This is a genomic window from Niabella aurantiaca DSM 17617, from assembly GCF_000374125.1.
Classification (GTDB): domain Bacteria; phylum Bacteroidota; class Bacteroidia; order Chitinophagales; family Chitinophagaceae; genus Niabella; species Niabella aurantiaca.
This window is the reverse complement of record NZ_KB893626.1, coordinates 576,715-634,385: the sequence shown is the minus strand read 5'-3', so window position 1 is coordinate 634,385 and position 57,671 is coordinate 576,715. Positions and strand designations below refer to the sequence as shown.

Below are 57,671 nucleotides of genomic sequence, written 5' to 3'. Positions count from 1 at the left end.
AAAGGACGATAATCCCAAAGGAAGCAGGTCCCGGGCATTTTCGGTGTCTTTGATTTCTATGGTATCCCCTTTTCCCGTAACCGCATACACATTGCGGATATAGGGATAAAAAATAGTCTTTCGGAACGGGGAAAAATGATTTTGCTCCAGCATGTTCTCCGTCACCGGTACCGAAACGTAGATGCATACATTTTCTGAACGGTCCCTGTTGCGCACTTCAAAAGATCCCGCACGGATATGATCCAATACGTTCTGCGCATTGATTTCCGGGATCTTCCCGTATACGACCCTGAGTGGCTTAAAGCCATCGCCTTCCCCGCCGGGCAGCACAGGAAATTGCCCCAGCCTGATCTCTTCTATTTTACCCTTCGAAGACCGGATCAGCCCTTCTACCTTTTGAAGCTTCCCGGCAACAGCAACCGTCATGATATACATCGGGATGAAAAAATGGTCAGGATCCGTATCCGGCTCCCGGTAGTTGCTCCTAACGAGCAGGTAGTCGCTGGCCATATCACTGTAAGGCATATCATGATTCCGGTACCACAGGTAATGCCTGAAATCCTCCTCTTTGCAGTTTGTTAATAACGCAGCCCCGCTTTTATTGGTCCCCTTTATCTGCAGCCGGGAGTTATCAAAATGAATGGCGCTGTCGGATTGCCACCGGCTCAGGTAGCCCTGGACCGAAATATTGTAGCCATCCGCCGGAAACGGGTAGTAATACCCCGGAGTTAAAGAATCCACTTTTTTCTTCTCCAGCTTCCGGCCACTTTTATCGATCATATCATAAGTATAGTTATAATCCCACACCGCTGTTTCATCCACTACAAGCAGGGTGGCTACATTGTTGGACATATGCAGCAAGGTAATCTTCATACTGTCTTTATGGATGGTTTTACCCGTTTCAGAGCTATCAAAAGAAAACGTATGTACCGATTCCGGAACAAGTATTTTTCCGTTAACCTCCACGGCACTGTCTCCCAAACGGTTCAGGTAAAAAACAGCAGGATAAGGAAGCGTTTCCTGCATACGGGCTTCATCCCACCCCAAAAAACGCAAGCCTTCTTCAGGATCATTTATAAATTTTATTTGTTGCCGCAGCTTTTCAGCACATTCCTTTATTGAAAACGTCTTATCGTCAAATGCTGTTTCGGGTAGGGTATAATCATTCAGATACAGGTTGGTGTAAAACTGCGTACCCGAATACCGGTCTTCCAGCTTTGCAAAATCCAGGAAAACTTTTTGTTCCTCAGATAATTCATTTTTACAGGATACCAAAAATAATGCCCATAAGATAAGCGTACAGGTTGTTTTCATATATAGTTATTTCGATTAGAATTACTCAGCCTCCCAGGTATACCTCCAGCAGACCATCCGGCAATTTTACGGTAATGTTCTTATATTGATGATCTACCTTTTTCAGACTTTCTTCATGCAGGGGGATCAGTACTTCTTTTCCGCGAACCGTGAGGCGGCAGAGCACCTGATGGGGTTGTTCAATAATTTCCTGTATAATGCCCAGCACCTGCCTGCCATCTTTTACCGTATAGCCCAAAAGACTGATGGGGGCCGTTTTACTGGCATAGCGTTTAAAATCGGCCCCGACGAACCAAACTTCTTTCCGGAGCAGGGGTTTGGCGGCTTCCGGCGTTTGAATTTCTTCCAGCTTCAGGTAGGCCTCTGTTTCGCTCTTTGTTCTTGCGCCCTCAACAAACCAGGGCAAAAAGTTTCCTCCGGTATCCTTAATAAATATTTTCTTCAGGCCATCAAATGCGGTATCGCCCAGCGCATGTTGCAGGATCACTTCTCCTTTGAGGCCATAAACCCCTGCGATCTTTCCGATACTGATATAGTCTTCCTGTTTCACGTTTACATCCGGTTATACAATAAATAAAAAGCGGCCCGGAGCCGCTTTTTATTTTAAGAATCATTTTTCTACTATTATTCGCCGTTACCTTCAGCGTTTGCGTTTGCTTCAGGAGCAGCGGCTCTACGCGGAGTAACGCTGGCCACCCTGCGTTTTGCTTTTCTTTCCTCAATCGCTTTTGCAGTACGTTTTTTGATTTGCTCATCATGCTCTGCACTCCAGGCGGTGAATTTCTGCATCGCAGCAGCCTCATCAAACAGGCCCAGTTTTACACCACGCAACAGGTGCTTGAGGTACAACACACCCTTAAAGCTCAGGATACGACGAACGGTATCGGTAGGAGTAGCTCCTTTATTCAGCCATTCCAATGCTTTCTGACGATCCAGCTCAATTGTAGCAGGGATGGTCAGCGGATTGTACGTACCTAATTTTTGAATGAATTTACCATCACGAGGGCTTCTTGCGTCTGCCACTACGATAAAGTAGAAGGGTCTCTTCTTTGACCCATGTCTTTGCAATCTAATCTTAGCTGCCATTTTAAATAGAAATTTAAGGCTTTAAATAATAAAATTTTAATCCCCCATACACCTCATATGGGGCACCAAAAGTAATTCATTTTTGAATAATAATGGTCATATTTTAACAGGTTTTAAAAAAATGACCGATTTTAAGATTTTCTTATAAGAAAGACAGGCAGTTCATTAAAGAATTTGAAAACGGCCACCCCAAATGGCGACGAATACTGAAATCGTTCCCGCAAATGTGCAACGCGGAGGAACTATTTTTACAGGTAAAAATCGGTATAAAGACCAATGTTTTCCATACCACCCCGCCGGGCTTTTAACAATTAAAAAAAATAAGCCAACCAACGGCCGTTTCTTTAATTTCATCCTTAAAAGGACAACAAAAGAGAAAGTACCGGGCGGTGAATGAAATCGTACAAAACCCACCGATACTCTCAATAATCCGTTACCTTTGCAAACTTTATTTATGACGAAGCGGTTTTTAACATTTATTGGAACGATCGGGTTGTGGCTACTGACTATCAGTACCGTTACAGCACAATCAAAATCAGCGTTTTACAGCGTACTGGCCGGCAGCTCCGTAAAGAACATTGATACGCAGATCCGCCAGGTAAACAGCTATACCAACGCCACAGAGGCCCGCGCCTACATCGGCGCACTGGAGATGCGAAAAGCAGGGTTGGTTACCGTTCCCGCCAAAAAGCTTTCGATCTTCAAACAGGGGCATAAAAAGCTGGAGGCAGCCATAGCGGCCCATCCAAAAAATGCGGAATTCCGTTTCCTGCGCCTGATGATCCAGGAAAATGCTCCCCGGTCGCTGGGATATTCTAAAAACATTGCGGAAGACAGCAAAATGATCCGTGACCAGTTGGCATCCCTGCCTTCCGTTACACAGCAAAGCGTGAAAAACTACAGCAAGAAATCAAAATCACTGTCGGGCCTTTTATAATTTCAGGTATGAGCAAGCATGTATTAGCGGTTTATTTTACACAATCCGGGCAAACAAAGCAGATCCTTGATTCCTTTTTAAAACCGCTGCTTGCGGACGGCGCTTTGGTCGATTTTTTGCAGGTACAAACCCAACACCAGTTTCCCTTTCCCTGGAGTATTCCCGTGTTCTTTGATACTGTTCCGGAATCCGTGGACGTGATCCCCACAGCGCTGAAGCCCTGGTCCGTATCCCGGGAACAGTACGACCTGGTGATCCTGGCCTGGCAGCCCTGGAACCTGTCGCCCAGCATCCCCATCAGCTCCATTTTACAGGATGCAGCATTTAAGGCGCTTATCAAAAACACCCCACTGGTTACCATTTGTGGCTGCCGCAATATGTGGATCAACGCCCAGGAAAAGAACAAGAAACTGCTTCGCGAAGCCGGCGCACAGCTGGTAGGCAATATTGCCCTGTTTGACCGGCACCCCAACCACCTCAGCTATGTGACCATTTTTCACTGGTTGGGCACGGGCAGAAAAGACCGCAAATGGGGTATCTTTCCCCGGCCAGGCGTGGCCCGGAAAGACATTGCCAATGCTTCCGTTTTTGGCGCAACGGTAAACCGGTTCCTGCAATCCGGTAGTTGGGAGGGCCTGCAGCCGGAGCTGGTAAAACAAAAGGCGGTGGAGGTCAAATACTCCCTGATGTATATTGAGCGCAAAGCCGGAAAAATATTCAAAAAATGGGTGGCTATCATTCGCAAACACCCGCAAAACAGAAAAAAAATACTTGTTGCCTATAAATATTATCTTGCGGTAGCATTACTGATCGCTTCTCCTATTATTTTATTAGTAGATTTGATCCTGGTGCGCCCGTTCAGCCAAAAGAAGATCCGGCGGCAAATGGACTATTATGCGGGTGTGGAATGGAGGGAAAAGATCTGACCGCTCATTAGTTCAAAAGAAGCACTGTAGCCGAAGGGTGCGATCCCGCATTTTAGCGGGAAAAAGCCCGATTCTGAGGCAGGGATATAAAAAATAAATGATTAGAAAACATTATGAATTTGAACGACGTTTATATTAACCGTACCGCTCATTACTTCCCCAACAACCCGGTATCCAACGATGAAATGGAGGAATACCTGGGCTACATTAATGGAAAACCATCCAAATCCAGACGAATTGTTTTGAGAAACAATGCCATTACCAACCGTTATTATGCGCTGGAAAAAGGCGGAAAGATCACCCATACCAACGCCCAGCTAACGGCGGAGGCCATTAAGGAATTGTTTAAACAGGACGCAGCGGGCATGAAACAGGTAGATGTGCTTTCCTGCGGCACTTCGTCGCCGGACCAGATGATGCCTTCCCATGCCGTGATGGTGCATGGCTGGCTGCCGGAGCTGGGTTCCATTGAAGTCGTATCGCCCGCAGGGGTATGCTGCGCAGGCATGCATGCGTTGAAATATGCCTATATGTCGGTAAAGACCGGGGATGCAGCCACGGCTGTTGCCACCGGCTCCGAGCGGTTCTCGGCCTCCCTGGTAGCCAACCAGTTTGAAGATGAAGTGCATAAACTGGAAGCGCTCGAAGAAAATCCTTATATCAGCTTCGACAAGGAATTTTTACGCTGGATGCTGTCGGATGGTGCTTCTGCGTTCTTAATTTCCAATAAGAAGAATGAAGAAGGATTGAGCCTGAAGATCGAGTGGATGGAAGGCATTTCCTATGCCGACTATATGGAGGCCTGCATGTATATGGGCGCGGAAAAGCAGGAGGATGGCCACCTGAAAAGCTTCCTGGAATTTAACCACGAGGAGCTGAACGAAAAATCCGTCCTGAGCATTAAGCAGGATGTAAAACTACTGAGCCCGAATATTGTGCCGCTGGGCGGAAAGATCCTGCCGGAGCTGTTTGAGCGCCGCGGGCTGAACCCGGACGATATTACCTGGTACCTGCCGCATATGAGCAGCAACTTCTTTAAAGATAAAATATACGAAGAGCACCTGAAGCTGGGCCATCACATTCCTTATGAAAAATGGTTTGTGAACCTGAGCAAAGTGGGCAATGTGGGCGCCGCCTCGGTCTATTTTATGGTAGACGAGCTGTTTAACAGCGGTCAGCTGAAAAAAGGCGACAAAGTGTTCCTGCTGGTGCCGGAAAGCTCAAGGTTCAGCTATATGTATGCCCTGCTGACGGCGGTGTAGAGTGGTGAATGGTCAATGGTCAATTGTTAAAGTGAAAAACGAAAGATTTTTTCACTTTTTTTATTTCAATATGTAAAAACCGCGAGAATCTCGCAGAATCTCGCGGTTTTTACATAGGCTATTCAGAAATAGTCCCGGCTGATACCGGAATCTGAATAGTAAAAAAGGAAGGCCATCAGGGGAATACGGTTTCCGCAAAATTCTTAACTTCGTAAGAAAGCAATTTATAATGACAACAGCAATAAAGCGCGAAAAACTGGTGGAGTATATCCAGCAGGCCGATGACAAAAAGGTACAGGCGTTATACGCTGTTTTAGAAGATTCTATTGAGGAAGAGGACAAAGGCTGGTGGTGGAAGGATGACAATTTTGTTACTGAAATAAACAGGCGCTCCGCTGGTTTAAAAAAGGGAACAACAAAGACACTCACCTGGGATGCCGTTAAGAGAAAATCGAACCCGGCAAAATGAGTTTTACGCTCCATTTTATTGAAGAAGCCGAAGAAGAGTACCTCAGCTGCCGTTGGCGGTACGAGCAGCAACAAAAAGGTCTTGGGGCACGTTTTGAGGCAAAAATAGAACTCACTTTAACAAAAATCGCCCAAAATCCCAAGGCATATAAATATGGCATGGGGCCGTTCCGGGAAGCAGGAGTAGCAACATTTCCATTCATCATCGTATATGAAATAGATGAGCAACATAAAACGATTACTGTTCTGTCTGTTTTTCACACAAAACGCAATCCCAAAAACAAATACAAAAAAAGCTGAGCAGTATTACCGGACGATGCAGGGAGTGACACAACGAAGCAGATAGCAGTACTGCGGCCGGAATCATAAAAAAAATAAAACGGTGAAAAAAGAAGAAATCCCGCAGGACAATGGCGCGCTTGGCAAGATAGCCAAAGAGGTTACCTATGTGGTAGACGAGAACGGCAATTACTCCACCGGACAAAGCACCGGCTGGGAGGTAAAAACCGAGGCGCTGAACGTGGCCTGGCATGATGTGGAGGCGAAGATCGAAGCAGCCAAACAAAAAGTGTTGCATGGCGAGGCCAGTCCCCTCCTGTATTTTATGGAAAAGAAGATCATGGATCTCAACATCCTGGCATCCTATACCGGCTACTGGAAATGGACCATCAAAAAGCACCTCAAACCCTCCGGCTTTCAAAAGCTTTCCGCAGATAAGCTAAAAAAATATGCGGAGCTCTTTGAAATAAGCGTAGAAGAATTAAAGAATCCGTTTTCATAAAGCAGGGAACAGCAAGCGGCGGGCAGGAGTATCATTTAATATTGCCTGTTCACGTCTCACTATAAACCATTCTCTTCTCATACATATAAACAACAAACTTGGAACTTCAACATACAAACTTCAAACATCTCCAGGCAGCGCATTGCGAAAACGGCGTTACCACCGCACTATTGCGTCATTACGGCATTACAAAAATTACAGAGCCCCTGGCTTTTGGCATGGGATCGGGGTTATTTTATATACAGCTGCCATTTATGAAAGTGAATGGCGGGCCGGCGATCTCTTTCCGCACCATGCCGGGGCTTATTTTCAAAAGAACCTGCACGGCACTGGGTGTTCCTGTGACAAGAAAAAAATTCAGCTCACATGAAAAAGCCATGCAGGAGCTGGACGAACGCATACTTGCGGGTAAACCTACCGCCTGCCAGGTAGGTGTTTTCTACCTGACCTACTTTCCAAAAGAATACCGTTTTCATTTCAATGCGCATAATTTAATTGTTGTAGATAAAAAGGGGGATGATTACTACATCAGTGATCCCATTATGGAAGGGCTGGTCACCATGACCAGCTATGAGCTGGAGCGGGTACGCTTTGCCAAAGGCGCTTTTGCACCGCGCGGGCAGCTCTATTACCCGGGCGATCATTTGCAGGAACCATCAGACGAACAAATGAAACTGGGTATTATCAAGGGCATCAAACGCAACTGCCGGGATATGCTGCACATCCCCGGTTCCTTTGGCGGCGTGAGCGGCATTGCCTATACCGGCCGGAAGATCAAAAAATGGAAAACCAAACTGGGCGATGAAAAAGCCCGCAGCTACCTGGCCCAGCTGGTGCGCATGCAGGAAGAGATCGGCACCGGCGGCGGCGGCTTCCGGTTTATTTACGGAGCTTTTCTGCAACAGGCCCATCCGTACCTGAAAGTTGATGAGCTGTTCGAGCGCTCCAAACAATTTACGGCCACCGGCGATAAATGGCGGGATGCCGCCATCCAGGCATCCGGCATCTATAAGGGCCGGCTCAATACCCAGGCCGATTATAATGATATGGGCGACCGGCTGATCGAAATATCCGCACTGGAAAAACAGGCTTTTCAGCAGCTGAAGACGCTGATCGGGAAGGTGAAATAATACAAGGGGGTGTTTTCCTCCACGCCGCCAGTTGCCAACGACAGATTACGTTGCGTATTAACGACCAATTATCCTTCCGTCTTGCCGGGCGAAGCCGATGCATCCCTGTGGATACGTAACCACCCGACGATCGATCACAATTCGAAATCTGCGCGCTCCCGTTCAAATCGCCAGGTATGTCATCTTTGAATGCTCTGCCGGCCCTCGTTTTTCAGCGCTTCCGCTACCCGTGCCTCAAACTTTTTAAGATCCAGGGATGGGGGTGTTTTTAAAGCCGGCATCTCGTTCTTCGTTTTTACGGTTGGAGTATAACCGCCCGCAGCCATATAAAAACGATCGGGGTATTTTGGAGACACGCCCTGCTCATAGTCTACCCGCTGTCCCGTTTTTCCATCGGTGTTTGAGAAACGGACCTTATTAAAATTAATCCATTTTCCGGTAGCCTGTTCTACGCCCCAGGCGTTGTAATAATAGGCCTCCCGGCGCAGCTGGCCATTGGTGTACCCGTAATTTTCAATAAAGGAATAAAAGCCATCGAAAAAGCGCTTTTCATGAGGCGCCCGCCAGGAAGCGATATAGTTCCAGCCTTCGCCTGCCACCTGGTACCATGCAGAAAGCACTACAGAATTATTTTCCTGCGGCAGTACATTCATCAGAAACTGAACCGGCTTACCCGTTTTCCAGTTGGCACTTTTTACATAGGATTGCCCGCCCGTACCTTCGCCCCCAAACGAATTCACTGTAGTAGCCGGCCCCCTATCCACCAGGCTTACAAAATCGGCTTTAGTGATCGTTGAATCCTTTTCGGCATCCTTACTGTCCCAAACAGAAAACAACACTCTCCGCTCGGTTGGTGTATTCGTTTGTATGCCCAGGTATCCCCGGTAAAACCCCAGCGACATGTAATACGTGTACAGGGGATCTTCTCCCTCCGGAACCAGGATCTCCTGGTACAGCCAGTTGTAGGATTTTGTAGTGGGCTCCGTGCTGCTGAACGACAGGTGTACAGAAGGGGTAGACTGGTAGTTGATAAAATTGACCCAGCCATCCGGTGTAGCTGTCCGGAACAATAATGTAGAAATGGTAATCGCCCCTTCCGGATCTGTTACCGGGGTGAGCGTATATTTATAATAGCCTTCGGCAGGAATTGCAACGTTTATTCCGTAGAGCGTATCTTTTTCGCCGGTTCCCTTAAAAACAAGATCACGGCTTACCGGCTTTAACCCCAGTTGCGGATAGGTGCCTTTCACATCCAGCCGAAAGCGCAGTTTTTTGCCCGCAGTAACCTGGTTGTCAAAATACAGATCGTAATTCCCCGGCTTTTGGTAAACCACCCATGCCACGCGTTTATCCTTATTCCGCCACCGGCGGATGCTTCCCCGGCTCTCAGGGTATCCCACAGGGATGGATACGCCCGGGTCTCCCGGCGCAAAAGGTTCCGCATAGGCTTTATTGGCAGGCACGGCAAACTGCTTCTTTTCCATTTCCGGGCGAGACGGTTGAGCCTGCAACACCGGCAGTGAAAAAAGAAGGCAACCCAAAAGCAGGACAAGATGACGACGATACATATTCTAACTATTTTGATAAACGCGAGCATCAAAAATAACAGCTACCGGGCGGTTAACAAATATTTATTATTTTTAAAAGACTACCAATCAGAAAGATTCAGGAGATTGCGGGTATAATTTGCAGTATCATGTCCAAAAAAACAATGCAAAACCTTGTCACGGCCGGCCTGCTGGTCCTTGCCCTGGCGCTCTTTGTATTCCCGGAGTTTAAAGCCGTGGTCATCCGCGGGCTGATGAAAGTGGGCCTCTTTCAGCCACGGGTTACGGCCACCAAAACCACACTGCCGGAAGCCACTGCCGCATCCGTACAGTTTATTAGCGCAACCGGCCAAACACATACCCCGCAATCCTTAAAAGGCAAAGTGGTGTTCATCAACTTCTGGGCCACCTGGTGCCCGCCCTGTATTGCGGAAATGCCCGCCATTAATGAGCTGTATGCTTCGTTTAAGGAGAACCCCGGTATTGTTTTTCTTTTAGTAGATGCGGACCAGGACCTGCCAAAGGCTACTGCTTTTATGAAAGAAAAGCAATTCAGCCTGCCGGTATCCAGCTTCCGCGGAACGGTGCCAACGTCCTGGTACAGCGGCACCCTGCCAACTACCGTTGTGCTGGACAAAGCGGGGAACCTGGTGTACCAGCATGAGGGAGCAGCCGATTTCAGCAATAAAAAATTCCGGGCATTTTTGGAGGGGTTACAGCATTGAGAATCGAGATGGGAGTCGATTGCCAACGCTGGAAGCTGCTACCTCCACCCCCGCACCCGGATCAATCATTTTTCAGAAGCTGTTTAGAAACGATTCAACATAATCCCGATAGCCACTAAAATGTGCCGATCTTTTATTGCACCATGTTATGGCTCAGGCGTAGCCACTATCCAAAGAATCGTGGTTAAACGTTCATTACCAAAAGAGGCATCGCCTCGAAGAATCCTGCAGAAAATGAGTTTTAACCCATTTATAAAGCCACAAAGAGCAGCAGAGGGCCGTAGGCCCGGTGCATGATGGGCCGTACCCAGGGCACAACTTCTCAGATCGCATGTCTCCGATCGCTCACCATACAAATTAACGTTTCCCCATTCGTGCATTCACGGCATTTGGCTAAATTTGCCCCATGTCCCACACATCATCCCAGTTTCAAAAGAAAAGCAAGGAAAAAGCCTTCGACCGGGATCACCGCAAGGTGATCAATTTCAATATATCCCGGTATAATGCGGCGGTACCGGGCGGACAGGCCCAGTTTGCCGACCTTAACCTGGCGCGGGAGCGGGCCAAAAATTTAAAGTGGAAAGCCATTGAGGTGCTGGACCAGACCCTGGAAAATTTTGAGGCCAATATCACCAAGCGGGGCGCCAAAGTGATCTGGTGTACCGATGCCACCCATGCCAATGAGGTGATCCTCGAGATCTGCCAGCAAAAGAATTGCAAAACGCTGGTAAAAAGCAAAAGCATGGTTACAGAGGAACTGCACCTGAACAGCAACCTGGCCAAACACGGCATTGAAAGTGTGGAAACCGACCTGGGCGAATACATCCAGCAACTGGCCGGGGAGCCCCCCTACCATATTGTAACCCCCGCCATGCACAAAAGCCGGGAACAGATTGCCGAGCTGTTTGCCGAAAAGCTGGGTACCGATCCCACTGACAGTGCGGAGAAGCTCACCCTTACCGCGCGCGAAAAATTGCGCCAGAAATATGCAGAGGCAGAAGTAGGCGTTACCGGCGCCAATTTTATCATCGCCGACATCGGCGGTATTGCCATTACCGAAAATGAAGGCAACGCCCGCCTGAGCTGCTCCATGCCCAAAACACATATCGTGGTGGCAGGCATCGAAAAGGTAATCCCTTCCATGACGGACCTGGCGCTGTTCTGGCCCCTGCTCAGCAGCTTTGGCACCGGCCAGCGCATTACCTCCTACAGCACCATTGTAACCGGTCCCCGGCAGGAAAACGAAGCCGATGGCCCGGAAGAAATGTATGTGATCCTTTTAGACAATGGCCGCAGCAAAATGCTGGCCAACGAAAAAGCCCGCGAGGCACTATACTGCATCCGTTGCGGCGCCTGCCTCAACGCCTGCCCGGTTTATAAGAACATTGGCGGCCATACTTATAACACCACTTACAGCGGCCCCATTGGCTCGGTCATCACCCCTCATTTAAAAAACATGAAGGAGTGGAAGCACCTTAGCCATGCCTCCTCCCTCTGCGGCAACTGTACCGAGGTATGCGCGGTAAAGATCAACCTGCACGAGCTGCTGCTGGAAAACCGGCATGAAGCAGTGGAAGAAGGCTATGCCCCCCTGGCGGAAAAATTTTCCTGGAAAATGTGGAAGTCCGCCATGCTCAAACGCAGCATGGTCAATATGGTCAATGGCAATTTCAAAAGCACCTTCATCAATATGGTAGCCGGCGCCTGGACCAAAAACCACAGCCCACTCCGGTTTCCCAAAAAATCATTTAATGAGCAGTGGGAAGAACAGCGGAAGAAACAGGAAAAAGTCTGATAGAACTTATACTGACCGCTTCCGGGCTGGTTAACAATTTTATTATTTTTTGTCCCGGCCATCGTAAGGGTGGCGGCTTCCGAGACTTTCCCGAAAAAGCGGGATCGCACTCTTGTGCAGTGGTGCAGCTGACAGCTTATCACTCCCTCGCCTGGATGCATTTGCCCATGCACCTAAAGTGGAATTGGTTGTGCCTGTCCCAAAACCCCTCTCTTGTACACAGCTAAATATCTGTTTGAGCGCCTTTAATGTGCCATCTTAAGGTCCCGGCTCGCAGCCCGAACGGTTCCAATGTAAATAACGCGGGCATCAGGTGGCAATGGGCACCAACCTAAAAGAGTTGAATTTTCATTAAAAAATCGTAAATTATACACGATTATTAACCAATAAATGAAACACTATGAGTTACCGCCAAATCTATTACCAGATCGTATTTGGTACAAAGCACCGTAAGAAAACAATTGCAGAGGAACACTGTGAAGCGCTCTACAAATACATAGCGGGCATTGTAAGGAATAATAAATGCAAGCTTTACCGAATCAACGGGATAACAGACCATATTCATATCTTTTCAGACCTCCACCCCTCCATATCCCTTGCTGATTATGTTAAGGATATAAAAGTCGCATCCAACAGCTGGATGAAAAACAGTGGCCTGTTCCCCGATTTCGAAGAATGGCAGGAGGGTTATGGCGCCTTCACTTATTCGGCAAGAGAAAGAGATAAGATCATCAATTATGTAAAAAATCAAAAAGAGCATCACAAAAAAGAAAAATTCTATGATGAATATAAAAGGCTGCTGATTGAAAATGATGTCGAATTTGATGAGAAATACCTGCTCTGAAAACATTTCTTTATTCAACCCCTCCGGGGTTGGTCTGCCAACGCTCTTTTAGCCTCCAACTGTCGTTGGGGGCTAATCAGATGCCGGCCCTTCGGGCCTTCACCATTGATACACATACACTCTTTCTCAAATACGCCGCTATGATTTCCTTGAAGAGGGTCAATATGTACACGGCTAAATATTTGCTTGAATATTTTTTGTGTAATACCACAAAGAGTATTTCTCAAATATACCTTGGGATAGCCCGAAGGGCTTCGATATGGATAACCCTCCGTCTGCGGAGGGTACCTAGCCGCGCGCGAAGCCAACCCCAAAGGGGTTGAACTACCATCTCCCTTCCGAACCTTCTCTATACTTGCACCCTCACCCCTGCCTCCTGCTACGCCGGCTTAAGCACACCATCTACATGCAGCACCTCCCGCACATCAATTAAGTGAGCGGCCTCCATCAGCTTTGTCAGATGCACATACAGTTTTAATAAATGGATGCTGCAACCCTCCGCATTGCCGGCCAGCGCATAACCCAGCGCTTGGTTAATGCTTTGCCGCCATTGTGCTACATCCTGGTATTTAAAAAAACGGTGGAATACTTTATACGGATCCCCGTACTCCTTTGCCGACAGGTTTTTGGGCAGGTACTCCCACTCTGCACAGCAGGCGCCGGGCCGGGCATAGAGCCGTTTGTCTGTAAACTGTTGCTGCTCTATTTTAAGCCCGCTGGTTTTCTTTTGCCGGCAAAGCACCTGCGCGGCAAGTATTACAGAAGTAATGGCCTTAAACAGATCAAGCGCCGATGCCGGCTGCTCCTTCTTATACACCTTATCCTCGGCGGCAGACAGTAATACCTGCCGGATGGTTTTTCTAAAGGCGCCGATATCTGCAAACATGAAACATTCTGCAAATACCTGGTACGGGTCCGTAATAACCGCATAGCTCCAGCAGTAGGTGTCAAAAGGGTCTTTGGGGGGTTTGTTTTTCATGCGTTTTCTGTTTTAGGTGAATTGTTTTTTACTATCGTTTCGAGCGATGCCGAGAAACCCCTACGAAATCTTTTCGCTAAACAAATTTTAAACCCATTTATGCCTGAATGACTTCATAGAGATCTCTCCGCGCGTCCTTCGGACCTGGTCGAGATGATGGCTGTTATACAGACCTCACAGGTTTTGCTGCGGCGGCGGCATAAGGCCGGGGAAGGCGGTCATTATTTCCCCGCTAGCGGTGGCTATAACGGTAATGGTGGTTACGGTACTGCCTGCAGGGTCGTAGCCCACGGGCTTGCCGGCATCCCATACCCGCTGCAGGTGGGTGCTGCGGGGCACCGCCTCCGGCGGCTGCTGGCAGGCATCCCGTATGCAGGCTACTATCTGCGGTATGGGCAGGGTAAACTTGCCGGTAAGCGGGTGGCGCGGTACCTTATAATAATGCCGCTCTAAAATATGCGCCAGCACTTTGGCGCTTAGGTACCAGCCCTGGCGCAGCAGCTTTTTACGATGCTTTACTGGCAGCTGCCAAATAAGGCCCTCCTGCATTTGGTGCAGCCAGCTTTGCGTATCTGCCAGCAAAAACAGCACTTGCAGCCACTGGGCTTCGTTAAAACAGGGGTTGGCGTTTGGTGTGGGTGTAGCAACGGCGTTGTTCATAACAAAAAGTTTTAGGCTGGCACCCGCACAAAAAAAGGTAGGTGCGGGCCTTACCAACCACCGTTCTTAGTGACAGCCAAGAAAATGGATTTACGGCAAGACCCACACCTACCTTAGGCTACAAATATAGCTATGTCAGTAGATATGGGCACTTTTACCGTCTCGCTTTCTTGGCTGTCATTCTTTGAACGACGAGACTCTTAAATAATTTTTTCTACTATGCCCAATTATAACTGGACTGTCATAAAGATACACATTCTATAATAAGTAAACAACTTTGTTTACCTGTTTTTTGAAAAAATTATCCACAATTGCATATGCGCAAGCTGGACAAAGACGATATTGATATTAAAAATAAGATTGCTCTCCGCATGAAAGCCTTACGGGAAAAAACCGGAAAACACATGTCTGCTTTTGCTTCAGAAACAGATAAAGACAAGCAAAGCCAATACAGATGGGAGACCAAAGGCGCTTCTATTCTTACGGTGAATAAATTTTGTAAAGAGATAGGAATTTCTGTATTTGATTTTTTTAATGATTCGATTTTTAAGGGGAAATAGAAAACGCGGCCTAAAAATCGCTTGATTTGAGGATTAAGTTTACTATTTGGTCTAATTTCTTTTGCAGATATAGTGAGTTTTAAAGGCAACATTAAGCAGCTGTTAAATTACGGATACGCACAGCTCGGGGGACCTGTGTAAAATGAACGGTCGTTTTATGTTGTGGAAATTTTGGGTTTCATCTAAATAAAATAAAAGTTTGCACTAAATTTATAACATGGCTGCACTGAAACTAATTAAGAGCATTAGACGAGATTTAGGATTTATATTTATAGGGGCGTTAATCGTTATTTGCATTATCGATTTTTGGCTAATTGACATACCGGAAGTATTTCCAAAAGGCCATGAACTTGGCCAAATCATTTACAAATTATGTATGTCCTACATATCAGCCTTTATATTCTACTTTTTGGTGGTGCATATAAAACAACAAAAGGACAAACAAAATTTGTACACTTACGTAGCAGAAAAAATAGATATAATACTTTCGGATGCTGAGAGCCTTACAAAAAATATGAGTGAAGCTGCAAGCATGGTATTAGCCGATAAATATCCATCTAATACAGAGCTGCAACTTCTTAGTAACAAGATTGATCCACACGGGGATGCTCCACTATTAATAGGTACGAGCGGAAACTATGCAAACTGGATACAATACTTCTCTTATTCGACAAGACGCAGCAAGGAAGCTATTCAAAAGGTTTTCACAAAAATGCCTTTCCTTGAAACGGAGCTTGTAAGTATTCTTTCGAATTTAGAAGATACCCCCCATTTCTGGTACTGGGAGTTAATTCTCCCAACAATGCATACACATAAATTACTGCTTGCCAATTCGGGGCAGGGTCTTTTTTTCAAATACTTCGAATTAATAAAACGATTAGAAATATACTCTGCTAAAAAGCTCACTAAGTACAAATAAAAGTCAGATCAATCTTCTTGTCCATCACGAGCCTTTGCTTATGCGATGGTATTTTTACATGTGTCTTGAAGGGAAGAACTTGGGATCAGGGTCGGCGCGCCTATAAGCCGTGCTTCATAACATGTTCTGCCCCCGAATAAATTCCGGCGTTGTAAAATGAGCCACCTAAGCCTGTGTGAGTTTGTCCCCTAACTTAATTTATTTTGCCAAAACAACAATTACTGAAAGCTGCACTAAGCAGCTGTTAAATCACAGGTATGCACAAGTTGCAAGACCAAAAGTACATCTACTTTTACGGTGAATACGTGTTGCAAGAAAATAGGAATTCCCGTTTATCATTTTTTAATGATCCGGCTCCTATGAAAATGCAAATGTCGTTTTACTAGATTAGTCTTGCAATACGAAAAAAAACATTCGTTGTGGTCGAATTTAGCACAGGTGATGCTACGAAAACTTAGCTATACTTATAGCAGCTTATTTTCGTTTATTCATGGAAGAATAATATGTTTTTCCGATTGTGTCAACTTGAGGAAGATCATATACCGGCTTTTTAATAACACCGGCCTTTTTCATATCATTCAGAATTTTTTCAAATTCCATCTGCTTTTGTGCATTGGAATCGTTCGACAACTCTTTTGAAATTACTTGTGTAAGTTTTTTGTCTAATAATTTCATATCGCAATATTAAATAAATTTTCTAGAATGCAAAAATACTTCAGAACCACTCCTAATAATATACTGGCAAATCAGGTCGTTGTATTGCCTTATTAGTGTCCTAAGTGTCAAATCGTTAGAGTAATCCTCAATTTCAAGTTTTAATATGCCAGTTAATGCAAATATTCCTATTGAACGCCCATGAGAATGCCATATTTTATTATTTCCCAAATCCCTTGCAATTTCCGTTGCTCGTTCCTCCTTCTCTTCCGGCGTTACAGGTTTTCCAATTTTAGCGGGTGTTGTTCTATGCTTATCCCAATTTTTGAATTTATATTTTACAAGCCACTCTTTTAGTAATGCAATAGTCAAATCTCTAGCTTGTTCATGCCGTCTTAACATTGCTAAATCTTGTTGTGTCAGCATTACTAATTCAGCTTGCGATAAAGTTCCTTTTTTAGATTTGTCTATAAGCTCCTCAACTTTATCAAGATAACCCAAAGCAGGAACCCAGTTGCTACCATTGTAAACTTGTGGATCTATTGGACCCAGGGAAGAAGAATAATCCATAAAAATTTTATCGCCTGACATACAAAATATCGTACCAGCAGAATAAGCAGAGTCAGGAACAATAAAATAAACTTCTTTATAATGATGCCTAGTTATTTTAACAAGCTTTTCAACTGTTTCAGCACTACCGCCTGGTGTATTGAGAAAAATACAAAGTGTTTCATTTTGTTTAGCATCTGACTTCAAATCTTCAATAAAATCTCTGAACGGTTTTTCTAATGAATCAGCAATAGGCCCATAATAAAATATTACATCTGCATTAAAGTGCTTTTCTAATTTTTCCAACCTTTCATTTAAGATATCGTGGAGCGTAGAGTCAAAAATTGGTTTCATAAAATGGTTCTTTTAAAGTTAGCGTTGACAGCAGATCCCGCACTTACTAAACATTTACGGCCAGTCGTAAAAACTTGGTATTTATTCTCAGCAGTTTTTTAATTTTCTACAAATGATTGTTTTGCTAATATACTTATTTTTTACAATTTATAAAAAATCTATAGCAGTTTATACAATGTGCCCGCATAAAAAGCCATCGTTAAGAGGAATCTTACTATCAAAGCCACATTTGTCCCAATACCTATATCGGCGGATAGATGGACCCTCTGAATATTTATACTACGCAATTAATAACTGTAATTACCAGCTCTGTATTCTTTCAACAGGAATTTTGGATGCTTTAAGCCAGTTGGAGAGGTTATCCTCCGTCCTGGTTATCTCTTCATAAACCAGTTCCGGTATAAATATGCGGCCCTGCCTTCCCAACTCTGTTAACACATCCCAATAACCCGGGCAAAATTTGGGGTTATAGTATTTTTGCCATGCCTGAATGAGCATATTCGCATCCAGGCAATAGGTATTAGCCGTTATGCTCATCGGTACAGTTGTGCTTCTAGTTTTTGAAATTTATTTACCTGCACATTCAGCAGGTTGCTTGCCAGGGTGGGCTCAATATGCCCTCCATGAAAAGCATCCAGCACCGTTTGTATAAATAACCGCCCGTTCCTGTTAATAACGGTGGGGTAATAAATAGGCGCCGGTTTATTTTCTTCCTTATTTTTCGCGCTCTTTTCCTCTTCCCTTTTCAAAAAAGCGGCATACTCAATTTCTGCCTGCTTTTTCAGCGTTTGGTAGGTTGGTAACGGAATTAAATGAAGGTTGTATGCCCTAACCAACAAGGCAAAACTGCTTACCCCTAATTGTTTTGCCGCTTTAAAAACATTTTTTGAATGTTGAAAAACGACTGCATCCAACCTCTGCATGATTGCTTTGGGCATGAGTGCATTTGCTGCTACTTCATTGCAAAAAAGTTCAACGGGATGCAACCGGTCTTTGTTTTTAATTTCCGGCTCTATATCATTGGAGATGCCGGTTTCCGCAATCCAGATATGCGCCAGCTCATGCACAAGGGTAAAGAGCTGGGGTGCGTTCCAATCTTCTGAATTTACAAATACAAAGGGGGCATAAGGATCAGCAATGGCAAAACCCTGTAATTCTTCAGCATCCAGTTTTAGCCTTGAGTTAATAAAACTAGTACGGGAAACAAAAATCCCCTTCTTTTCAGCGGCATCAATCCACTCTTTTATGGGGTTGCCGGTCTTATATGCCGCAGGGTTTAGCTTTAATGTTGTTAAGATATCGGCCGCAACTGTTTGGGGATCGGCTTTAATAGAAAAACGCCCCACAAAAGGATGGCGGGCCTCCTGGTTTTCTGCATACACTTCACTAATCCAGGCTTGTTTTTGCTGCACTTCTCTAATGATAAAAACAGAAGAAGTATTAAGCTGTTTAGAACCGGTTCTTCTAAAATCCTGTAAAGGCTGAAAATCGCGCGGTACCTCCGGCAAAAAAAATAAAGCAAATGGCCTTTTATAAGATTTGGCAAGTGTTTGGGCCTGCCGGATGGTTGGTTGGCTTACACCTTCTTCCCACTCTTTTAATTTATCTACGGTCACCGAAACTTTGGCAGCAGCCGTTTCCTCGGTCATCTTTGCAGATTGCCGTGCCCATTTCAGCACCTTTGGTGTTATAAATGCTTTATCTGCCATCAGTGTGTAAAATTACAAATTTAAAGGGTCGGCAATTTTATTGATTTGCTTTTTGTTTTTGATAAGTACCCATAAGCGTCCGCTCTCTTGCTAATATACTTACATTTTTTAATTTATAGAAATCTGATTGATGGTAACATATACTTGCTTTGAGAGCGAGATATGCAGATTCTTCTGTGGACCACGCCGGTCCGGGCATTCTCCCGCTCCGTAACGTGGCTATGGTAGCCGGAATCAATTCCGGCGTTGTAACTACTATTTGCCGGGCCGATGGCCCTTTATAACGGGTGGTTAAAGTTTACTTATTAACGAACTCCCGTCTCACCAGTCGCCCAGGTCGCACAAAAGGCCAGAGGCCAGGCTTACGGTACCAAGTAACAAAGAGGTACAGCTCTGTGGGCTATACATCTTTGTAGGGCGGTTATTTTATTGCAAGGTAAATTATATTTTAACAGACAATTGCAAGTGCCCGCCAAGACCCAATTCTACAATTTTTTGCAGGGTAGGTGTTCTTACATCTTTAATATTGTTCTCTAACTAGAATATAGCCTTCGTTGGTTCCAATCTTTTCAGCCAGTTGCTCTTGCGTAAGACCATTTTCAATATGAGCCTGCTGTAGCAAAAAGCCCAGTTTAAATTCTTTAAACCCGGTTTCAAATTGGTCTCTTTTCTTTGTGCCCCTCGCCTTCATCTTTCAACAACAAGCTTCAGTTTGTTGATCAGTACCATCAAGCGAACCTGGGAGCCGTCATAAAATGAAGAAGGCTTCCACCAGTAGCGCCGCCCCCCTGTGCCCTTAACGCAACCGGCTAACCTGTATTGAATGCCAAAGCGCGCTACGACTGCCTGAAGAACGAACGGGCAGGTAAGAATGCTGCCATTCCGCAGTCATCGGGGTTACAAATAGTTCTGTTACAAAAAATATTGTAACCAATGGCCTTGTAACCGATTTGTGACAAGAAGGGCCTATTATATTTAACATTGTAACCGTCATACATATAACAATAAATACTAATTTTACAACAACAATAACTTACTGGTATGAAAAACTTTAGAAAGCAATGGGGGCTTACCCAGGAGGAGCTGGCCGCATTGATCGGCGTTACCCGGGGTACCCTGGCCATGTATGAAATCGGCCGCCGCCAGCTGCCCACCCCGGCAAACACGCAGCTGATAGTGCTGCACCGGCTGCTGCAACAACCACCTGAAGGCAAGGTGCAATTCACCGCCCTGCGACAGCAACAAGAGGCACAGCAAACAAAAACCACAAAGCTGCTGAGCAACCGGGCAGAAAAAGCGGCATGGGAAGCCGCCCGCGCTACCCGCATACTCCATAAAATGCAGCAACGCTACCGGCAGCTGCAACAAAAAATGCTGCTGATACAGGCCATGATGCCCACCGCACCGCCGGACTCCTTACAAAATGCAACCCTGGTGCACATGGAAGTAAAGCTGGCGGATGAAATGGAGGGATGCGCGCCGGCCCGGCAGGCACTGGTGGTTTATAAGCTGCTGGCCTGCATGGCGCTGGAGCAGGCCGCCATACGTGCCCGCAACATGATGGCGCAACCGGCAGCGCTGCCGGTTGGCCCAAGCCCGAAAGCGAGCTGAAACCTGTGCGGTCTGTTTACCGCGATATCCGGACCTAAGCATATTCCTCTTATTTTTGAATAACGATGTTGGTCTACAGCGCACATATCACCCCGCGGCTGCGGTATATTACCCGCTTCTTTTCTACAGAAATGAGCAGTGCGGAATGGCAGCTGACGGACGACCCGCAGGCATTCCTCACCGAGCAGGGCGCCCGGATCAATTACTCTGCAGAAACACTGGACACGCATTGCTTGCACATAGTACCGCAGGGCCTGCTATCCCAAACGGGCATTGAGCAGCAGGCCATCGCCGTTGCACCGCTTAACGGATCGCCTGCATTTTTTCAAACAGGGGGGGCGTTGGGCTTCGACATCTTTGCCGCGGCTTTTTATTTACTGAGCCGCTATGAGGAATACCTGCCTTTTGAAAAGGACCGGCACGGGCGGTTTTCCGCTGCGCAATCGCTGGCACAAAAGAACGGCTTTTTAAAAACCCCGCTGGTGAACCGCTGGACACAATTGCTAAAACAGCAGCTTGCAGAACGGTTCCCGGCCGAGCCTTTCCGGCAACCGGTTTTCCAGCTCATACCTACCTATGATGTTGATATGGCCTGGAGTTATCAGCATAAGGGATTCATGAGGAACGGGCTTAATTTTGTTAAGGAAGCCTTCAGCTTTCAGTTTTCGGCTGTCAGCAAACGGTTTAAGGTATTAACCGGTAAAGAGAAAGATCCCTTTGATCAGTTTGGCTGGCTGAATCAATTGCATGAGCAATACCAGCTAAAGCCCTATTATTTTTTCCTGGTTGGCGAGCACACCAACAACTACGATAAAAACATTTCCCCGCATAACAAGGCGATGCAGGCCCTGATCGCCGACCATGCCATTCGCTATCCCATTGGCCTGCACCCTTCCTGGCAAAGCAACAGCGCACCTGCTTTTTTAAAAAAGGAAAAGGAAATCCTGTCTGCCATTACCGGCAGCACCATCAATGCTGCGCGCCAGCATTTTTTAAAACTCTCTTTTCCGGAAACCTATCGCAACCTGCTAAAGGCCGGCATCCTCTTTGATTTTTCCATGGGCTATGCGGATGATAACGGGTTTCGCGCCTCCGTGGCGTCGCCCTTTTGCTGGTACGACCTGGAAGCGGAAACCGCTACGGACCTGCTGATCTTTCCCTTTTGCTTTATGGAAGGCACTTCCATCTTTTATAAAAAAAACAGCCCCGCGGAAGGGCTTATGGAGCTGCAGCAGCTTTATAACGAAGTAAAAAAAATGAATGGCTTTTTCAGCATGATCTGGCACAACTCTTCCTTTACAAATGAAGGGGTGTTTAAAGGATGGAAGCAGGTTTATGAAACCTTTATAAAAGAACGGGAACGTACCGTGCCGGATGCGATGCTTTTATAAACGAACATCATTATTGCACGATCACTTCGCCTTTACCGGCGATCTTTTCAATATGACAACCGTTGTTCTTAAAAACATAGGGCTCATTTACAATAACCTGGTCGTTTTTGATACCGATAAAACGCAGATCGGTATTTTTACCCTCCGGTAACAGCTGCAGCTGACCATCGCTGACCACGGTATAATATCCCTCATCCCCGCCCGGCACCGTATTGTTTGCATGAAAGGTAACATTACCGGCAACGATCCGCGTGTAAAACGTATCCAGCACTATGGCTTCACCCGATGCTGATCGCAATTTTACGTTAAAGAACCGGTACTCTTCGGTACATACCCTGCCCGTTGTACCCCTTTTACAGGCACCCAGTACCACTATTCCCATCAAAAGTATAAGTGCTGTTTTCATTTTGTGGCTGTTTCTATAATAAACGCAAGACTGCTGCAAAGCGCAACAGGCAGCCACCGGTGGCATTTAAGATGTCGTATTACAGCCCGTTCAGGTAACCATCGATATAGGACTTCCGATCCCTTAACCATTGCTGAAGGGTGGTTACTTCCGACTGGTTGTCGGCTGCTCCTTTTTTCCAAACGGCATAGTCCGCTGCTTTTGCGGTCATGATCGATAAGCCGTAAGTTTCCACAAACCGTATCAGCTCCTCCAGGTGGTTGGCTGTATAATCGGCCCACAATTGTTTTAAAAGCGTTACAAACTGCGGATCATCCAGGAAACGGGTAAAGAACTTTGTTCCTGCAGGCTGTGGTGTTCTGCTGGTCCAGAAAGGTGCACTATTGGATTTAAAAAAATGCTTCTGGTTGCTTTCAAAGCCAAAGGCCCAGTCAAAATCCCAGATCGGCCCCATGGTATATTTACCCGTTGCCGTTTTGTGCATATACGTGCTCTTGGGGTGGTTGAGCTCCTCGTTATCCGTAAGGAAATATACCAGCATGAATTTTGCAACGGATCCCACATCGATCTTATCCCGGTAATTATTGGCCGGAAAGGCAGGAGCCGCCAATAATGATTCCATATCATTAAAGGCTGTTTGTATCGGGGTCAGTTCTGCAGCTGCCGATAACTCCGGGTCTTTGAGCATGACCGGGAGGTTGTAATTGGCCGACCTGAATTTATAGGGCTCATCAAAATAGCTGTCCAGCTCAAACAAAAAACCATCGCCGCCTACTTTTACGCGGTTATCATCTACTTCGATCTGTTCCGTAAGGTTATAACAACCTACATATTGACCATTGAGCGTAAGGTTTACCGGAATGATATGATTGGTATAAGGAAGCTCCAGCTGTGCACCGATCTTCATGGCTACCGCATTCAGCATCAGGGTAGGATCGAGGTAGTTGGCCAGCAGCACCCAGTCTTTTTCTTCTGCCAGTCCCAGCAGGGAGGCCGCAGTATTCAGCTTTAGACGATAGGGCTTCTTGGGATAGCCCCAGGTACTGTTTCCCCGGCCCTTGATGCGGGTTGCGCCTCCAAAGTCGGCATACTTCCCCAGGCCATCAATGCGCAGGGTGGCATTTACATAATCGTCCTTGGACACAATGGGTACATCTCCCTCCGTTTGAATATACAGGTGGGGCAGGCTGTCGGCGATCCAGTTTATTTTTACATGATACGCTTTCCGGATGCCATCCTTTGACACTACCGTGTAGGTATGCGCCATAGAAAAATCAACAGGCGTAGTGCCACTTACCTGTTTTGCCGTTCCAATGCTGATCGCCGGTGCATTGGTTACAAAAGAAGGCACCAGTGTTTTTTGGTACCGGTAAGGTTGCGCTGCGATAACGCTGTCGTCCTTAATGGCAAAAACGATATCTGCCTCCAGTCCCGGGTTGTTCTTTTTTTCAATAACGAACTGCTCCAGCACCGGCGCTTCAGGCGCCGGCGGGGCCGCTTCCTTTTTACTGCATCCCGCATGGATGAGCAAAGAAAACAATGCGGCAAAATAAAACCCGTAATGAAGATGGCCGTGCCTTTTTCTCATATTCATAAATCGTTATATGTTCCGAAGATAATGAAAAGAAACAACAGGCGGCGCTCCGGCTGCTTTCCGAACCAGAGCTGTGTCAACAGCCTGCATGGTCTTGCTGAACTTGTTTCAGCATCTGAAGGTATTGTTAGCTATTAATGGATGCTGAAACAAGTACAGAAGGACAACATACTATAAAACGGCTTTTGACATAGCCCCATCCGCTTACATACTTTATCTTTTATTTAAAAGGGGGCACCCGGACAGGAGCCTGTACGATTAAAATTCAAATTCCGCCACCAGGGTCTGGCCATCAGCGCTGTTCGCATTGCTGCCTTTTGCATCCTGGAATACCACGATCTTCCGTTCCTCCCTGCCGGAAGCATACCGCAGGAACACTTCGGCCATCAGGGTAGGCGGACCGGCTACGGTAACCCTCCGCTCCCCAAAGAAATTGGTCTTGATCTGGTATTTGCCTTTAACGGCTTTCTTCAGCAGGAACTGCTCCGGGCCAAAACCATCCGTAAAATCATCGCTGATGCGCCCGCCCAGGGATGTTGCCTTGCTTCCATAATAGCATTCTTCATTTCGGGGATCGGTAACATGCAGGTCCATATCCACGTTATCCATATTCCAGTTAAGCACCACGCGTATATCCACCGGCAGGCGGTACAGGAGGGCTTTATCAATTTTGGAAGTGTTTACCCGGGCATTGTAACGGCTAACGATCTGGTTCAGCTCCATCAGCAGCACTTCTTCAATACCATCGTCGCGGTTTCTTGATTCCTCCGTGTAGGTTTGTGTCAGCGCTGCATACAGCGTATCGAGCGCCTGCTGGTACCGGCCATTATCCTGCAATGCCAATGCATAGTCGCGGTAGCTTTGCGGATCCATGGGCCGCCAGTCCAGCACCTTTTTTGTAAGGATCAGCTCCTTGTTGTAGGCTCCATATTTTTTCAAAAGATAGACCACTGTTTTATACAGCTCCGCATCTTCCAGCTCCAGCTCTACCAGGTTGCTTACAATGCTCACCGCAAGTGCGGTGGCTTTTTTATCATAGAACCAATTGGCTATATCAAAATAAAAGGAAGGTGTTGTCTGGTAGTGCTCCCGCAATTTCAGGTAGGTTTTATACGCCGCTGCGGTGGATATAGCGGCATCCATATCCTTCATATATCCGGCATCGCTTTTAATATCAATGGTCCGCACTTTTCCCCCGGGTGCTGCGCGGTAGCCGACAACAACCGTCTCCTCCATTTTTGAAGCAGCACCATTGATGCTTACTCCTGCCACCCTGCCCTGGAGCAGCCCGGATATATTCGCCGCAGGCACATCCTTTAATTCTTCTCCTGAAATGGTCCGGGCTTTACGGTGCTCCTGTGATGGCGCCGGCGAAGCATCATACATCACCTCCCGATCTTCTACAACCCGGGGTACTGTAAACTTTGCTGTGGCTCTTTTTAGCGGGTAGCTCGTATTCCACCATTCCTTCAGTTCCTCCATGCGCTCCCGGGCCGCCGCCAGATAATCGCCCCAGGCCTCCTCCTGTGCTCCGTTCCTTTGCTTTATAATGGCTTTATACTCCTGTAACAGTTCACCCGGAGGTGCTATTTTGTACTTTACGTAATCGGCTGCACTCTCCAGCACGATCAAACTGGTATTGGGCGTAACGATACCAAATTCTTTTCCCAGCCGGGCAATGGCTTCCTTGTTCTGATCGTAAAAAGGCTCCAGCGCTGCCAGCTGCTGTTGCGCCCAAAAGGTTTCAATGGCCCAATCACCGGCTGTTTGCCGGGCATCCAGTGTAACCGGGATCTCTTTTTCCACCTTATTCCCATATCCGAATTGCAGGGTAAGCGTTACCGGCAATTTGCGGGCGATACCGGTGATCATCAGGTTGCTGCCCGTCACTACTGCCGTTGCAGGGCTCACACTGCCGATATCATACAGATACCGGACGCCCAGGAACCGGTACGGTTGGGTGGTCAGCTGCGCCGCAGCCACATCCACCGCGGTTTGATTGAGGTTGATCAGCTGCCCGCCGGTGCGGTTGCTGTAATACCGCAGTTTGCTGTAATTGGCTACCGGCGTAGCCACAACCGGGTAAACCGGTACCGCCGGCAACCGGTCCCATTCTCCAAAATTGGAAAGCCCGTCCGTAAAGAACAGTACATCACCGCTTCCGGCCAGGGAGGCCGGTATGGTGCTGTAATCCGTGGCGCCATCGTATGTCATTTCATCCACAGCTTTCAACAAGGCTCCGATGGCGCCATTGGATACGGCATAGTCCCCTATTTTGTTGGTGGCGGTAGCAACGGCATAAAGGGTAACATGTATATTGCTTTTGGTTGCAAACAATTTTTCTAAAAAGGCTTTTTCCTTTTTGTGGTCCCGCTTTAAGCCACTCAGCGAATTATCCCATAAAATGGTGAGCTGCCGCAGCTCCTTTTTTACAGGAGCCGGTGGTGCAATCTGCAGGTTGGTTAAAAAATACCAGGCGTCTGTGCCCTTACGTTTTACAAGGGTTTTAGGCGCATCTGCCTGCTGGGGAAAGGCGATCTTTAAGGACTGTTCCGGCGTAAAATCCAACTTCTGAAGAGCAGCCTGCCAGGCATTTCCCTTTTTCTCAAATACAAAACTGCCATCGGGCTTTTCAACAAGCTGCGGCACTTCCGGTGTTTCATACACGCTGGCCGACAGGGAGAAGGAGCCAATCTCTTTTTGGGCCAGCGGAAGATCATATACCAGCCGGCCATTGACGCTGCGCAGCTCCTGGTTATAGGTTATTTCAATGGTGCGGGCGCCATTGGGGTTTAAAGGATACACCCGCGTTCTGAAATTATTGCCTTCTGTTTTTTCGAGTATGCCGGGGTCTACCTGCCGGCGCTCAATGCTTTCAAAAACGGCCGTAGCCTTTGCCTTTTCTACCGGCACCGCTTTTCGCAAGGCTCCATTTATATCCAGCGCAAAGCCGCTTACACTTACACCTTCGGGCAGGGGAAAGGTCAGCCTGCCCTCCTTAAGCCGGGAGGAGCGGTTGTAAAAGCGCATACGCAGGGTGGTAGTAGCTATATTCCCAATAACCTTTACATCTGCTGAAAGCTGCTGCAGCTCCACCGTCTGGTCGGGCTGGTATTTTCCATTTTCATGGATCTCCATCACCGGCACCTGTGCCCGGCTCAGAAGCGCCGGGAGCAATGCAAGCGATGTCAGCAAAAGCCGGGGGATCCGTTTCATACACATCTTCATTCGTTGTTTTGGGTATAAGATGCAGAAACGGAACAATTACATAACAGCGCGCTGACTTTTAGGCAAAACGAACCGGGCAGCAGCGGGCACCGGCCTATCCGGACACTCTCTTAAACGGTTTGTGAAGATACCAAAGCCGTCAACTTAAGCAAAAAGTGTACATTTATATACACGATCTCCGTGCCGGAAATGTGCCGTGCCCATGGCACTCAACACACTGTTTATGTGGCTTCACCCGGAATAAATTCCGGAGTTGTTTATATGTACAGGCCGATGGCCTTTTATAAGCTATGATAAAGCCTGGCTGTAAAAAATGTACACAAAGGGCAAGAGGCATGGCCTCGCCTCATCTACCAACAACGAACCGAGGTTCGTTGTAAAAACCTGCAACGGAAACAGGAGAACCATAGGTTCGGACCATCAATTGACGGCTACGGTAGAGGACACTGCCCGTGACCCGGGTCATGGCTTGTGGCTCCACAAATCATTTAATACGAAAGTGATATTTTAATGAGCCCAAAAAGTTTCTCGCAAAGACACAACGGGGCAAAGACGCAACGCATTGTTTTGATCTATAATAAATTTCACTATCGTATAAGAAAGCATCCACCTTAATAAATGGATACCGGGTTATTATGAACACTACCAGGACATCATACCGCATAAAAAAATAAGACCAGGAACAAACCCGGTCTTATTAAATTATATCACCCATAAAGGCCCTTACGATTCGCAGCTGCTGCATACCGTCAGCGTGTTCACCAGCTCTTTGGAAACGCTCTGGCTGCGCTGGTAGTACAGGGTCTTTACGCCCAGCTTCCAGGCTTCGATCAGCAGTTTATTTACTTCCTTCACCGGCAGGCCCGGAGGAATGTTCAGGTTCAGGCTCTGGCCCTGGTCTACAAATTTCTGCCGGATGGATGCCTGCTGGATGATCTCCAGCTGGCTGATCTCGCGGAAGGTTTTGAATACATCCTTTTCATGATCGGTCAATCCGTCCACGTGCTGCACGCTGCCGTGGTTCAGCATAATACTGCGCCATACATCTTCAGTATCCAGGCCCTTCTCTTCCAGCAATGCTTTGAGGTATTTGTTCTTGCGGATAAAATTTCCTTTTGAAAGGCCTGCCTTGTAGTAGTTGCTTACAAAGGGCTCAATGCCCGGTGACGACTGCCCCAGGATGGCGGAGGAAGAAGTAGTGGGTGCAATGGCCATTACCGTGGTATTGCGGCGTCCATAGCCTTTCAGCAGCTCCGGTTCTCCGTAAATACGCGCCAGCTCAATCGTTGCTTTTTCTGTTTTTTCCTGCAGCTCGGAAAAAATGGAGTGGGTCAGCTGTTTTGCCTTCATGCTTTCAAAAGCGATCATATTGCGCTGCAGGTAAGAATGCCAGCCCAGTACGCCCAGTCCCAGTGCCCGGTGCCGTTTGGCAAACCGGTTGGCATTGGCCAGGTAGTAATTGTCTTCTGTTTTAGCAATGAATTCCTGCAGCACCGCATCCAGGAAGAACACGGCCAGCTTGATGGCATCCGTATCTTTCCATTCATCATACAGCTCCAGGTTCAGGGAAGACAGGCAGCAGATAAAGGATTCATCCTCGGTGGACGGCAGCATGATCTCCGAGCAGAGGTTGCTTCCGTTTACGGTAAGGTTCAGATCCTTATATACCTGGGGCTTGTTCTTATTTACATTATCCGTGTAAAAAATATAGGGCAGTCCTTTCTGCTGGCGGCTTTCCAGCACCCGCGCCCATATTTCCCTTTTTGCAATATCCCCGTCGATCATTTCCTGCATCCAGTAGTCTGGCACGCAAACCGCATAGAACAGGTTCTGGATAGGGTGACCGATATCTTTAATGTTCAGGAACTCGCCAATATCCGGGTGGTCAATATCCAGGTAGGCCGCAAATGCACCGCGGCGCACACCGCCCTGTGAGATGGTGTCCATCGCCGTATCAAACAGCCGCATAAAGCTTACCGCACCACTGCTCTTTCCGTTATCGGTAACTGCGCTGCCACGTCCCCGCAGGGAGCCAAAGTAGGCAGAGGTACCGCCACCGATCTTGGTCTGCATGATCACTTCGCCCAGCTTGTGCGTAATGCCTTCAATATTATCCGGCATGTGCACATTAAAACAGGAAATAGGCAATCCTCTTTCGGTGCCCATATTGGCCCATATCGGAGAGCTAAAGCTCATCCAGCCATTCTCCACCATTTCTTTAAAGGCTTCTTTCAGTTCCGGTTTGTACAGGCGCCGGGCCGCAGCCGTACATACGCGGTCAATTGCTTTTTCTACTGTTTCTCCGTTTAACAGGTATCCCCGGTTCAGGATCTGTTCGCTTTCTTCATTTTTCCACCAAAGCCTTTCCATGTAAAAATTTTATCGTTTAAAGTTCAATGTTTAAGGTTCAATTGCTCATCATTATTTTTATACCAGCTGCAATGCAGGTGGCATCCGGGTTGCGTCGCAAGCACTTCATCGTCCGGTCCAAATGGCATCACGCCCGCTTTTTATTCTCCCCTCTCTTTTGGAGAGGGGCCGGGGTGCGGTTAAAAAAGGTCGTTATACGTTATGCTCTTATCGTGCTTGGTATATTCTACCGGCCGTTTTGCAAAAAAATCATCCAGGCTGTTGGCAAACACTTCTTCTTCGAACCATTGCATCGGGCGGTATTCTTCCAGCGTCACATTGAATTGTTTGGGGAAGCCCAGTTTTTCAAAGCTTTCATCCACCCGGAACTTCATAAAGTTCAGCAGGTTGGTTTTGCTGATGGTGTCAATCTCCCCTTCGGAAAAGATCCAGTCAATAATGCGGCCCTCTACTTCAATAGAATCGCGTACCAGGGCCATAATACGGTACTCCATTGCTTCGTCGATCAGCTCCGGATATTCGTCCCGGATCTTATTGATGAGGTACACGCCGGCATTGGCATGGATCTGCTCATCTACCGAGGTCCAGGCAATGATATTGCTTACGTTCTTCATCAGTCCGCGGAAGCGGGTAAACGAAAGAATAATAGCAAACTGGCTGAACAGGGATACGTTCTCAATGAGGATCGAAAACAGGATCAGTGACAGGGTATATTCTTTAGGATCCGCAGACCTGGCGTCCTTTAACGCTTCGGAAAGGTATTTGATGCGCTCGGCGATCACCGGCTCTTCGATCAGCTTGGAAAACTCGTCGTTATAGCCCAGCACTTCCAGCAGGCGGGAGTAAGCCTCCGAGTGGCGAAATTCGCATTCTGCAAACGTGCTACCCAGGCCATTCAACTCGGGCTTGGGCATGTGGTTGTATAAATTGCCCCAGAACGATTTTACGGCTACTTCGATCTGCGCGATCGCCAGCAGGCTGTTTTTGATGGCGTTCCGCTGCGCAGTATTCAGGTGACTGTGAAAATCCTGTACATCTGCTGTAAAATCCACCTCTGAGTGCACCCAAAATGATTTGTTGATCGCTTCTGTAAATTTCAAGACCTCGGGGTACTCAAAAGGTTTGTAGTTTACGCGTTTATCAAATAAGCCCATATATAAAATATTCTTGTTCTTTAAAAATCGGTTCTTCAAACATGAAGAGCAGAGACGACAATTACCCCCGGGAAATACAGTATTTCCTGCCGGAATAAGACGCTGCTTTCCACTCGAAAGCATCACTATGATGACTAAAAAGGGGAGGCTCTGCCGGCAGGATCAGGGATCGTTTACCAAAAAAGCCGACTACAAATTAATTATATAAAATCGAGATGCGGGAAACTTGTTATACACAGGCTGTGGAAATATTTTACACCTTATTTTGCAGTTTCCCGATGCGACTGTCCAGCAAATTTCTTATTTTATCCACTGCGCCGTTGAAGGCATGATCCACCGTATCGGCGAAATGCGTTACCGCTTCGGGGTTCAGGTTCCGGGGGCGCACTTCTATGGTGCAGCGCTTGTCGTGCGTACCGCTTTTGCCGCTGTTTTCGTCCCCGAAAAACACTTCAGCAGTTGTGAGATACTCACTAAAACGGTGCAGCTTTTTCTTCAGCTCGACACTTACTTTTTCCAGAAAACCTTCCGATGCCGTAAAGTTATTGTCTGTATTCAACCGTATTTCCATAGTTTGATGATTTTGATCTACCAATATTACAATTCCGGGGGCAAAAAGTTGGAGATAAGAATCGAGATTTGAGAATTGAGAACTGAGACTTCAGACCACAATCTGAATACCAGATGCTGGCCACTCTGTCTCAGGTCTCGAATCTGATCGCTCAATTCTTTTCATACTTCTTAAAAACAGAAGTCGCAATATGTCCGCCAAATCCAAAAGTATTGCTCATGGCGTAGGTGACCCTCCTTTGCTGGGCCTGGTGCAGCGTCAGGTTAAAGACGTCTTTATATGCCGGCTCCACATTGGCTTCGTTAACATTTATGGTTGGCGGTACCAGGTCGTTTTCAACCGCCTTTATGCAGGCTATGGCTTCCACGGCACCGGCGGCGCCCAGGAGGTGACCTGTCATCGATTTGGTAGCGCTGATGTTAAGGGTACTTTCTCTTCCAAATACCCGCTCTGCCGCCTTCAGCTCGCTCAGGTCGCCCTGCTGGGTAGAGGTAGCGTGCGTATTGAGGTAGTCAATATCCGCCGGGGCGATGCCCGCATCTTCCAGGGCCGCCAGCATGCCCAAACGGGCTCCTTCCCCCTCCGGATGGGTACCGGTAAGGTGATAGGCATCCCCGGCCATGCCGCCGCCTACAACTTCTGCAATGATCGGAGCGCCCCGGCGTTTGGCATGCTCCAGCTCTTCCAAAATGAGAGCGCCGGCGCCTTCTCCCATAACAAAACCATCGCGACTGGTATCAAAAGGCCGGGAAGCAGTAGCCGGGTCGTCATTCCGGGTAGAAAGCGCCTTGGCGGCATTAAAACCGCCCACGCCGGTTTCATTGATCGCGGCTTCGGAGCCACCGGTGATGATCATATCGGCCTTTCCCCATTTTATATAATTGAATGCATCAATAATGGCCGTATTGGAGGTAGCGCAGGCAGAAACCGTTGTAAAGTTGATGCCCCGCAACCCGTACTTGATCGAAATAATGCCGGAAGCGATATCCACGATCATCTTGGGGATAAAGAACGGGTTGAACCGGGGGGTACCATCCCCCTGTGCAAATTCCATCACCTGCTGCTGAAAGGTCTGGATGCCGCCGTTCCCGGATCCCCAGATCACCCCGATGCGGTCGCGGTTCAGCGCCTCAAAGGCGATCCGTGCATTTTGCACCGCTTCCGCTACGCTGATCAATGCATACTGGGTGTACAGGTCATATCGCCGCGCCTCTGCTTTTTCAATAAATGCCAACGGATCAAAATCCTTCAGCTCACACGCAAACCGGGTCTTGAATTTGGAAACATCAAACTTCGTAATGGGCGCAGCCCCGCTGACACCGCTGATCAGCGATTGCCAGAAATCTGTTACATTATTGCCGATGGGGGTCAAGGCACCCAATCCGGTTACGACTACACGTTTCATTGTTTTTTTATTAATTCGTTTATCAATGTCTTTTTTATCTCTTTAAAATCTTTCTTCCCGGTGATCCGCGTCAGCTGTAGCGCCGCCATCATATTGGTAGTGATCATCAGCGCTTTTGTCCGCACCGGGAGCTCGAAGAAAAAGATCCCATCCGCCTTCCCCTCCTCCAGTATGGCGATCAGCCAGTTCAGCACCTGCTGCACCAGCCTGTTGAGCGCCTCCTGTATCCCGGTATCCACCGTGTAAAAATCGGTGGCCAGTGAGCCCACCAGGCAGATCTTATCTTCTTCCCTTGCAGCAATATACACATTAAAAAAGGCTTCCAGCTTTTCCATTACCGGCCGCTCCTCCAGTTTTTGCCGCAACCGGGCAAACCGTTCTTCGTATTCGGCGATGATGGCCAGGCCCAGTGCCGTTTTTGTAGGAAAATGATAGTGGATGGAGGCATTGCGGATGTCCAGTGCCCGGGAAATATCGGAGAAACTAAAGGCATTGTAGCCCCGCTCCCTTAAAAGGGCATCCCCAACACGTATGATCTCGGACCGTGTGCTCATAGCGTTGTCAAAGATACCTACCTATTAGTAGGTAGAAAAATCTTTTACGCAGCAAGCCCGGATCAGGAGGATCCCGGCTCTTTTTGCGTGTCGTTCAGCCAGACCACCTGCTGGTGTGCTGTATGTGCTTTTCCCAGGATATCGCCGTACAGCTCCGGCCTCCGGGCATTGATATACCGGCAGCCCCCTGCATTTTGCAAATGTTCTTTATACAGGCCGGCTGTTACAAAGCCATCCTCAAAAAAACGGCATTCGGCAACAATATCGCCATAAGGATCGATGATCATGGAGCACCCGTTCTTCAGCTGATCATCATCCATACCAATGGGGTTAGAGAACACTACGTACACGGCATTATCGTAAGCTCTTGCGGGCAGCCATTTCATCAGCCAGTCGCGCCCCTTCATGCCATCAAACTCCAGCCGTAACGAGGTAGGATCTTTTTGCCGGTTGTACCAGAGCTGCGGATCCACGAACCCCGCGCCGGGCCTGGTAGAAGGCGTGCACATGGTTACATGCGGCATAAAAATGACCTCGGCACCCAGCAGCCGGGTGGCCCGTACATTTTCAATAATATTGTTGTCGTAACAGATAAGGATCCCACATTTCCAGCCATGAATCTCAAACACGCAATACTGATCACCCGGTAATAAATGCGGATTGATGAACGGGTGTAATTTTCGGTATTTTGCCACGAGCCCGTTTTTATCCACGCAAACGTATGCTTTATAAAGCCGGTCCTGCGCATCTTTTTCAAAAAGACCGGCCAGCACAATGATGTTGTGCTGCGCTGCAATCTCCTGTAACCGGCGCACACCGGGCCCTGCCGGCACCAGCTCTGCAAGCTCCAGCATGGCTTCGCGGGAAAGATGCCGCGCAAACGTGTAGCCGGTCACCGAGCACTCATGAAAAGCGATGACATCGGCTCCTGCTGCTGCGGCTTTTGCCGACAAAGCATCGATTACCGAAAGGTTGTATGCCTTATCGCCACTCCGGTTCTCAAACTGGGCCGTAGCAATTTTCAATCCGTCCATAAAATTGGTTTTGCTACAAAGATTGCAAATAAGTGCGTTTAAACTTCATGCCTCTGTGATTTTTTCGCCTCTTAGAAGCTGTTTAAAAACGATCCGGGAGAATCCGTATAACCATTAAAAGGTACCAGCTTTTTATCGTCTCTACTTAGGCAATCGCTGTAGCCGGCCATCTGTAAAAAAGGGGTTCAACGATCACTTTGGCAAAAGAGGCATGGCCTCGGAAGATCCGGTAAGAACGGGTTTCAACCCGTTTATACGTCCAAAAGAGCAACAGAGAGCCATGGGCTCGGGGCATAATGATCCGTGCCGATGGCACTTATGAAATTACGGCCTCGTTAAAGCCCTGCTAAAGCGCGGCTTTAACGACAACAACGCGCCGGATGGCGCTTATAGGGAGCATCAAAATTTTATTTTTAAATAGCTTCTGAGAGACACGAGTATCCTGGAACCCCTATAATTTCTTTGTGCTCCTTTGCAGCTTCGTGCCTTTGTGATTTTTCACCAGGATATTAATGTTTAAAGTGCCGCATACCGGTGATCACCATCGCCAGGTTATTTTGCTGCGCGTATTCAATAGAATCTTTGTCTCGGATGGATCCGCCGGGTTGAATGAACGCCTCAATACCTGCCTGGTGGCCGATCTGCACGCAATCATTGAACGGGAAGAACGCATCGCTGGCCAGCACGGCTCCTTTCAGGTCGAACCCGAATTGCTTTGCCTTTTCAATGGCATGACGCAGGGCATCGATGCGACTCGTCTGGCCGGCTCCCTTGCCCACCAGCTGTTTATTTTTTACCAGCGCAATGGCGTTTGATTTCAGGTGCTTACCAATGATGTTGGCAAACTCAAGATCGGCTTTCTCTTCAGGTGTTGTTTCGCGGCCGCCGGCTTCTTTCCATTCCGTATAACTGCCTTTATCCTGCTCCTGGATAAGAACACCATTGAGGATGGATTTACTTTGAGATTTGGGATCTGAGACCTGGGATTTGAGCTGCAATAAGATCCGGTTCTTTTTGGATTTTAAAATATTGAGTGCGGCCTCATCAAAGGCAGGCGCTATCAGTACTTCAAAGAAGATCTCGTTAATGGCATTGGCAGTTGCTTCATCCACCGTGCCGTTGGTTACCAATACCCCGCCGAAGGCGCTTTCCGGGTCACCGGCCAGCGCATCCTTCCAGGCCTCACTTACCGTGGCACGCGCGGCTACACCGCATACATTGGTATGCTTGATGATGGCAAACACCACTTCTCCGCCCCGGGGAAATTCATGGATCAGCTGTACGGCAGCATCCACATCCACCAGGTTGTTATAGGAAAGCTCCTTGCCATTCAGCTGGTGGAACAGTTCCTCCAGGTTGCCATAAAAGGTACCCGCCTGATGAGGATTCTCACCATAGCGCATGGCCTTGGGGCTGTTTACCGACTGTAAAAAATATTCGCCGTTGTTCCCGTTAAAATAAGCGGAAATGACCACGTCGTAATGGGCCACGATCTCAAATGCTTTTGCCGCAAAGGATTTGCGTTGCTCGATCGTGGTTTCCCCGTTTTGGGTTTTCAGCAGCTCTTCCAGTCCCGCATAATCTTTTTTGGCAGCGATGACTACCACCTCTTTAAAATTCTTTGCCGCGGCGCGGATCATCGATGGTCCGCCGATATCGATCTTTTCAATGATCAGCTTTTCTTCGCTGGTACTTGCCAGCGTTTCTTCAAAAGGATACAGGTCCACGATCACCAGGTCGATCTCAGGAATCTTATATTCTGCCATTTCCTGTACATCCGATTCCAGGTCCCTCCTGCCCAGGATGCCTCCGAACACGGATGGGTGCAGAGTTTTTACCCGTCCGCCCAGTATGGAAGGATACGTGGTCAGCTGCTCTACCGGAACCACCTGTATGCCCAGGTCTTCAATAAATTTTTGGGTTCCGCCCGTGGAATAAATGGTGATGCCCAGCCGGGATAATTCTTTTACAATGGGTTCCAGGCCGTCCTTATAAAAAACGGAAATGAGTGCAGATTGTATCTTTTTGTTCATAAAAACTGAATTGGAGTGGTAAATGAGCGGCAAAGGTAAGCGATCAAAGGTTCATTACAAAAGCTCCTTTCTTTGCTACATCATGACAGGGTATCTCCAGCGCATCGCAATCCTGCTGCCAGTAGCGGGCTTTCCAGGCAGGAACGGAGCCGTCGATCACCACCTGCAATGGCCGGATCCGCTCGGTCAGCCGGGAAATATACAGGCGCGGATTCCCCGAAAGCACTACCACATCTGCCACTGCGCCGGCCGGGAGGACCGTAACCGGCTGATCTATTACCAGGACTGTTTTGCCTTTAAACATGAACGAATGATTGTTCTTTACCCCGTTAGGCATTTCTGCAGCTTCCCGGAGGCGATACAACACAGCAGCAGGTTCAAGCGTGTTTTTCTGAATCGCAGGATCGGCCACTGTTTGCGCGTCCGCAAAAAGAAAATGATCCCTGCCGCTGATAAAATCGATCGCCCGGTTCCGGGGAATATAGTACACAACGATCTTTTTCTGCCGGCCTGCATGATAAAAGGAGACGGCTCTGAGCATCACAACCCCGCATAGCGATACGGCCGCCACCCAAAAGCCGGTCTTTCTTTTTTTTAGCAATCCTGCCGATAGTCCTGCTATAAAAATATAAAGCAGGAGCACCTGCGGTATGCTCAGCAGCAGCCCCTTCCATAAGGCAAACGGGTAGCGGCTTAAATTTTCAACAATGCCGTTCATCCACCATATCGTGCTGTTCAATACCTGCCCCAAAAAAACAGCCAGCGGCTGCAGCGGCGCCAGGAGCATTAATACCAGCTCCCCGATAAGAACAAAGCTGGATATGGGCACTACCAGCAGGTTGGTGATCAAAAAACAGACGGGGAACTGGTGAAACTGGCAGGCCGCAATGGGCGTGGTTAAAATCTGCGCCGCGATGCTTACTGCACAAAGCTGCCAAACCGCGTTCAACAACCGGTTGCGTACCAGCAGCAAGCCATAAACCGGCTTATAAAAAATAACAATGCTCAGCACCGCCGCGTAGGAAAGCTGGAAGCCTGCATCCCACAACCAGTAAGGATCATAGCAAAGCAGCAGGAATGCGGAGGCTGCCAGCGTATTATAAATAGAGGCGTTACGACGAAAGGTTTTGCCCAGCTGGAGGCAGGTAAACATTACCGCCGCACGTACAATGGATGCGGCTCCCCCCGCCAGGAGGCTGAAGGTCCATAAAACGGTTAAAACAAGCAGGGGGTGCAGCCAGCGGGTTGCCCGGCGCTTCATCAGCGGGCGAAGAAAAAGATCCAGCAGCCAGTAAACCAGGCCCAGGTGCATACCGGAAACGGCGATCACATGCACCACCCCGGTATCGCTGTAGGATTGCAGCAGCTCCTTATCCAGGTCATCACGATAGCCGATCAGCAATGCTTCGGCCAGGCCAAGCTCCTTTGCTCCTTTTATATATTTTTTTAAGATGCCGAGGATCGCCGTTCTGGTATTGTACAACCACAGGTCCATGCTAAAACCCGGTTCAGTATCCTTTTTTACAAAATCGCCGGGTGTAAGATATACCTGGTGGGTGATGCCGTTAAATAAAGCATACTGTTTATAATCGAAAGCGCCCGGGTTACCGGAATTCCGGATCTCCTGTGGTCCTTTTTTAAACAACAGCCGCTCCCCGGCCATCAGTCTGGTGATATCCGGATCTTTCTTAAAATAAATAAGGATCCGTCCACGCACCCGAACCATGCGGTGGCCGGTCACCAGGTATTCAATGGCTGCTTCCGCCTTATAGGAGCGGTTTTTTTCAACCGGCTGCTCCAAAAGCGTTGCCCGGAAATACATGCCCGCCTGATACCGGTGTGGGAACCAATCCGGATGTCGCCGGATATCTTTTGCAGCGGCAACCAGCATGGCGAGGCAAAGTAACAATGCCGCCACAAATACTGCCTGCAGCCATTGAAGCCTCAGCCGCCAGTAACCCCGGATATACCGGAACAACAGAATCAGCAGACCCGAAAGCAACAGGCCACTTAAGGACGCCGCAACGGATAAAGAAGTGTACCAATACAGAAGGATCCCACCGGCAAACGGGGGCAGCAGTTTGATGAACGGAGCCCTTGCTAAGAAAAGGCTGGTTGAAGGTGTCATAGGTATTGTATTAGCAACCTAAAGTTACAAAAAGATCATATATATTATTTTTTAAATAACGATATATGCAACATTTTGAGAGGTTGACTAAACGCCATCTATGGAGGGCCGTCTGCCTTGATTTTCCATTTGCGCGGCCTACCCGATCCGTGGTCATCCAGACGGGCAAAAACGGGGTGCGGCAGTTGAAAAAACTTTATTTTTTCAGGGTCTGCTCAAAAAGCTTAAAGATCCGCCTGTATTCGTCAGTCCAGCTTACAGGCTCCACAAAGCCATGATCCTCCATGGGATAAGAAGCCAACTCCCAGTTGTCTTTTTTCAGCTCCATCAGGCGCTGCGCCAGCTTCACCGCATCCTGGTAATGCACATTTACATCCACCATGCCATGGCAGATCAGCAGGTGGCCTTTTAATCCCCCGGCAAAATACAGCGGCGAGCTCCGGTGATAGGCAATGCTGTCTGTAAACGGTTCATTCAGGATATTGGAGGTATAGCCATGATTGTAATTAGCCCAATCGGTAACCGGCCGCAATGCCGCTCCGCTGGCAAACACATCCGGCGTGGTAAACAAAGCCATCAGCGTCATAAACCCACCGTAGGACCCACCATAGAGGCCTGCTTTAGCAGGGTCGACCTTATAGGTATCCGTCAGATATTTTACGGCATCCACATGATCGGTCAGATCTTTTCCGCCCATGTGCCGGTAAATACCGGTGCGCCAGTTGCGGCCATAGCCGGCGCTTCCGCGATAGTCAATGTCCATTACATAATAGCCATTGTCTGCCAAAAGATTGTTGAACATGTATTCCCGGAAGTAAGAGCTCCACCATTTATGCGCGTTCTGCAGGTATCCCGCACCATGAACAAAAAGCACCGCCGGCATACCGGGTCTGGGATTTTCCGGCTTATAAAGCCTTGCATATACGATCGCTCCATCCCTTGCGGCAAAAGTGATCACTTCCGGTATGCGCCAGTGATATTGCCTGAACTCTTTTGACTGCGCCTTATCTGTGATCTGAACGGGCTTTGCCCCTGCTTTATTTTCCTGCAGAAACAGCTCCCAGGGCCTGTTGATATAAGAATTTCTTATGGCCAGGTATTTTTCATCCGGCGAAATGCTGACCTCATTGGAGCCCTCCAGGGTCGTAAGCTTTTGCATTTTTTTCGTCCGGATGTCCAGCTTATAAAAATGTTTTTCACCCGGATGGACCGCGTTGGTCGTAATATAAAATGATCTTTTATCCTGCGCCGGTTTGGCTTCCTGCACTTCATAAGGACCACTCGTAAGGGCGTTTTTGGTGCCTGCTGCTACCGCATAGGTATATAAATGTGAGTAGCCGGTTGCCTCGCTCTGGAACCAGACCGTTTCATTGCTCAACCACCCTGTGGAACGCGGGCCGATGCCCGGGCCGCCGATCCAGGCGTCATCATGCTGCCGGTCTACCAGTTTCAGACTCCTGGTTGCCGTGTCCATCAGCAGCAGCCACCGGTCCTTATTGTCGTCTGCATATACATCCAGCAATGCATACCCGCCGTTGGGCGACCATTCTACCCCCCAAACGTTTACATTGCGCAGCGCGGATTCCTTTTTCATTTTTTCCCACTGACCCGGGTAATCTTTTACAAAGGCCGGTATATCCCGGATACCGGGGATCTGCTCTGTATTGATCTTATAGGCCGTATCTTTTACACGGTCATAAACAAAGAACGCCGAACTGCCCTGCGGACTGCCCACTTTTGTGCGGGCGGGTATATCGGTGGTATAGCCGCTTTCCGTAACATAATCGGGCACGATGGTTCTCTTTCCCCTTCCGGACGTGTACAGCTGGTAGGTTACAAACCGGCCGTCGGGACTGATGGCTGTACCCATCAGCTGGCTCCCGGCAAGGTAAACCGGTTTGGGACCGGATGGCTCCGTAGCTTTGCGGTAGCCTTCACTGGCGGTCCGTTTGCTATTGCGCTCCCGCAATATATCCATTGTGGCCAGCTGGTCCTTTTTGAGCCATTCTTCTTCCCGGTTTCCTTTTTTGTTTTTATCTGCCGGCGCTTCGTTCGTAAAGTTGGTGAGCTGCCGGGAGGCGCCGGTAGCGATCTCCCAGGAATAAAGATTCTGTCCGCGCGTATAAACGATCCGCGTATCCTTAAAACTGAATACAGGATTGAATTCCCCTTCCAGTGTTTGCGTAATGCGCGTGATCCTGCCGCCGGGCGCCCGGTAAAAAAGATCCCCGTCTTTTGACCATACGGCTGCAGACCGGTTGCTATTGTACCGGAGCTGGTGTTCGTACACCACCTGCTGCTGCTCGTATGCAGACAGCCTCCGGGGTGTTTTATCTGACGGAGCAATACGGTACAGTGAATCTGCAAGGTTCTTTTCCGGGTTCCACGAAAAATACAATGCCCGCCCATCAGCACTCCACCCGATATTTGAAGGAGACGTGCCCATCCATTCCGGATCGCGCATGATCTGTTCTACGGTTAAAACCCCTGGGTTGTTTTGTGCTCCCGCTGTAAAAGCGGTCATCATTGCTACTATTGCAATGGTCTTTGTCAATAATCTCTTCATCCTGTAATGCAGAAAATTTATAATAACCGGCCGCCATATGCCGGTATAAAGCGAAAATAGGCGATGTCTTTAATACGCGCTTAAAAAGCCGGTTGGCATGGGCGTTCTCCGGGTAAACCAGCCCCGCTATTTCATCCGCTCTGCCGCGCTCTTCTCCCGTTCGGCCTTAAACTCGGAACCGGCTTTCCACCCCGGCCAGGCATGCCCGTAAGCCAGCCGTTTGCCTACCATAAAAAGCAATTGCAGATCATCAATGGCACCGCTCAGATCCCAGGAAACATTGTACGCATCGGAAGGAGCATGATAATGCTGCGCATTGAATTTCTCCTGCATTTTCTTACCATATTCTTTGCCCTTACCTACCACATCGATACCAAAACCCTGTGCCAGCGCGGGTATCCCGGCCTTTGCAAAGCTGAAATGATCCGACCGGAAATAATGCCCGGCCTCCGGTGTGGCGTCATACGAAATATAGCGCCCACGCTTTTCCGCCGCTTCCTTTAAAAGGTCCTCCATATCCGACTGCCCTTGGCCCACCACCATGATGTCTTTTGTTTTGCCATAGTTATTGACCTCATCCACATTCAGCACGCCCACCGTTTTTGCCACCGGATATACCGGGTGCTGCGCGTAATACGCCGACCCCAGCAGGCCCTGTTCTTCTGCCGTTACCGCAAGAAAAACAATGGTCCGTTCGGGGGGCGTTTTGAGACTCTTCCAGGCCCGGGCAAATTCCAGCAGCGTTGCCGTTCCACTGGCATTATCCAGCGCACCGTTGTAAATGGAATCGCCGGTTGCATCGGGCTTACCAATGCCCAGGTGATCCCAGTGCGCGGTATAAAGCACATATTCATCCGGGTACTTACTCCCAGGGATCTTTGCAATGACGTTGTGGGATTTGCTATAGGTCACTTTTGTTTTAATACTCGTAGAAACTGTTTCGTCGAGGGGAATAGCCTTAAACCCGGGGATGTCTGCTTTGGCAATGATGCTGGTATCCTGCCCGCCTGCCGCGATCAGCTTTTTAGCGGCATCCATTGAGATCCAGCCCTGGGCATCCAGCAGCTTTTCGTTTTGATTATCGAGCCGCAGCTCCGAAGTATTCCAGCTGTTCTGTACCACGCTGAAGGGATAGCTGGCCGCCGCCGTGCTGTGGATCACCAGGCAACCCCGGGCGCCTTGCCGGGCAGCTTCTTCAAATTTATAGGTCCACCGGCCATAATAAGTCATGGTTTTTCCTTTGAACAAAGAGGTATCTCCATTATTAAAACCGGGATCATTTACCAGCACCATTACGATCTTTCCCTTCACATCCAGCCCTGCGTAATCGTTCCAGTTATATTCGGGGGCCACCACACCATAGCCTGCAAATACCACCGGCACCTGGTCCAGGCTGATCACCGCATCCGTTTTGGGGGTAGACAGCACATATTCGTCAAAACCCTTTAACTGCAGATCTCCTTTTGACGCCTGCACCTGCATCACGGGATCCGGATGTGATAAGATATCGATCATGGGCACGTCCTGCAGGTAGCTGTCGCCATTGCCCGGCTCCACACCGATCGACCGAAACTGTTCCTGCAGGTAGGCGATCGTCTTTGTTTCGCCCTCTGTAAACGGCTTCCGTCCCTGGAAGGAGTCGGACGACAGGACCCTGATATGCTTTACAAGGCTGTCTGCATTGAATACAGACAGGCCGTCTTCGTCAGTGCCGGTCTTTTTGGAATTATTACAGGATGCAAAAGCGAGCGCCACTAATACAGCAGTGAGCAGTTTATTCATTGACTCTTTATTTTGAAGATCGAGAATTGAGATTTGAGATTTGAAAACTCATACGACGAAGTATTGTCTCAGGTCTGAATTCCCAGGTCTCAGGTCAGAAAACTACTTCTTCCCGATCCGGAACAGCCGGCCTTTTTCCCCGTCGCTGATCGCATACAATGCGCCATCGGCACCCTGCACCACATCGCGGAAACGCTGCTGCTGATCCGCCAGCAGCCGCTCTTCGCCAACCACGTTATTGTTTTCGATCACCAACCGCACGATGTGCATGCCGCTGAGCGAACCGATAAATAAATTATTCTTCCATTCCGGTATCAGGTCGCCACTGTAAAAAGTGGCACCACTGGGAGATACGACCGGATCCCAGTAATAGACCGGTTGCTCCAGGCCCTCTTTTTGTGTAATGCCTTCACCAACTTTTTTGCCGCTGTATTCCAGTCCATAGGTAATGGTGGCCCATCCATAGTTTTTACCGGGCTCCACGCGATTCACCTCATCACCACCTTTAGGACCAAATTCATCCTCCCAAAGGTCGCCGGTAACCGGGTGTATGGCCAGACCCTGCACGTTGCGGTGGCCATAAGACCAGATCTCCGGCCTGGCATCGGGCGTATTTGCAAACGGATTGCCCGGGGCCGGCTTTCCTTCTTTTGTGATCCGGAGCACTTTTCCAAGGGCAGAGTTGAGCTGCTGCGCCTGCGGGCGCGATTTAATATCGGAACGCTCGCCGGTGCTTACAAACAGGTTCCCTTCCTTATCCCAGGCAAGCCGTGAGCCATAATGCAGTTTACTGGGGAAGGCGGGTAACGCCTGGTAGATTACGGTAGCTCCCTCCACGCTCTTTTCATCTGCCGCCAGTTTTCCCTTGCCTACGGCGGTAAGTGTACCTGGTGGCACATCCTGGGAAAAGCTCCAATAGATGATCCGGTTACTGGCAAAATCGGGGTCAAGGATCACGTCGAGTAATCCGCCCTGCCCGTCGCTGTTTACCTTTGGCAAACCGGTGATCGGCGCGCTCAGCTGTCCGCCGGCGGTGGCAATCCGCAGAGTGCCCTTCCGCTCGGTGATCAGGAAGCGTCCATCCGGAAGAGTAATAATACCCCAGGGATACACCAACCCGTCTGAAAGCATTTTTACATCCAGCGGTGTTTGGGTATGCACTCCTTTTATCCGGGTTTGCCCCTCAAAGGCCGGTTTATAATCGCTGTTGGGCTTTTTTGTTTCCACGGGATTAGAGGAGGAGTCTGCAGCTCCGTCAGCAGGTTTTTCACCATGCGACTGGTCCGCATTACAGGCTGCGAACAGGGATACTGCCAGCACCCCTGTCATAAGTGGTTTAACATGAAAACGCATTGTGTCATTTTTTAGATGATTTAAAAGTAGTACAAATCCCTTTAAAAGCGGTCGTTTGTTGTCAAAATGGGAGCACCGGTCTGCGATCGCATCTGTTGATATGCCGTTTCCTCAACAAAAAAGCCGCTTCGATGTTTTAATGCTGTTGAAAATATATTTTCACAAAAAACAGGAGTCTTTTAAAAGCTTTTCACGACTTTTGCGGCTTCAGAAGAACTTTAATTTCAGTTGTCTTGAACAAAAAAGCGCTATACGGGATCCTGATCGCGATCGTTCTGCCGCTCACCTGCTATTTTATTATCGGCCATTATAGCGAGCAGGCAGTGGCGCTGCCACAGCGGTTTTTCCCCGATTCCATTAACTCCACATTAAAGGACGGAAAAAAGGTTTCGGACACCGTATGGCACCGGATCAGCGACTTTAAGCTGACCAACCAACTGGGCGAAACGGTAACCCTGGATAAATACCGGGGCAAAATCCTCATTGCCGATTTTTTCTTTACCCATTGTCCCACGATCTGTCCGCCGCTTACCCGGAACATGAAGCGGCTGCAAGGGTCTATCACCAACTCGGAGCGGGTTGGCGACCGCACCAATAATGATGTGCAGTTTATTTCGTTCAGTATAGATCCTGAGCGCGATTCTGTACACCAGTTAAAAGCCTGGGCCGACCGTTTTCAGATCAATCCGCAACAGTGGGACCTGCTGACGGGCGATAAGAAAACCATCTATGACCTTGCCCTGAAAGATATGCGGATCGGGCTGGTAGATGGCAAAGGTATCGATACCAGTTTCATCCACACCGATCATTTTGTGCTGATCGACACCAGCAGGGTGATCCGGGGATTCTATCATGGCCTGGACAGTGCTTCGCTTGCCAGGATATCCCGCGACATCGTACTGCTCACATTGGAAAAAAACCCCAATGAAAAAAATGCGCTTTCCGGGCAGTTAAATCTTTTGTCCATTGTGTTCTTGATTGCGGCGGTGCTGGTTGGCTTATTCCTGATACTGTTTAAAAAGAAAAAAAATGTTACCCCCGTCGTGGACCAAAAATGATAAGAAGGCCAAGATCCTTATTTATACTTTTTCCATTATTGTATTTGCTGTTGTGGTTGCCCTGGGCCGCGTTCAGCTAAATGTTCAGCCGGGTTTTGACGTACACATCTTCGCTCTCATCAATGCCATCATCAACTCCATTGTTGCAGTATTGCTGATCACGGCCCTTCTTGCCGTAAAAAGAGGACGGTACCTGCTGCACAAGCGGATCATGCTGGTGGCCATGGTGCTCTCCATCCTGTTCCTGGTCAGCTATATTGCGCATCACCTGCTGGCAGGCGACACCAAATTCGGGGGTACCGGCACCATTCGCTTTTTTTACTATTTCATCCTGGGCACCCATATCCCCCTGGCCGGCATCATTCTTCCTTTTATTTTATTTACGGCCTACCGGGGACTGATCGGTGAATATCCCCGCCACCGGAAGATCGCCCGCATCACCTGGCCCATCTGGTTTTATGTAGCGGTAACCGGTCCCATCATCTATATCCTGATCAGCCCGTATTATTAAGCCGGTACCGGAGGAAGACTTCACAATGAAATGCAATTGTTTAAAAGAAAGACGGAGCAATCCCGGTAACAATGGTCCCGGGTGTCGATTTCAGCAAGTCCATGTTGATACAATGCCCGTCTGTGGATGATCGCATTCAGCTAACCATCAACGGTACAGTAACGTTTGAGGGTTCATTTAAAGAGCATACCGGAACTATTGCTGGTATCCGGGTCGCTTTTGAAGAGATCAGATCCATTCAATCCTTCGGATTAAAACCGGCATGATAATATCTAATCATAACAGCCTTTTTCGTTTTATCTTCGCTGCCTGTAAAATTACTAATTTCTAAAACCGGCAAATAACCAGGCATGAATGTATTTGAAGTAAGAGGCGGTAACCGTTTAAAAGGGGAAATCCACCCGCAGGGTGCAAAAAACGAGGCGCTGCAGATCATCTGTGCGGTATTGCTGACCCCCGAAGAGGTGACGATCAACAACATTCCGGATATACTGGATGTGAACCTGCTGATCGAGTTGCTGGCAGAGATGAATGTGGAGGTGAACCGGGTAGACCGCAGCACCTGCATCTTCCGGGCAAAAGATGTAAATATCGATTACCTGCACAGCGAAGCTTTCCGCAAAAAAAGCGGCAAGCTCAGGGGTTCTGTAATGCTGGCGGGCGCCATGCTGGCGCGCTATAAAAAGGCCTTTATTCCCAAGCCGGGGGGCGACCAGATCGGACGGCGCCGGCTGGATACTCACGTGATCGGGTTCGAAAAATTTGGCATCAATATCAATCACAACGAAGAAGATGGCTTTTTTCACCTGTCTGCCAAAGAGCTCAAAGGCACGTATATGCTGCTGGACGAGCCCTCGGTAACCGGCACCGCCAATGTGGTAATGGCAGCAACCATGGCCACCGGCACTACCACTATTTACAACGCTGCCTGCGAGCCCTATCTGCAGCAGCTTTGCAAAATGCTCAATCGCATGGGCGCAAAGATCAGCGGCATCGGCAGCAACCTGCTTACCATTGAGGGTGTGGATTATCTTTCGGGAACCCAACACAGGATCCTGCCGGACATGATCGAAGTAGGCTCCTTTATCGGCCTGGCCGCCATGACCCAAAGCGACATCCTGATCAAAAATGTAAGCGTTCCGGACCTGGGCGTTATCCCCAACCGGTTTGAGCAGCTCGGCATCAACCTGCAAATAAAAGGTGATGACATTCATATTCCCACACAGGAAAGCTATACCATACAAAAATATTTCGACGGAGGCGTACTGACGATCTACGACCATCCCTGGCCCGGTTTTACCCCGGACCTGCTCAGCATCGTACTGGTAACAGCCATCCAGGCACATGGCAGTGTACTCATTCATCAGAAAATGTTCGAAAGCCGGCTATTCTTTGTAGATAAGCTCATCGACATGGGCGCGCAGATCATTCTTTGTGATCCGCACCGCGCAGTCGTGATCGGTCTCGGTCGCGAACGGAAATTGCGGGGCATTACCATGAGCAGCCCGGATATCCGTGCAGGCGTGGCATTGCTGATTGCAGCCCTGAGTGCCGAAGGACAAAGCACCATCCAGAATATTGAACAGATCGACCGGGGCTATCAGCAGATCGATACCCGGCTGCAGGCCCTTGGAGCAGATATTAAGAGAAGCCAGAAATGAGCAATCAGACATCAGATACCAGACATCAGGCATCAGGCATCAGACATGATGGAGCGCCCATCGGGGTCTTTGACTCCGGTTATGGAGGCTTAACAGTATTAAAGGAATTTGTCAGTCGCTTGCCTCAATACGACTATTTATACCTGGGCGATAATGGCCGGGCGCCCTACGGCAACCGCTCTTTTGAAACCGTGTATGAATATACCCTGCAATGTGTAAAGTGGTTCTTTGAACAGGGATGCAGCCTGGTGATCCTTGCCTGCAATACGGCATCGGCCAAGGCCTTGCGCAGCATTCAGCAAAATGACCTGCCACTGATCGCGCCGGATAAACGGGTACTGGGTGTGATCCGCCCCACCACGGAGATCATTGGCAACTATTCAGAAAGTGGGGAGATCGGGATCCTGGCTACAAAGGGCACCGTCCATTCCGAATCCTATCCCATCGAGATCCGTAAATTCTTCCCGGAGACCAGCGTGTATCAGGAAGCCTGCCCGATGTGGGTACCCATCGTGGAAAACAATGAGATCCACACCCAGGGAGCAAACTTTTTTATCAAAAAGAACCTGCATGCGTTGTTTCAGAAAGGCCCGAAGATTGACGTGGTGCTGCTGGCCTGCACCCATTATCCGCTGCTAAAAGACGATATACAGGAACATTTGCCGATCGATGTAAAACTGGTGACGCAGGGGGAGCTGGTAGCCCATAGCCTGGCCGGGTACCTGAACCGCCACCCCGAAATAGAGCAGCAATGCAGCAAAAACGGGCAGCAGCAATTTTTTACCACGGACTCCACCGAGGACTTTGACCAACACGGCTCGATGTTTTTCGGGGCTCCTGTAAAGAGCCGGTACCTGGAGCTCCGCTGACAACCGTCATCAATCAGCCTTCGGCCACCAGCTGAAGACACAAAAGAGGGCATAATACCTTTTTGATTCGTGAGGATCCAGCCAGGGCAGCCGGCGCTGACGGCTGAAAGCTGATCACTAAAGCCTATAAACCATGGGCAGTGTGCTCAGATCTCTATTCGGAAATCTCAATTCTTTAAACTCAGAACTTTTCCCTACCTTTGCCATCCTTTCACAAGCCAACGGGAGTGGTGTCCTGTGGTTGAAACTTGAAAATCAGCATGTTCTCCCATGCGCATTCAAAAAAATAGTGAAAAATTAAGATATTATGAAACGTACATTTCAACCCCATCGTCGTCGTCGTAAAACTGTACATGGTTTTCGCAAGCGCATGCAAACCGCTAACGGCCGTAAAGTACTGGCAAGCCGCCGTGCAAAAGGCCGCAAAAAATTAACGGTTTCCGACGAGCGGAAATTAAAGTAGGCGGTAACAGCTCTTCAAAAAGTTTGTAGCTCCGGTAACGGGGCTATTTTTTTTCCGGTATCGCAAACATCCCGTATCCCGTGGTACGGCCGAAAAGGGTGGGGTGACCGTGATCCCGTACTTTTGTATTTTACCCGCTTTGCAACAAAAAGGCATATACTCGTTTTCGAAAAGCTCCCGGCTTAAAAGCCGCAAAAAGCTTCAGCAGGTCTTTAGTACCGGGCGCCGGCTCTATTCCGGTAATGTAAAACTATTGTACCTGAAGGAGTCCGCTGAAAACCCGGCTGTACACTGTGGCGTTGGCACCAGCAGCCGTCATTTCAGGAAGGCGGTAGACCGTAATCGCATTAAGCGCCTGCTACGGGAAGCCTACCGGCAGCAGCAGCAGCCCCTAAAAGAGCGGGCAGCGCAAACAAACAGCAGCTATTCCCTGTTTTTCTTATTTACAGGCAAAGAGCTCCCTTTATACAACGATATTTACAGGCAGGTAGGCCGTATTTTGGAAAAACTGACAAACAGTACTCATGAAGTGGTTCTTTAAAATAGGAAGTTTCCCGTTCATCCTGCTGATCCGGTTTTACCAGCTGGTCATTTCCCCGTGGATGGGACCTAAATGCCGCTATACGCCCACCTGTAGTCATTACGCGCTGGAAGCATTTAAAAAATATGGTCCTTTCAAAGGGTTCTGGCTTTCAGTAAAACGTATTTCCCGCTGTCACCCCTGGGGCGGAAGCGGGTATGACCCGGTACCGTAGCCCTGAAGGCCAGGGGCCGTTTCAAGTTGCAGGTCCAGCACTTAACGCTGGAGAAACTGCAGGAGCTAACGCACAAACGTTAAACATCGAGCTTTAAACTAAAAAACATGATCACCGGACTTGGACTTGATGTAATAGAGACGGAGCGCGTAACAGAAAAGATCCAAAAGGAACAGGGCTTCCGGGAATTGGTCTTTTCTTCCGAAGAAATTGATTATTGCGAGCCCAAGGCGCATAAATATGAACACTATGCCGCCCGATTTGCCGCCAAAGAAGCTTTTTTCAAAGCATTGGGAACCGGCTGGGCCGGGGGCACAGCCTACAACGAGATCCTGATCCTGGGAGATGAACAAGGCAAACCCGTCATTTCCCTGAAAGGGCAAACCGCCGAAACCCTGCGGCACCTGGACCTGAAAAAAATTCAGCTTTCCCTGAGCCATCTAAAGACCATTGCTGCCGCGGTGGTGGTGATTGAACAGTAAGCAGCCCAACACAACTACACCTTTATTCCGGCACACCAAAAACGCAGCCCTGATAAAGCACGTTTTAAAACATGGGGTGCTGAACGGCAGCAAACCGGGTACATAGAAGTATTTTTTATACTTTTAAGAAAGAATAACCAAATCAACTGTGTATTGAAGCAGCTGCTCCCTTTTTTCCTGTTCATGATCCCGCTGGCTTTTACAGCGGATTCCCAAACCAGGGGCACCAAGCTCATTCTGGAGGCCTGGAAAACCACAGACCACAGCCAAACCAGGAAATGCAGGGAGCTTGTTGATTATTTTTTTGAACATGCGATCACTCCCGGACAAAAACAGGCCTATTATAAGGAAATAGGTCAGTTAAAGCAATATGTTCAGAACCATCCGGCCCCACGGCTAAAGGTACGTTTAATGATCTACGAATTTCATATAAGGATCGATTCCAGTTTTAAGCCCGATTTTTTCGACGAAGCCATTAACCTTGCCTACCCCTTAAAAGATGATCAGTTGAATGCAGAGCTCTACCTGCTGCGGGGAAGTCACCCCCTTTCTCCGGATACCCGGCTGTTCTATAATCTCAAGGGTATTGAACTGGAGAAAAAAATTGGTATCCGGTATTTCCCCTATGGGTATGTCCCGTATTATGAAGTAAGCCGCTGTCTTTACGACCTGGGCGACTACAGGAAAGCCATTGACTATGGCATGCAATTCCTGGCCCTCTATTATGCTTCCGGAAGCCTGTTACTTCCGGACCATTATATTTTTCAATGCGATATCCTGGGAGCCTCCTTTAAAAACCTGAACCAGTTCGACAGTGCAAGAGCATATTATCAGAAGATCCTCCAAATGCGCCGTCCTAAAATGACCAACCTGGACAGTACCTTATGGAGCGGCATTGCCAAAGGGAATATCGGGCAGACCTATACACGCGAGGGCAAATATGCCCTCGCGCTGCCCCTTCTGGAAAATTACCTGCGGGCAGCCTATCAGCTGCACGACCGTTTGAATATCGCTATGGCCCGGAACGCCTTTGCAGATTATTATTTGCGGCAGGGTCATTACACCAGAGCGTTGCGGGCGGCCAGGCAGGCATATGATACGGCTTTCAATGATTCCCTGTTTCCTCAATTAAGGGACGCGGCACAATACATCAGCCTTATTCATCGCCGTCGCAATAATATCAGTGAGGCGTTTTATTATAATGATCTTTACCACTCATACCAGGATTCCCTCCGGGAGCTGAACAAAAAGGGAGCGTTTTCTGTAATACAGGCGCAGCTGGCATTTGACAACCTGCAGCACTCACTGGCCATTTCGCAATCTGTAGCCCTTCAACAGCGACAAAAGCAACAACTTATTTTAACAAGTATCAGTCTGCTCCTCGTTATCACAGGGCTGCTGTACAACCGAAAAAGAATAAAAGACCGGGCCAAGCTGGAAAAAATAGCATCCGACTACCAAAATGCACAGGCGGAAATAGATCAGGCAAGAGAGCGCATCCGGTTCTTTACCCAGCTTATTGTTGAAAAAAACAACCTCATCCAGGGCCTGGAAACCCATAATAAATGGGAAACACCACCGGCTGAACTAAAAAACCAACTGCTCAGCAATGCCATTATCACCGAAACCGAATGGGAAAAATTCCGCGGAGAGTTTACAAAAGCCTTTCCTCACTTTTTCTTACGAATGCACCAGAACGCCCCAAATATTACCCCGGCTATGGAACGATTGGCCGCGCTTATCTTTTTAGGGCTCAATAATTACCAGATCGCCAATACCCTGGGCATCAGCAAGGACAGCGTAACCCGCAGCAAACACCGGTTACGCAATCTTCTTTACCTGACACATGAAAAAACACTCGAATCATATTTGTTTGACTTGTAATTAGTTATGTCATTGTCCGGTTTTTGTCTCGCTATTTTTTTGTAAACCATTCCTTTTTCAAAGCAACTTTAGGTAACAGAACAAATTAGCTGCTGTTACAAATGCGCTGCTTCAGGCGCTCCCTGTCTGCCTGTTTCTGTAAAAAAATTAACTGATTATTGTACGCTTAAAAAATATAAAATGAAACTCCTCCTCATCTTTGTAGCAACTGCTTTGAGCATTCATGTTGTTGCCAACAAACCTGCCCCTGTCATCAATGAAAAAGTACTGAACACCTTCAACGTAATATTTAAAGATGCGGGCCAGGTTTCCTGGATAGAAGCCCCCGACTATATTATTGCCGTCTTCAAAAAGGATCATATCCTTTACCGGGCGATGTTAGACAAAACAAACGGCAGTCTTTTACAGACCATACGTTATTACGGGGAAAAGAATTTGCCGCCTAATTTATTATTCGATATAAAAAAGAAGCTCGGGGAAAAACAAATCTTTGGCGTAACAGAAGTAATGACTGCCCACACAACCAACTATATCATCGTCGTAAACGATGCAAGAAATATGTATAAAATAAACGTTGATGCCGATGGTAATATTACCTTCTTAAAGAAATTCAAAAGACGCGATGCATAGGGCCACAACAGGTGTATTACCGGTAATCTGAACAGCAAAGACCGCGCATTAACAGGATCGTTTCACCGCTGTGGCATAGCATCCGGCCGGATGCCGCTGTAATTTTTTTCTCTTGGAATAGTCCCGGTGTTGTTTTTACTTCTGCCGGTTTCAATACCAGCCCTTCCATCGTCCTGAAAGGATCCATAGCCTTCATCCATTGCATGGGCCCGGTATCTCAAAAAATGTCCCATTCCGAAGCTCTTTCAAATCCGTTATATTTACAGCGCCAACTTTTTTGCGGTGAAATTGATATGTTTCCTTTGGTGCCTTCTATTCAGTACTGCCTCCCTATCCCAGGATGCGGAAATAACGCCTTACCTGAATGCCTGGAAAGTATCTGACCGGACCCAGAGCTACCGTTCACAGGCCTTCTTTGACTCGCTGTTGCTTCATAAAACGGATAACACCTATAAAAATAAATTTCTGAACGATATTACCCGCTTGCACAGCTACTTAGAACAACATCCGGACAGGAGGCTGGACGTGCGGTTATTGATGTTTGAGATCATGGCGGCCCGGGAATACAATTATGAAGAGCGGTACTATGATACCATCGATGAGGCCATAAAGATGGCGTACCCGTTAAAGGACGATCAGCTGAATGCCGAGCTGTACAGCATCCGGGCAGATATGCCGCCAGCTACGGCCACCCATCTGCTTTATAACCTGAAGGCCATTGAAATACAGAACAGGATCGGATTTGAGCACTTCCCGTATGTTCAGAACCGCTTTTTTGGCGTCAGCTCTGTTCTTTATGCGCAGGGCGACTATATACAATCCATTGCCTATGGCAGCCAGTGCCTGAAAAAATGGAGCCTGGACAGTATGCACCGGGATCCCTGGGTATATATCTTCCAATGTGATATCCTGGGTGCCGCTTACAGGAAGCTGAACCGGTTTGACAGTACCCGGCGGTATTACAACCTCATACTCCAGGCCCTGGAACACAAAACCGATCTGCGGATGGCCCGGCTCTGGCGGGGGATTGCCAACGGGAATATCGGGCGAACCTATACAGAAGAAGCCCGTTTTTCAGAAGCGCTGCCGCTGCTTACAGAATATTTGCAAAGCAGCCGGGCATTTCCGGATTCACTCAATATTGCTATGGCCCAGAACGCCTTTGCTACTTTCTATTACCGCCAAAACAAATACGGGCCAGCGCTGCTCGCCGCCCGGGAGGCCTGGAGCATTGCCCGGCATCACAACATCTATGCGCAACTTATCAGCGCTTCGGATCATATGAGCGCCATTTACAGGCGAACCGGCCAGACAGACAGCGCATTCCACTACCATGAGCTGTCAGACACCTATAAAGATATTATGCGGGACAGTGTCAAAAAGAGCGAATTGTCCGTCGTTAGTGCCCGTATCGCCTTCGACAACCTGCAGCACTCCCTCATCCTGGCGCAATCGGTAGCCAACAGGGAAAAAAGCATCCGCAATGCCGTTTTGGCCGGTATCGTCCTGCTTACCATCATCACCTTGCTGCTGTATAACCGCAAAAGGGTCAGGGAGCTATACAAGCTGCGTGTTGTCGAACTCAAACATGCGGCAGCAAGAAAAGACATTCAGGAGGCGCGTGAAAAGATCACCATTTTCACCAACAGCATCATTGAAAAGAATGAGCTGATCGAAATATTGCAACAGCGTTTAACCCATATCCGGGATACAGGGGCGGAGCTATCCGAACACCTGTTAGCAAACCCGCTGCTGACGGAAGACGGGTGGGAGCAGTTCCGGAACGAATTCTCCAAAGCCTATCCCGCTTTTTTTAATAACCTGCGCCAGCGTATGGAAAACCTTACCCCTGCAATGGAGCGGCTGGCAGCGCTGATATTCCTGAAACTGACCAATTACCAGATTGCAAACACCCTCGGCATCAGTAAAGACAGTGTGGCCCGCAGTAAACGCCGCCTGCGCACCAGCCTGAACCTTGCATCCGACCAGCTCATGGAGGAGGAAATTGCCACACTCGACACAGGTTCCTGAGCAAAAATACTTGTCCGCTTTTTGTCCGCGCAAAATTTCCGCTGAAACCAGGATTTGCCCTACTTTTAAATGTACTTTTCTGTATCATGAAACGCAAGAAACATGTATATGTTACCCTCTTTATCCTTCTGATAGCGCTCATTCTGATACTTTCAGTCTGGATCTATTATGAGCGCAGGATCCATCCGTTCTAATTCCTGACCATAAGGGGTCGCAATCAGTAACCAATGCTTTAAAAAGACAGCCGCGCATGCAGCTGTCTTTTCTTTAAGGTATGCCCGCCAGCGTGTCCGTATTTTGTCCGCGTCTCGTCCCGGTTTCGTCCTGCCCGGATTTTGGGTTGCCGGTTTTGATAGGGCATCTTTACAACGTCAACGACAATAAGGCCCACCCCTTTAAACAGAAGCTGCCTGATCCAAAAACAAACAATCGTTACCAAAAAAGCCCGACAAATGAAAAAGCTAAAATTAACGTTTGCCCTGTCTTTTATCTTATCTGCATCCATGCTGAACGCCCAGACACTGTACGTAGATGCCGCGGCCACAGGCGCCAATAACGGCAGCTCCTGGACGGATGCCTATCAAAATCTCAGCATTGCATTAAAAACAGCACAAACCAACCCATCCATTACCCAGATATGGGTAGCCAAAGGCATATATGCACCGGCAAGCACCAGCAACCGCGATTCAAGTTTTTATATAAACAGGAATAACCTGAAACTTTATGGGGGTTTCAGCGGTAATGAAACGAACCAGAGCCAACGCAATATAGCAGCAAACACCACCACGTTAGACGGCAGAAACATCGCCTTTCATACCATGATCATCGAACTGGATACGTCAACAGCCAATCCGCCGGCCATCGATAATACGACCCTCATCGACGGATTTACATTCATTAACGGGAATGCCAATAAAGGAGGCGTTACCGGCGATTTTCATCCGCAATACGCAGGCGGAGCCCTTTTTATTTCCTGCAGTGGCATGTCGCAAAATATTACGCCGGCCATCCAAAACTGTATTTTTAAAAACAATTATGCATACCAGGGAGGGGGAGCCATTGCCTATTATGGCATTAGCACAGCATCCAATATATTCCAGGTTTTCAACTGTACTTTCCAGGATAACCGGGCGAGCTATGCCGGCGGTGGTCTGAGCATCATGCAACTGGATGCTGCTTACTATGGCGTGCCGGGTGTTTATAACACTGCAATTTCCCACTGTGCCTTTAACGGCAATATCGTAGATAACGCCTCGCAAAGCCAGGGTGCCACCGGAGGCGGTGCCGACGCCTTTGGTGAGGGGCAGTTGCGCATAACCAATACGGTGTTCGCCAACAATACCGTCAACAAAGCAAGTACCCAGGCCGTTTACAAGGGATCTGCCATAAGCCTCCGGACGGGCAACAGCAAACCTGGGCCGACCCTTACACTGGTAAACAGCCTGGTTTATTATTCGGGAACAGAAAATGTTCCGGTACTGTATAACGCCGCCGGCACCGCTCATCTCATTAGCAGTACCCTTTTTAATGCACAGGGCGCGGTTTTACACATAAACGCAAACACCGCAAATACGAGCGAGAACAGTATTTTCTGGACCCGGGCTGCCAACACCGATGTAATGACTGCCGGGAGCGGATCACCTGCGATAACATTTACCAATTCAATCTATTCCGCCACCTATCCGCCGGCAATCATCGTTACTGCTCAAAACGCCTTCACCAGTGACCCGTTATTCAATAACCCCGCGGCAGGCGACTTTACCTTGCAGGCCGCAAGCCCTGCAATGAATACCGGCGACAATACTTTATACAACAGCGGTATTTATGGCAATGCGGACCTCGCCGGCTATAGCCGCATTGCAAACAGTATTATTGATATGGGCGCGTATGAAGCCAACAGCGCTGTGTTGCCTGTTACCTTCGGCAATGTTGTAGCACTGATACGCAACAATGTTTTACAGGTGACCTGGACCACCGAAACAGAAATCAATAACGACCACTTTGATATAGAGATCTCCGCCGACGGAAAAGAATTTAAGCCGCTGGCTACGGTAAAGTCGAAAGCGCCAGATGGCAATAGCACCAAGGGGTTGCACTATAACTATACCATAGACAGAGCCACAGCGCTGTCCGGCGGCATTGCCGGACTTGCCATCCTTTGCCTGGGCTTTTCGGCCCGCAGGCGGAAATGGAGATGGGTGCCGGCCGTTTTCATCGTTGGTGCGCTGATCTATGGCTGTTCTAAAAAGGATACACCTGTTGACGGATACAATGCCAGGGTCTATCTGCGTATTGCGCAGACAGATCAAGATGGGAAAACAGCCTATAGCAAAATCGTGCAGGTCACGCAGGAGTAGATTGGATGACGGATATTACCGGCCGGCCAAGAATAACAACAACGAGCCGTACCGCTACCAGATGAGTTCCCATCTAACTAAATACAATCACGTTTAAAAAAAGAAAACTTATGCCCACAAAAACCTTTACATTTAATAATATAGGTGCCGTTACGACCATTGAGGCCACCACTTTTAGCAACCAGATCGTCGTTACCCTTCAGGGGGCAACAGGAGCATATGCATTTGAAGCAAAACCCCAGGAGGGCTTTGTACAAAACCGGAAAAGTGCCTCCGGGAGATTTGTTTTTAAGCTCTCGCATACCAATGCCGGGTTATACAGGATCACCCTAAAATCCGGCGTTGCCCCGGTAAAAGCCATGATTGCCTGGTAGCGCGGGGTATTGCCGGGCTCTGTGGAATGGAAGGTATATCGGCGACCGGTATTCCTGACTCAATGCCGCGGGTGGCCATAAAGGATCGGAGCCATGTTGTCGGTGCCGGGGCGTAAAATGAAAATGCCGGATCAAAAGACCGGCACGCCTTCCCTAATCAGCGGGGCACGGTCAAAAATTCGCCAGAAATCCTACTTTTGACCCAATGAACGAGTTA

General features: G+C 48.3%; 52 protein-coding genes (2 of these 52 only partly in view). 28 read left to right on the top strand and 24 right to left on the bottom strand.

The features are described from left to right. The 3 genes from B160_RS0107890 to rpsP all read right to left on the bottom strand — a co-directional run. Positions 1–1,314: the 5' portion of a hypothetical protein gene (locus tag B160_RS0107890; RefSeq protein WP_018627357.1), read on the bottom strand. The gene continues 396 nt to the left of window position 1, outside the view; the window shows 1,314 of its 1,710 coding nt (coding positions 1–1,314); the start codon lies at positions 1,312–1,314; its stop codon lies beyond the left edge, outside the window. 25 nt (positions 1,315–1,339) lie between these two features. Further along, positions 1,340–1,864 (bottom strand): ribosome maturation factor RimM, encoded by a 525-nt coding sequence (locus B160_RS0107885; RefSeq protein ID WP_018627356.1) that lies wholly within the window; start codon positions 1,862–1,864, stop codon positions 1,340–1,342. Positions 1,865–1,938: 74 nt separating this feature from the next. Next, complete coding sequence (rpsP, locus tag B160_RS32380) at positions 1,939–2,400, bottom strand: 30S ribosomal protein S16 (protein WP_018627355.1); 462 nt, start codon at positions 2,398–2,400, stop codon at positions 1,939–1,941. Between the two features lie 454 nt (positions 2,401–2,854). Here rpsP and B160_RS30505 point away from each other — a divergent pair, with 454 nt between their 5' ends. The 7 genes from B160_RS30505 to darH all read left to right on the top strand — a co-directional run bounded on the left by B160_RS30505 (position 2,855) and on the right by darH (position 7,904). Then, positions 2,855–3,337: a hypothetical protein gene (locus B160_RS30505; RefSeq protein ID WP_018627353.1), complete on the top strand. Its 483-nt coding sequence runs from the start codon at positions 2,855–2,857 to the stop codon at positions 3,335–3,337. Between the two features lie 8 nt (positions 3,338–3,345). Further along, positions 3,346–4,263, top strand: a complete 918-nt coding sequence (locus B160_RS0107865) for a hypothetical protein (protein ID WP_018627352.1) — start codon at positions 3,346–3,348, stop codon at positions 4,261–4,263. A 113-nt stretch (positions 4,264–4,376) separates the two neighbouring features. Beyond that, positions 4,377–5,525, top strand: a complete 1,149-nt coding sequence (darB, locus tag B160_RS0107860) for a dialkylresorcinol biosynthesis protein DarB (RefSeq protein WP_018627351.1) — start codon at positions 4,377–4,379, stop codon at positions 5,523–5,525. Positions 5,526–5,754: 229 nt separating this feature from the next. Further along, positions 5,755–5,994 (top strand): hypothetical protein, encoded by a 240-nt coding sequence (locus B160_RS0107855; protein ID WP_018627350.1) that lies wholly within the window; start codon positions 5,755–5,757, stop codon positions 5,992–5,994. Beyond that, positions 5,991–6,293 carry a type II toxin-antitoxin system RelE/ParE family toxin gene (locus tag B160_RS28665; RefSeq protein WP_018627349.1) on the top strand — a complete coding sequence of 101 codons (303 nt, stop codon included), beginning with the start codon at positions 5,991–5,993 and terminating at the stop codon, positions 6,291–6,293. Before B160_RS0107855 ends, B160_RS28665 begins: the two co-directional genes overlap by 4 nt. A gap of 82 nt (positions 6,294–6,375) precedes the next feature. Further along, positions 6,376–6,774 carry a flexirubin biosynthesis protein DarG gene (DarG, locus tag B160_RS0107845; protein ID WP_018627348.1) on the top strand — a complete coding sequence of 133 codons (399 nt, stop codon included), beginning with the start codon at positions 6,376–6,378 and terminating at the stop codon, positions 6,772–6,774. Positions 6,775–6,872: 98 nt separating this feature from the next. Then, positions 6,873–7,904 carry a BtrH-related acyltransferase DarH gene (darH, locus tag B160_RS0107840; protein ID WP_018627347.1) on the top strand — a complete coding sequence of 344 codons (1,032 nt, stop codon included), beginning with the start codon at positions 6,873–6,875 and terminating at the stop codon, positions 7,902–7,904. A gap of 179 nt (positions 7,905–8,083) precedes the next feature. Here the strand turns inward: darH and B160_RS30500 are convergent, their stop codons facing one another. Continuing rightward, positions 8,084–9,388 carry a DUF3472 domain-containing protein gene (locus B160_RS30500; RefSeq protein ID WP_018627346.1) on the bottom strand — a complete coding sequence of 435 codons (1,305 nt, stop codon included), beginning with the start codon at positions 9,386–9,388 and terminating at the stop codon, positions 8,084–8,086. A 227-nt stretch (positions 9,389–9,615) separates the two neighbouring features. Here B160_RS30500 and B160_RS0107830 point away from each other — a divergent pair, with 227 nt between their 5' ends. The 3 genes from B160_RS0107830 to tnpA all read left to right on the top strand — a co-directional run bounded on the left by B160_RS0107830 (position 9,616) and on the right by tnpA (position 12,815). Continuing rightward, positions 9,616–10,176: a TlpA family protein disulfide reductase gene (locus B160_RS0107830; RefSeq protein WP_211218059.1), complete on the top strand. Its 561-nt coding sequence runs from the start codon at positions 9,616–9,618 to the stop codon at positions 10,174–10,176. A 406-nt stretch (positions 10,177–10,582) separates the two neighbouring features. Beyond that, positions 10,583–11,971 carry a LutB/LldF family L-lactate oxidation iron-sulfur protein gene (locus B160_RS0107825; protein ID WP_018627344.1) on the top strand — a complete coding sequence of 463 codons (1,389 nt, stop codon included), beginning with the start codon at positions 10,583–10,585 and terminating at the stop codon, positions 11,969–11,971. 400 nt (positions 11,972–12,371) lie between these two features. Then, positions 12,372–12,815 carry an IS200/IS605 family transposase gene (tnpA, locus tag B160_RS0107820; protein WP_018627343.1) on the top strand — a complete coding sequence of 148 codons (444 nt, stop codon included), beginning with the start codon at positions 12,372–12,374 and terminating at the stop codon, positions 12,813–12,815. Between the two features lie 379 nt (positions 12,816–13,194). Here tnpA and B160_RS0107815 read toward each other — a convergent pair whose 3' ends face one another. Together B160_RS0107815 and B160_RS0107810 are read right to left on the bottom strand one after the other, a co-directional pair. Beyond that, positions 13,195–13,794: a hypothetical protein gene (locus B160_RS0107815; RefSeq protein ID WP_018627342.1), complete on the bottom strand. Its 600-nt coding sequence runs from the start codon at positions 13,792–13,794 to the stop codon at positions 13,195–13,197. A gap of 174 nt (positions 13,795–13,968) precedes the next feature. Beyond that, positions 13,969–14,454 carry a hypothetical protein gene (locus B160_RS0107810; RefSeq protein ID WP_018627341.1) on the bottom strand — a complete coding sequence of 162 codons (486 nt, stop codon included), beginning with the start codon at positions 14,452–14,454 and terminating at the stop codon, positions 13,969–13,971. Positions 14,455–14,771: 317 nt separating this feature from the next. Between B160_RS0107810 and B160_RS0107805 the strand changes: the two genes are divergently transcribed. Next, positions 14,772–15,014, top strand: coding sequence for a hypothetical protein (locus tag B160_RS0107805; RefSeq protein WP_018627340.1), 243 nt, complete (start codon positions 14,772–14,774; stop codon positions 15,012–15,014). Positions 15,015–15,231: 217 nt separating this feature from the next. After that, positions 15,232–15,933, top strand: a complete 702-nt coding sequence (locus B160_RS0107800) for a hypothetical protein (protein ID WP_018627339.1) — start codon at positions 15,232–15,234, stop codon at positions 15,931–15,933. A gap of 474 nt (positions 15,934–16,407) precedes the next feature. Here the strand turns inward: B160_RS0107800 and B160_RS0107790 are convergent, their stop codons facing one another. From B160_RS0107790 to B160_RS0107775, 4 genes are all read right to left on the bottom strand, one after another. Further along, complete coding sequence (locus B160_RS0107790) at positions 16,408–16,608, bottom strand: hypothetical protein (protein WP_018627337.1); 201 nt, start codon at positions 16,606–16,608, stop codon at positions 16,408–16,410. A gap of 9 nt (positions 16,609–16,617) precedes the next feature. Then, positions 16,618–17,490 (bottom strand): SDH family Clp fold serine proteinase, encoded by an 873-nt coding sequence (locus B160_RS0107785; RefSeq protein ID WP_018627336.1) that lies wholly within the window; start codon positions 17,488–17,490, stop codon positions 16,618–16,620. Between the two features lie 300 nt (positions 17,491–17,790). After that, positions 17,791–18,027, bottom strand: a complete 237-nt coding sequence (locus tag B160_RS28655) for a DUF4411 family protein (protein WP_018627335.1) — start codon at positions 18,025–18,027, stop codon at positions 17,791–17,793. Continuing rightward, complete coding sequence (locus B160_RS0107775; RefSeq protein ID WP_018627334.1) at positions 18,024–19,199, bottom strand: XRE family transcriptional regulator; 1,176 nt, start codon at positions 19,197–19,199, stop codon at positions 18,024–18,026. Before B160_RS0107775 ends, B160_RS28655 begins: the two co-directional genes overlap by 4 nt. Before the next feature lie 1,041 nt (positions 19,200–20,240). On the opposite strand from B160_RS0107775, the gene B160_RS28645 reads away from it, so the two are divergent. After that, entirely contained in the window at positions 20,241–20,810 is a 570-nt protein-coding gene (locus tag B160_RS28645) for a helix-turn-helix domain-containing protein (RefSeq protein WP_018627332.1), read from the top strand. A gap of 65 nt (positions 20,811–20,875) precedes the next feature. After that, complete coding sequence (locus tag B160_RS28640; RefSeq protein WP_018627331.1) at positions 20,876–22,201, top strand: polysaccharide deacetylase family protein; 1,326 nt, start codon at positions 20,876–20,878, stop codon at positions 22,199–22,201. A gap of 10 nt (positions 22,202–22,211) precedes the next feature. On the opposite strand, the gene B160_RS0107755 is transcribed toward B160_RS28640, so the two are convergent. The 14 genes from B160_RS0107755 to B160_RS0107680 all read right to left on the bottom strand — a co-directional run bounded on the left by B160_RS0107755 (position 22,212) and on the right by B160_RS0107680 (position 44,379). After that, positions 22,212–22,607, bottom strand: coding sequence for a hypothetical protein (locus tag B160_RS0107755; RefSeq protein WP_018627330.1), 396 nt, complete (start codon positions 22,605–22,607; stop codon positions 22,212–22,214). A 79-nt stretch (positions 22,608–22,686) separates the two neighbouring features. Then, entirely contained in the window at positions 22,687–24,195 is a 1,509-nt protein-coding gene (locus B160_RS28635; protein WP_018627329.1) for a CotH kinase family protein, read from the bottom strand. A 264-nt stretch (positions 24,196–24,459) separates the two neighbouring features. Beyond that, complete coding sequence (locus B160_RS0107740) at positions 24,460–27,417, bottom strand: VIT domain-containing protein (protein WP_018627328.1); 2,958 nt, start codon at positions 27,415–27,417, stop codon at positions 24,460–24,462. A 735-nt stretch (positions 27,418–28,152) separates the two neighbouring features. After that, a complete protein-coding gene (locus B160_RS0107735; RefSeq protein WP_018627327.1) occupies positions 28,153–29,799 on the bottom strand; it encodes a ribonucleoside-diphosphate reductase subunit alpha in 1,647 nt (548 codons plus the stop codon). Positions 29,800–29,978: 179 nt separating this feature from the next. Then, entirely contained in the window at positions 29,979–30,953 is a 975-nt protein-coding gene (locus B160_RS0107725) for a ribonucleotide-diphosphate reductase subunit beta (RefSeq protein WP_018627325.1), read from the bottom strand. A 253-nt stretch (positions 30,954–31,206) separates the two neighbouring features. Beyond that, on the bottom strand, positions 31,207–31,524 hold the full coding sequence (locus B160_RS28630) for an HPF/RaiA family ribosome-associated protein (RefSeq protein ID WP_018627324.1): 318 nt from the start codon (positions 31,522–31,524) through the stop codon (positions 31,207–31,209). A gap of 151 nt (positions 31,525–31,675) precedes the next feature. Next, the gene (gene fabF, locus B160_RS0107715; protein ID WP_018627323.1) at positions 31,676–32,929 is read right to left on the bottom strand and encodes a beta-ketoacyl-ACP synthase II; all 1,254 of its coding nucleotides are present in this window, start codon (positions 32,927–32,929) and stop codon (positions 31,676–31,678) included. Further along, the gene (locus tag B160_RS0107710; protein ID WP_018627322.1) at positions 32,926–33,483 is read right to left on the bottom strand and encodes a TetR/AcrR family transcriptional regulator; all 558 of its coding nucleotides are present in this window, start codon (positions 33,481–33,483) and stop codon (positions 32,926–32,928) included. Before B160_RS0107710 ends, fabF begins: the two co-directional genes overlap by 4 nt. Positions 33,484–33,545: 62 nt before the next feature. Continuing rightward, the gene (locus B160_RS0107705) at positions 33,546–34,517 is read right to left on the bottom strand and encodes a nitrilase family protein (RefSeq protein WP_018627321.1); all 972 of its coding nucleotides are present in this window, start codon (positions 34,515–34,517) and stop codon (positions 33,546–33,548) included. Positions 34,518–35,026: 509 nt separating this feature from the next. Further along, positions 35,027–36,550 carry a bifunctional phosphoribosylaminoimidazolecarboxamide formyltransferase/IMP cyclohydrolase gene (gene purH, locus B160_RS0107700; protein WP_026309621.1) on the bottom strand — a complete coding sequence of 508 codons (1,524 nt, stop codon included), beginning with the start codon at positions 36,548–36,550 and terminating at the stop codon, positions 35,027–35,029. 43 nt (positions 36,551–36,593) lie between these two features. Beyond that, entirely contained in the window at positions 36,594–38,678 is a 2,085-nt protein-coding gene (locus B160_RS0107695; protein WP_018627319.1) for a ComEC/Rec2 family competence protein, read from the bottom strand. A gap of 196 nt (positions 38,679–38,874) precedes the next feature. Continuing rightward, the gene (locus tag B160_RS0107690) at positions 38,875–41,244 is read right to left on the bottom strand and encodes a S9 family peptidase (protein WP_018627318.1); all 2,370 of its coding nucleotides are present in this window, start codon (positions 41,242–41,244) and stop codon (positions 38,875–38,877) included. Positions 41,245–41,370: 126 nt separating this feature from the next. Next, positions 41,371–43,026 (bottom strand): M28 family metallopeptidase, encoded by a 1,656-nt coding sequence (locus B160_RS0107685; protein ID WP_018627317.1) that lies wholly within the window; start codon positions 43,024–43,026, stop codon positions 41,371–41,373. 102 nt (positions 43,027–43,128) lie between these two features. Next, positions 43,129–44,379: a PQQ-dependent sugar dehydrogenase gene (locus B160_RS0107680; RefSeq protein WP_026309619.1), complete on the bottom strand. Its 1,251-nt coding sequence runs from the start codon at positions 44,377–44,379 to the stop codon at positions 43,129–43,131. Between the two features lie 233 nt (positions 44,380–44,612). Here B160_RS0107680 and B160_RS0107675 point away from each other — a divergent pair, with 233 nt between their 5' ends. From B160_RS0107675 to flxY, 14 genes are all read left to right on the top strand, one after another. After that, positions 44,613–45,437: an SCO family protein gene (locus tag B160_RS0107675; protein WP_018627315.1), complete on the top strand. Its 825-nt coding sequence runs from the start codon at positions 44,613–44,615 to the stop codon at positions 45,435–45,437. Next, positions 45,409–45,948 carry a DUF420 domain-containing protein gene (locus B160_RS0107670; RefSeq protein ID WP_018627314.1) on the top strand — a complete coding sequence of 180 codons (540 nt, stop codon included), beginning with the start codon at positions 45,409–45,411 and terminating at the stop codon, positions 45,946–45,948. Before B160_RS0107675 ends, B160_RS0107670 begins: the two co-directional genes overlap by 29 nt. 350 nt (positions 45,949–46,298) lie before the next feature. Then, on the top strand, positions 46,299–47,609 hold the full coding sequence (murA, locus tag B160_RS0107660; protein ID WP_018627312.1) for a UDP-N-acetylglucosamine 1-carboxyvinyltransferase: 1,311 nt from the start codon (positions 46,299–46,301) through the stop codon (positions 47,607–47,609). Continuing rightward, a complete protein-coding gene (murI, locus tag B160_RS0107655) occupies positions 47,606–48,478 on the top strand; it encodes a glutamate racemase (protein ID WP_018627311.1) in 873 nt (290 codons plus the stop codon). Before murA ends, murI begins: the two co-directional genes overlap by 4 nt. Before the next feature lie 307 nt (positions 48,479–48,785). Next, the gene (gene rpmH / locus B160_RS0107645; RefSeq protein WP_026309617.1) at positions 48,786–48,941 is read left to right on the top strand and encodes a 50S ribosomal protein L34; all 156 of its coding nucleotides are present in this window, start codon (positions 48,786–48,788) and stop codon (positions 48,939–48,941) included. 139 nt (positions 48,942–49,080) lie between these two features. Continuing rightward, complete coding sequence (rnpA, locus tag B160_RS28620) at positions 49,081–49,482, top strand: ribonuclease P protein component (protein WP_051107133.1); 402 nt, start codon at positions 49,081–49,083, stop codon at positions 49,480–49,482. Continuing rightward, on the top strand, positions 49,466–49,696 hold the full coding sequence (yidD, locus tag B160_RS0107635; RefSeq protein WP_018627308.1) for a membrane protein insertion efficiency factor YidD: 231 nt from the start codon (positions 49,466–49,468) through the stop codon (positions 49,694–49,696). Before rnpA ends, yidD begins: the two co-directional genes overlap by 17 nt. Positions 49,697–49,803: 107 nt before the next feature. After that, positions 49,804–50,178: a holo-ACP synthase gene (acpS, locus tag B160_RS0107630; protein ID WP_018627307.1), complete on the top strand. Its 375-nt coding sequence runs from the start codon at positions 49,804–49,806 to the stop codon at positions 50,176–50,178. Between the two features lie 153 nt (positions 50,179–50,331). After that, positions 50,332–52,062 carry a tetratricopeptide repeat protein gene (locus B160_RS28615; RefSeq protein ID WP_018627305.1) on the top strand — a complete coding sequence of 577 codons (1,731 nt, stop codon included), beginning with the start codon at positions 50,332–50,334 and terminating at the stop codon, positions 52,060–52,062. Positions 52,063–52,242: 180 nt separating this feature from the next. Then, on the top strand, positions 52,243–52,692 hold the full coding sequence (locus B160_RS0107615; RefSeq protein WP_018627304.1) for a hypothetical protein: 450 nt from the start codon (positions 52,243–52,245) through the stop codon (positions 52,690–52,692). 282 nt (positions 52,693–52,974) lie between these two features. Further along, positions 52,975–54,723: a tetratricopeptide repeat protein gene (locus tag B160_RS0107605; protein WP_018627302.1), complete on the top strand. Its 1,749-nt coding sequence runs from the start codon at positions 52,975–52,977 to the stop codon at positions 54,721–54,723. Positions 54,724–55,175: 452 nt separating this feature from the next. Beyond that, positions 55,176–57,080: a choice-of-anchor Q domain-containing protein gene (locus tag B160_RS0107590; protein WP_018627299.1), complete on the top strand. Its 1,905-nt coding sequence runs from the start codon at positions 55,176–55,178 to the stop codon at positions 57,078–57,080. 110 nt (positions 57,081–57,190) lie between these two features. Beyond that, entirely contained in the window at positions 57,191–57,454 is a 264-nt protein-coding gene (locus B160_RS0107585; protein ID WP_018627298.1) for a hypothetical protein, read from the top strand. A gap of 205 nt (positions 57,455–57,659) precedes the next feature. After that, positions 57,660–57,671: the 5' end (the start) of a flexirubin biosynthesis putative acyl-CoA ligase FlxY gene (gene flxY / locus B160_RS0107580; RefSeq protein ID WP_018627297.1), read on the top strand. 1,284 nt of this gene lie beyond the right edge of the window; the window shows 12 of its 1,296 coding nt (coding positions 1–12); it begins with the start codon at positions 57,660–57,662; its stop codon lies off the right edge, out of view.

Coding starts and splice junctions, on each gene's coding strand:
- B160_RS28640 (WP_018627331.1), top strand. CDS start 20,876: ATGTTGGTCTACAGCGCACATATCACCCCGCGGCTGCGGTATATTACC.
- B160_RS0107755 (WP_018627330.1), bottom strand. CDS start 22,607: ATGAAAACAGCACTTATACTTTTGATGGGAATAGTGGTACTGGGTGCC.
- B160_RS28630 (WP_018627324.1), bottom strand. CDS start 31,524: ATGGAAATACGGTTGAATACAGACAATAACTTTACGGCATCGGAAGGT.
- B160_RS28665 (WP_018627349.1), top strand. CDS start 5,991: ATGAGTTTTACGCTCCATTTTATTGAAGAAGCCGAAGAAGAGTACCTC.
- tnpA (WP_018627343.1), top strand. CDS start 12,372: ATGAGTTACCGCCAAATCTATTACCAGATCGTATTTGGTACAAAGCAC.
- B160_RS0107585 (WP_018627298.1), top strand. CDS start 57,191: ATGCCCACAAAAACCTTTACATTTAATAATATAGGTGCCGTTACGACC.
- B160_RS30500 (WP_018627346.1), bottom strand. CDS start 9,388: ATGGAAAAGAAGCAGTTTGCCGTGCCTGCCAATAAAGCCTATGCGGAA.
- B160_RS0107830 (WP_211218059.1), top strand. CDS start 9,616: ATGCAAAACCTTGTCACGGCCGGCCTGCTGGTCCTTGCCCTGGCGCTC.
- B160_RS0107670 (WP_018627314.1), top strand. CDS start 45,409: ATGTTACCCCCGTCGTGGACCAAAAATGATAAGAAGGCCAAGATCCTT.
- B160_RS0107790 (WP_018627337.1), bottom strand. CDS start 16,608: ATGAAATTATTAGACAAAAAACTTACACAAGTAATTTCAAAAGAGTTG.
- B160_RS0107855 (WP_018627350.1), top strand. CDS start 5,755: ATGACAACAGCAATAAAGCGCGAAAAACTGGTGGAGTATATCCAGCAG.
- B160_RS0107735 (WP_018627327.1), bottom strand. CDS start 29,799: ATGGAAAGGCTTTGGTGGAAAAATGAAGAAAGCGAACAGATCCTGAAC.
- rpsP (WP_018627355.1), bottom strand. CDS start 2,400: ATGGCAGCTAAGATTAGATTGCAAAGACATGGGTCAAAGAAGAGACCC.
- B160_RS0107695 (WP_018627319.1), bottom strand. CDS start 38,678: ATGACACCTTCAACCAGCCTTTTCTTAGCAAGGGCTCCGTTCATCAAA.
- purH (WP_026309621.1), bottom strand. CDS start 36,550: ATGAACAAAAAGATACAATCTGCACTCATTTCCGTTTTTTATAAGGAC.
- B160_RS0107825 (WP_018627344.1), top strand. CDS start 10,583: ATGTCCCACACATCATCCCAGTTTCAAAAGAAAAGCAAGGAAAAAGCC.
- B160_RS0107785 (WP_018627336.1), bottom strand. CDS start 17,490: ATGAAACCAATTTTTGACTCTACGCTCCACGATATCTTAAATGAAAGG.
- B160_RS0107690 (WP_018627318.1), bottom strand. CDS start 41,244: ATGAAGAGATTATTGACAAAGACCATTGCAATAGTAGCAATGATGACC.
- B160_RS0107710 (WP_018627322.1), bottom strand. CDS start 33,483: ATGAGCACACGGTCCGAGATCATACGTGTTGGGGATGCCCTTTTAAGG.
- acpS (WP_018627307.1), top strand. CDS start 49,804: ATGATCACCGGACTTGGACTTGATGTAATAGAGACGGAGCGCGTAACA.
- darB (WP_018627351.1), top strand. CDS start 4,377: ATGAATTTGAACGACGTTTATATTAACCGTACCGCTCATTACTTCCCC.
- yidD (WP_018627308.1), top strand. CDS start 49,466: ATGAAGTGGTTCTTTAAAATAGGAAGTTTCCCGTTCATCCTGCTGATC.
- murI (WP_018627311.1), top strand. CDS start 47,606: ATGAGCAATCAGACATCAGATACCAGACATCAGGCATCAGGCATCAGA.
- fabF (WP_018627323.1), bottom strand. CDS start 32,929: ATGAAACGTGTAGTCGTAACCGGATTGGGTGCCTTGACCCCCATCGGC.
- B160_RS0107615 (WP_018627304.1), top strand. CDS start 52,243: ATGAAACTCCTCCTCATCTTTGTAGCAACTGCTTTGAGCATTCATGTT.
- B160_RS0107810 (WP_018627341.1), bottom strand. CDS start 14,454: ATGAACAACGCCGTTGCTACACCCACACCAAACGCCAACCCCTGTTTT.
- B160_RS0107590 (WP_018627299.1), top strand. CDS start 55,176: ATGAAAAAGCTAAAATTAACGTTTGCCCTGTCTTTTATCTTATCTGCA.
- B160_RS0107865 (WP_018627352.1), top strand. CDS start 3,346: ATGAGCAAGCATGTATTAGCGGTTTATTTTACACAATCCGGGCAAACA.
- B160_RS0107800 (WP_018627339.1), top strand. CDS start 15,232: ATGGCTGCACTGAAACTAATTAAGAGCATTAGACGAGATTTAGGATTT.
- B160_RS28645 (WP_018627332.1), top strand. CDS start 20,241: ATGAAAAACTTTAGAAAGCAATGGGGGCTTACCCAGGAGGAGCTGGCC.
- B160_RS28655 (WP_018627335.1), bottom strand. CDS start 18,027: ATGAGCATAACGGCTAATACCTATTGCCTGGATGCGAATATGCTCATT.
- B160_RS0107680 (WP_026309619.1), bottom strand. CDS start 44,379: ATGCGTTTTCATGTTAAACCACTTATGACAGGGGTGCTGGCAGTATCC.
- B160_RS28635 (WP_018627329.1), bottom strand. CDS start 24,195: ATGAGAAAAAGGCACGGCCATCTTCATTACGGGTTTTATTTTGCCGCA.
- B160_RS0107815 (WP_018627342.1), bottom strand. CDS start 13,794: ATGAAAAACAAACCCCCCAAAGACCCTTTTGACACCTACTGCTGGAGC.
- B160_RS30505 (WP_018627353.1), top strand. CDS start 2,855: ATGACGAAGCGGTTTTTAACATTTATTGGAACGATCGGGTTGTGGCTA.
- B160_RS0107740 (WP_018627328.1), bottom strand. CDS start 27,417: ATGAAACGGATCCCCCGGCTTTTGCTGACATCGCTTGCATTGCTCCCG.
- B160_RS0107725 (WP_018627325.1), bottom strand. CDS start 30,953: ATGGGCTTATTTGATAAACGCGTAAACTACAAACCTTTTGAGTACCCC.
- rpmH (WP_026309617.1), top strand. CDS start 48,786: ATGAAACGTACATTTCAACCCCATCGTCGTCGTCGTAAAACTGTACAT.
- B160_RS0107685 (WP_018627317.1), bottom strand. CDS start 43,026: ATGAATAAACTGCTCACTGCTGTATTAGTGGCGCTCGCTTTTGCATCC.
- B160_RS0107775 (WP_018627334.1), bottom strand. CDS start 19,199: ATGGCAGATAAAGCATTTATAACACCAAAGGTGCTGAAATGGGCACGG.
- B160_RS0107805 (WP_018627340.1), top strand. CDS start 14,772: ATGCGCAAGCTGGACAAAGACGATATTGATATTAAAAATAAGATTGCT.
- B160_RS0107705 (WP_018627321.1), bottom strand. CDS start 34,517: ATGGACGGATTGAAAATTGCTACGGCCCAGTTTGAGAACCGGAGTGGC.
- murA (WP_018627312.1), top strand. CDS start 46,299: ATGAATGTATTTGAAGTAAGAGGCGGTAACCGTTTAAAAGGGGAAATC.